This is a genomic window from Brucella sp. RRSP16, from assembly GCF_052246815.1.
GTDB classification, from domain to species: domain Bacteria; phylum Pseudomonadota; class Alphaproteobacteria; order Rhizobiales; family Rhizobiaceae; genus Brucella; species Brucella intermedia.
In genome coordinates this window covers 1-57,671 of sequence record NZ_JBQQAM010000003.1, presented here as the reverse complement: position 1 = coordinate 57,671, position 57,671 = coordinate 1, and the positions used below count along the sequence as shown (strand labels likewise).

The window sequence follows — 57,671 nt, the reverse complement described above, 5'->3', positions numbered from 1 at the left end:
CAATGCTGGGTCGAAGCGCTGTAGAGCCGCTACTACGGTAATCATCACGAATGGAACCGACAGGACTGTGTGACTGACCAGAAATCCCGAAAAGGTTCCGGTCAATTGATGCGGTGCAAAAACCAGATAGAGGGCGACACCCAGAACAATATGCGGAACAATCATCGGGCCGATCGTCAGTACCTGGAAAACCCCTTTGAAGGGTAGCTCGCCTCTAACAAAAGCGAGAGACGCCATGGTTCCCACAACGGTGGAAGTCAGGGCTGTCGCCAAGGCGATTTTCAGACTGAACCATGTTGAAGCCATCCAGTCAGGGTCGCCGAAATATGCAGCGTACCATCTTAACGACAGACCTTGCGGCGGGAATTGCAGGTAATCCGTCTGGCTGAACGACATTGGGACGATTATCAGTGTGGGTAGGATGAGAAACAACAAGATGATACTCACGAAGAAGGCCGCGAACAGTTTCCAGGCGAGATTACCCATGCGCCATCCTTTCAGTGACATTCTTGAAGTCCCGGTCTCCGGTCTCGAACCGATTGTAGGGAACTGATTAATGGACACTTCCGAACCCCTTATTGAGCGCTAGTACTCGTCGGAAGCACGCGACAAAGATAATTGTCATGCCAAGCAACACAGTTGAAAGAGCAGCAGCGAATGGCCAATCCAGAGTCACAGTAGTTTCCTGACCGATCAGCGTTGCCATCAACATGGAATCCGGCCCTCCAACCAGAGCGGGCGTTATGTAAAAGCCGAGCGCCAAAACAAAGCATAGGGTAGCTCCGGCAAAGATCCCGGGAAGACACAAAGGAAATGTGACGACGAAGAAAGCCTTCCAGGGATTTGCGCCTAGGTTCAGAGCAGCTCGATCAAGGTCCTTGGGTATAGCTTTGAGCGCAGCATAGATGGGCAGTACAACGAAAGGCATGAGAACATGTGCCATCGCCAATGTCACCGCTCCTTGCGTGTAAAGAAGCTTGAAGGGTTGTTCAGTTAAACCGACGGCGCTGAGAAACCCGTTCACGATCCCATTCCGCTGCAATAGGACAATCCAGGCATAGGAGCGAACAAGAACCGAAGTCCAGAGCGGAATGAAGACGCAAATCGCCGCTATAATCCCTGCAAGTTTTCCTGCTCTTGCCATGGTCAGAGCGACAGGAAAGCCCAGCACGCATCCAATGGCAGTCACAGCGACCGCAACGCCAACCGTGGAAGCCAGGACATCAAGATAAAGACTTCCCTCAGCGATGCGTCCATAGCTTATCGCATCGTCCGAAAAACTAAGAAAGATGAGTCGGCCGATCGGATACATAAAGCCGACGACCAGTAGAATTAATAATGGTAGTACCAGAAACCACGATATTACCGGCGGGTATTGGCGTGCGGATCTTCCTCTAAGGAATGTGTCGAAACCGGAAAACGACGAACTCATGCGGCCAACCTCGTTTCAAGGTCGAAAGTCAGGAGTGAGAGGGTGTCCAAGTTTACACCGACGCGGCTATTCTTTCGCATCACCGGTGACGATGTTGTTGCAGGCAATTGGACACGCAGGTCGATATCTGGAAAAGCGTCTAGCCTTACCAGGACAACTGTGCTCGAACCGATGAAGACGGAAGCCTCAACAGTTCCGGACAGTTGCCCTTTTTTCGGGTCGGAAAAGATGCCGACATGTTCCGGTCTCACGGCTAGCCTGATTTCGGAACCGATAGATTTGTGAGCCAGTTTGGGATGAAGCAGCGCATCAAGTTCCACAGCAACACGTTCGGAGATATCCAGAATGCACTTGCCGTTTTTGTTGCCGCGATAAGTCGCCGGAATAAAATTGATAGAGCCGATGAAGTCGGCAACGAAGGTTCTATTGGGTTCGTTATAGAGTTCGGAGGGAGTACCAACCTGCTGGACGCAGCCATCGTGCATTACCACAATGCGGTCGGACATGGTCAACGCCTCTTCCTGGTCGTGAGTGACGTAGATTACTGTTGCTCCGAGATTCTCCTGAATGCGTTTGATCTCAAACTGCATTGCCTCTCGCAATTTCTTGTCGAGGGCACCGAGCGGTTCGTCCATCAAGATGACGGGCGGAGAAAAAACCAGCGCGCGGGCGACGGCCACACGCTGCTGTTGTCCACCTGACAACTGGTTTGGATAGCGGTCTGCGAAGTCATTGAGTCTGATCAGCTCAAGCATCTCATCGACGCGAGACCGGATATCTTTCTTCGAACCCAGTCGTCGCATTTTCAACGGGAACGCAATATTCTGCCGAACCGTCAGATGGGGGAACAGCGCATATTTCTGGAACACCATGCCGACGTTACGCCGGTTGGGCGGCAGGGTAGTTATATCTACGTCTCCCACAATAATCCTTCCGTTCGTCGGTTGTTCGAAGCCGGCGACCATGGTGAGCAAAGTCGTTTTGCCTGATCCGGACGGTCCGATTATTGAAACGAATTCGCCTGCCCGGATGTCGAGCGTGGTTTCATGGACAGCCCAGGTTTCGCCAAATCTTTTCTGAACGCCAGCAAGCATTAATTTCTGACCGATCAATCTTTCCTCCTCCGGAAACCACTTTGGTATCTGTGCCTTTGCGTTCGGTCCTCGATGCGAAATGCATCATTGACGTTCCAGACGCATAGACGTGCTCATCCAGCTACCGCGTGACTCTATGAGTACGCGCTGCTAAAACCTAAAATGACGCGACAAAAACTTTGCAAAAACTTTATATGGTCATTTTGTTGCATCATAATTCTGATGTGTCAACAGGGATTGAGGCTTAGATGAGCGCGATAAAATTGTCGGACCAGGCCAATGAAGGGCAGGCACCGGGTCTTGGCGACGTCGCATACCGCGAAATGAAGGAGCGCCTGATACGAGGCGAATATAAGCCCGGCAAGAAACTTACGGTCCGAGCCGTAGCGGAAGATCTCGGATTTAGTTCCACCCCTGCGCGGGACGCTATCAACCGGCTCACCGGCGAAGGCGCACTGGTCTATTCGGGACCAAAAACTGTAATCGTACCGGTTTTAAATGAAGACAGTTTGCGCGAGATCACACTAATTCGGCTCGCCCTGGAGGGGCTGGCGGCACAGCTGGCAGTCAACTCGGTTACCAATGAAGATATTGAAAAACTTAAAGATATTCAAAATTATATAAACGATGCACTGGATCGTCGCGCTTACGAGACGGTTTTGCGGCATAACAAGGATTTCCATTTTCATGTGTATGGAATGGCCGGAATGCCTCGGCTTTTATCCATGATCGAAGGGGCTTGGCTTAGGGTTGGCCCATCACTTTACGATCTCTATCCAGAGTTTGCTGAAGAAAAATACGGCGTTCGAAACCACCAGCTAGCCATTGAATCGCTAGAGGACAAGGATGGCGCATCCCTGCGCGCCGCATTCGAGAACGACATTCGGGATGGCTATCGGCGCTTGCGCCAGGCGGCACGAGCGCGCTCCTCGGCGAGATAGTTTTTTGTTGTATGGGCTTGACCTTTCGCATTTTTGTTGCAACAAAATTGTGAAGCTAACGCAAAAGCATTAGCTGATGTGCGTTTTAAAGGCCCAATCAATGATACCTAGTCCGAGAATAAACCGTGGCGATCCGGTGGAGAGAACGGAATCGTCACGTCTTTACGCCCGCAGCCTGCAGGTTTTGCCGCAGGGTGTGTCACGCGTCACGATCGATATCGATCCAACACCGATTTACATTCAACGTGGTGAGGGCGCCTATCTAGTTGATGTGGACGATAACCGTCTTCTGGACCTCAACAACAACTTCACCACGCTTATACACGGGCACGGATTCGAACCGATTGCAGAAGTGGTTGCGAAGCTTTTGCGTAACGGGACCTGTTTTTCCAACCCGACGGAACACGAGGTCGCACTGGCTGAATTGCTGATCTCGCGGATCCCGGCAATGGAAAAGATTCGCTTTGTCAACAGCGGGACCAAAGCGGTCATGTTTGCAATCAAGGCAGCTCGAGCGTTCACAGGTCGCTCTGCGATCGTTCGCTTTGAGGGAGCTTATCACGGGGGGTACGATTGGGCTGAAACGGGGCAAACCGGCACCTATCCCACCAACGGGTCCGGTCGAAACGTTGCACGACCAGGATACCATGGTGCGCCGTCCAGCCTTGGCGACGATGTGATCGTGATCCAGTTCAATGACAAGGAGGAGATTGTTTCGAAACTCGAAGGCCACGCGCATCGGATAGCCGGTATTTTGATTGATCCGATGCCTAGCCGCGCCGGGCTATTTGCGCCAAGCCAGGGATTTATCGAGGCACTGACAACCTTCACGCAAGAGCATGGCATTCTACTGATCGCCGACGAGGTGTTGAATATCCGGCAAGGTTATAGGGGGGCTTCGGACCGTTACGGTCTTAATCCCGATCTGATAGCAACCGGCAAGATCATCGGTGGTGGCTTTCCAATTGGAGCCATCGGCGGGCGCGCAGAAGTCATGTCGGTCTTCGAAAAGCGGGACGGTAAGCTACCAGTTCCGCAAGGTGGGACATTCTCCGCTAACCCCGTCTCCATGGCTGCAGGTCTTGCTGCTATGAATGCATTGCCACCCGATGCCTTCGCGCGGCTTGAAGAACTAGGAGATGCCTTGCGTTCGCGTCTCTCGCAGATCGCTCAGTCGCGGCAGGCTCCCTATTCGATCACGGGTGCCGCTTCCCTCTTCCGCATTCATTCCAAACGTGAAGCGCCGACTGATTATCGCGCTTCAATCATGTCGTCTGATCAGAACTTGCGCATGCGAGAGCTCACACGGTATTTCGCCCGGAATGGTGTTCTGTTGCCCTTTGGAGCCGCGGCCAGCCTATCCACCCCGATGGGCGAAAAAGAAATCGACCTCATTGCCGCGCTTTTTGATGATTTCCTTGCACAAAACCCCGTACGGGAGGACCATCCATGAAACATGCCGCAATTACAGACAGCGTTGCCGATCGTATCGCACAAGCACTTGTCCGCCATGGTGTGGAGGTGATCTTCGCACAAAGTTTGCCCTCCGCTGTGATTCTTGCAGCCGAAGCCCACGGCATCCGCCAGATCGCCTATCGTCAGGAGAATATGGGCGGAGCGATGGCGGATGGATATGCCCGGGTTTCTGGCAAGGTGAGTGTAGTCGCGGCGCAGAACGGTCCCGCAGCGACGCTGCTTGTTCCGCCACTAGCCGAAGCTTTAAAGGCGAGTATTCCAGTGGTCGCGCTTGTACAGGATGTCGAGCGAAACCAAACGGACAAGAACGCCTTTCAGGATATTGACCAAATCACCCTCTTCCAATCCTGTACAAAATGGGTCCGTCGACTAAATGTAGCCGAGCGCGTCGATGACTACATTGATGCAGCTTTTACCGCCGCGGCAAGTGGGCGAGCGGGACCAGTTGCGCTTTTGTTGCCAGCGGATTTGCTGCGTTGCCCGGCTCCGAAGAGCGATAAGCCGAGAACTGCTTGTCTTGGCTACTGGCCGCTTGACCGGTTTCGTCCATCCGACGACCTCATTCAGACCGCAGCGGATACTATTGCTGAAGCCCGAACCCCGGTTGTGCTGGCTGGCGGCGGTATTCATGCCGGTGGTGCAGCGGCAGCGTTGGCTCGTCTTCAGGAAATAGCCTCCCTTCCTGTATTCACGACGAATATGGGCAAAGGGGTGGTTGACGAATTCCATCCTCTGTCTGCTGGCGTTCTAGGGTCTCTGACTGGCCCTCGTTCGCTAGGCTTCTACAGTCGTCACCTCATGAATGAAGCAGATCTGGTTATCCTTGCCGGAACACGCACCAATCAGAACGGAACTGACAATTGGCAGCAGATTCCTTCTTCGGCTAAAGTTATTCACATTGACATCGATGCCGGAGAGATCGGACGCAATTACGAGGCATTGCGTTTGCACGGCGATGCACGCGAAACGCTCGCGGCCTTGTGCGAAACATTGTCTAAACGAGACTTCCTTCGGCGCAGTATGCCTCGCCTCAATTACGAAGAAAGAATTGCCGGTTTCTGGGCGGAATATGATGAAGCTCGCCGACCAGTTCTTGATGACCGATCAGGCGCCATGCGGCCTGAGCGCGTTATGCAGGAATTGCAGCCCTGGCTCGACCACGACGTGACAGTCGTGGCGGATGCGAGCTATTCGTCCATGTGGGTTGTCGGTCAGTTGCGCTGTCGCAAGGTCGGCACGAGATTCATTACACCGCGCGGGCTCGCTGGCCTTGGATGGGGTCTACCACTAGCGATGGGGGCAAAGGCCGCTCATCCTGACAAGCCGGTGGTTGCCATTGTGGGAGACGGTGGATTTGCGCATAGCTGGGCGGAACTGGAAACGATGATGCGTATGCAGTTACCCGTAACTGTTGTCCTCTTGAATAATGGCGTGCTAGGCTTCCAGAAAGATGCGGAAACCGTAAAATTCGGCCGCTATACAACGGCGTGCCATTTTGCACCAGTCGATCACGCGGGGGTCGCTTCAGCGTGCGGATGTCGATCTGCCACCGTCGATAATGCTGCTGACTTATCGGAGCAGCTACGTCTGAGTATTGAAAGCGGTAACCCCTCGCTCATCGAAGTTATTACCGATCACGACGCTCATCCTCCGCTTTCTCTTTTTGCGGCAATGGATCAGGCAGCATGACGGCTGGAGCGCGGGAGCGTATAGCAGTCGTAACCGGGGGCAGCTCAGGCATTGGGCTGTCAACGGTTAGACGATTGGCTAGCGAAGGCTACAAAGTAGCGTTTTTCGGGCAGACACCTCAGCGAGTCTCTGCGGCTGGCGAAATGCTCATTTCGCAGTTCGGGGAAGATGCCATCTTTTATCGAAGTGTAGACATAAATGAGGCGACAGCAATTGTCGGCTTTTTCGATGAGGTGCGAAGCTATTGGGGTCCGCCAGATACGCTGATCTGTAATGCGGGCGTATCGCCCAAAGCCAAGGACGGCAAAGCTGCAGCGTTTGTCGAAACGTCGATCGAGGAATGGAACGCAGTCCTTTCAACCAATTTGATCGGAGCTGTCCTTTGTTGCCAACGCGTTTTACCGGATTTGATCAAACGGCGTTTCGGGAGAATTGTTTTAGTTGGCTCTATTGCTGGCAGGACGTTACCCAGGCTCGCTGGCAGCGCTTATACCGCATCAAAAACTGCGCTATCGGGTTGTCTTCGTTCTCTCGTGTCTACGCTTGGCGGGACCGGAATTACAGCCAATATTGTTGCGCCGGGACATATCGTGACCGAAATGACTGGCCCGATTGATTCCGATTCAAATCGTGATGCCCTTTCGCGTATTCCGGTCGGTCGGTTGGGAAACCCTGACGACGTAGCAACAGTGATCGCATTCCTGGCGTCGGAAAACGCCGGCTTCATCAATGGCGCAACGATCGATGTAAACGGGGGAGAATACGTTTCACCCTAATAGCACTTCAGCAGGACGATGAATGTTATGTCGAAGGTTCTTATAAAGACATCTGACGCGCAATTGTTTTTGATGCTTCGTCATCTGCTCTCAGTTGAAGGGTTTGATGCTGATCTCTTATCAGAGCTAAAAGCATTGACGACTTCCGAGATAGGTGCCGAACAGAGCCCAAGCGCGTTGATATTGGATAGTGGCGATGCTGGCCTTTGCGAGTTCGCTCACCTCAGGAGGAAGCTTCCAGGTCTCGCGTTGGTTCTGCTGGCAAAGGATGATATCGATACTGGACTACAGATCAATGAACAATTGGATCTGGTCATGAAACCTCCGTTCGATCCACTTGTTTTGCTGGGATTTCTCCAAAGGTACCGAGGCAATTTCGCTACTACGGATGCCACGAAGGTTGTTTTGACCTATAGCGATCTATTGCTGAACCCTATGCAGTTCAGGGTGTTTCGCAGCGGCCTTCGCGTCGATCTCACACCGTTGCAGTTCCGTTTACTTGAAGCACTCATGCAAAAGCCTGAAATTGTATGGAGCAGGCAAGAGCTTATCGACGCTGTATGGGGTCAAGGAGCTATCGTCGAGCCCCGTACGGTCGACATTCATATCGGACATATCCGCCGCGCATTGGCGCGGTATGGTCCAAACCTGGTCAGAACTGTGCAGGGTCGGGGCTACGCCCTCGATCGGTCGGCAGACCCGTTACAGTGAGTTTCAATTCATGAGGCGCTGAAAAATCCGCGTCCAGAACTGAAAATTACGCTGATCGTCTTCGAACCAGGCGTCGAGCGCAAAAAGCGCGGCAGCTGTGGGGGCCGTGTCTGCATAGATTCGCCTCGTGGCATCCACAATCAGACTGTCTTCCGCGCCATAACGGATAGCATCCTGCTGCAAAAGTTCCCGGGCGGCTCTCACATTCGAAATTTGCAACACAAGCATTCCTCCTGCGCCCGGCGGAGGGTTCAATGAATAGAGCCGGACGTTGTGGAGACCGCATGACGGCTTTTTTTTGACAGCAATCGCTGTATCGTCGTCCCTAGCATGTGTTGCATTGAGAATGCACCCTTTTGTAACAGAATCAAATAGTTGTGGCAACAGTCGGATATAAGGTTTAGATAGAATTCTAGATATTTCGAGGAGTGCATCAACAAAGGAAAATAAGCGCTGTAGGATCGATGGAGAGACCTCCTATCTCGTCGGCAGAACCGCATAGGAATAAAATCTCGCAAACTTTGCAAAGGCTTTCTTGATCGACGTCGTTGAATTTTGCAAATTAAGCCAACACTCGAAATAGTTCGCCCTTACTTTTGACCGACAGGTGCGCCCGTGCTGATGAAAGACCGTATTGATCACTTGCCTCACGTAAAGCAGCGTGAGTTGCAGCGCGTGCTGGAAGTTATCTTCGAGGAATTCGAGGATGCGCTCAAGGAAGGCTCGGCTGAGTTCAAGAAGCGCGGTCGTATCGTCAAGGCCATTTTGTTCGGATCGTATGCGCGCGGCACACAGGTGGATGAACCGCATACCGGCAAAGGCTATCGTTCTGATTTTGACCTGCTGATTATCGTCAACAATCGTAAGCTGGCGGACTTTGAGTTCTGGCGAAAAACCGAAGACCGGCTTATACGCCTGCGTGATGTGCAGACTCCGGTAAACTTCATTGTCCATTCTTTGCGTGAGGTGAACACGCGGATCAAGGAAGGGCGATATTTCTTCACTGACATCCGCAAAGAAGGTATTGTACTTTACGAACTTGATCCTGAGCCGCTCGCCCAACCCGGCATTCTCAATCCGGAAGACGCCTATCGTATCGCGAAAGAATATTTCGACGACCGATTACCGCATGCACGCAATTTTGTACTGACTGCCAATTTTTGCATTGAGACGGGAATTTTCAAAGAAGCGGCCTTCCTGCTCCACCAAGCGATCGAACAAGCTTATTCTACCTTCCTGTTGGTAACAACAAACTACTCCCCGTCTTCGCACAACCTGAAATTCTTGCGTCGACTCTCGGAAGGGCAGCGCAATGAATTGGCCAAGGCATGGCCGCAAGATCAACAGCGCTACAAGGCCTGGTTTAATATCGTCAATGAAGCTTACGTGAAGGCACGCTATTCTCCGCATTTTGATATCACCGAGGAAGCTTTACGCTGGCTTTTGAGACAGACGAACGCGCTCATCGACGAAATCGAGAAGATATGTGCCGTTCAATTGAAGAAAATGAGCGAAGCCCGATAAAAGCACATCCTGATCGCCTCAAAGGGAAATGAGCCGCCAACCTGCTCCTCTCCATCGCCGAATCGGGGCAAGAAGCAGACGATCTGCTTCAGCCAACGAACGTTGACAAGCGGCCATCATTATCTGCCAGCACAACCGCCTGATTGCCAGTCAAGTGATCGAATTCTAACGACTGGAAGGGGGCCGTTAGCGGAATGACCGGTCTTTCCGAATGGAACTGAAAACCAGACATACACGTCCGCCGATGTGTTTGAGTGAGTGTGAAGAACGTGCGCCTTTGCCAATAAACTGCAGTTCCCCACCGCATTGAAACTACCTTGTCCGGGGCTCTCAATTTCCACGCAAAGCGCTGGGTCAGCCGATATAAACGGATTGTTTTTGGCTCAGTGTAACTCGCCGAATAACTACTTTTTTGTTGATATTGCCGTCAAAAGCATCTTCGCAACGGCCAGGATCGGTGCCGCAAAAACGAAAAGAAGCGCAACTGTGAGAAAGGCCGTATCGAAAGCGATTACCGTAGACTGGCCAGCAACAACCCTGTCTAATAAAATTATCGACGCTTGATCGGCAGCCACGGCAGTCATCCCACGGGCTTCGAGAACTGCCGCACTTGTCCCTAATCGTTCGCCTACAGCAGAATATCCAGCCGTGATATGGCTGCTGAGCACAGACACATTGCCTGCGATACTCCGCGTTATTAGAGATTGAAGACAAGCTACTCCTAGGAGACCGCCCAACTGGCGGCCAGTATTGAAAATACCAATCGCGCCAGGGAGACTATGTGATCCCAACCTACTGAATGCGATTAAGGTAATTGACAGAAATAGAAAGCCGAGGCTCATGCCCCGCAGGAGAACGGCGTTCATCATGTCGTCCATCCCGCTGTCGCCCGCTGCCCCTGACAGGAACCACATAGCAATCATGATCAGGACGATTCCGAAGGGTACGGTGGCAATTGGAGAGACGTGCAGGCACTGGATTATGAAGGCAGACAAGAAAAGCGAAAACACAAAAAAATGCTACTGGCGAGCAAAAGAACACCGGTATCCGTTGGCGTGAAAGCCAGGACTGAGATTGCGAAACTCGGAATCAAATAAGTGCTTCCAAACAATGCCGCACCAGCTACAAAACTTACTATGAATGCGAACGTAAAATCGACGGACCTTAAAACACTCAGTTCGAGCAGTCCCTCATCCTCAGGGCGGCTCGCTTGTTGACCGACAAACAGGCAAAACGTCACTACACCTATTCCGGTTAGCCACTGGACGCGACGTTCATCGAACCAGTTCCAACGGTCGCCCTGGCTGAGCACATAGACGAGACAGAAAAGCGTGATCGATGCCAGCAGAAGGCCACTCCAGTCAAAGCGCCTACAGGGAATATGGGTGTCGATGGTTTCTTCTGATAGGAGAACAAGCCCCGCTGCCAGCAATCCGATAGGAACTACTGAAAGAAAAATCCACGTCCAGGAATAGCTGTCCAATAGCCATCCTTGCAGTGCTGGTACGAGGGTAGCCGGTGCAACCACTGCCCCTGTCGCAAACAAGGCTTGTAGAACAGGTTGGCGAGAAGGCGAAAAGTCTCGAAAGATAACAGTTTGTCCGATTACCAGTAGGAGACCTCCCGAAAACCCCTGAAATGCGCGCAGACCAATCAGCAAATCCAGTCGGGTCGTCAACGCAGTGGCCGCACTTACCAATGTTATCATCACAGTTGCCGCAACAACGATAATCCGCAAATTAACGGTCGTCGCAATCCAGGATGCCAGAAGGAACGCGATCATCTTCAGTGTCGTATATCCGATGTCGAGCCAGGCGAATTCATCGGGAGTAGCGTATACGTCACCAATTATATCTCCTTTGCCAAGCGTCAAAGCTGTACCCGCAATCGCCTCAGTCAAAGTGGCAATCACAATGCCCGCGAGGAGAAGGCATCCTGTATTCTGCCTGGTCTGGCTCGAGACATTTGGGGGAGAAATCATCAGCTCTCGCTCCCCAGAATGATCTGAACCCGGGCAGAAAGTCCCGGAACCAGGCGGCCGGGAATTGGGTTCTGAACAAGTTTGATCTTGACTGGAACACGTTGCACGACACGGACGAAATTGCCAGTAGCATTATCAGCAGGCAGGAGACTGAAGGCCGATCCGCTACCCGGTGCAAAACTGTCAACTTTTCCCTCGATAATTATGCCGGGATAGGCGTCGACCGTTACCTGGGCTGACTGCCCGGGTTGAATATTCTCGATCTGTGTCTCCTTGAAATTTGCGACAATCCACACGTCCTTGATTGGCACCAGATCGATCAAGGAAGCTCCCGGAGATACGAGGCGTCCGACGCGAACCTGACGGTTACCAATAACACCGTCAAAGGGAGCACGGACGACTGTATTGTCGAGATCAATTCGGGCCAGGTCACGCGCAGCCCTGGCTTGAAGCACAGCAGCCAGGGCTGCTTCCTTTTGTGTGGTGAGAACCTTGATACGTGTTTCTTGTGCCTCCAGCGCGGCTTCTGCGCCTAATAAGCCAGCCTCCGCTTTTGACCTCGCAGCGTCACTTTCATCGACCTGAGCTCTGCTGACCGAATTTGTGCGAACAAGTTCACGCTGTCGCTGAGACGCTTTGACCGCGAGAGCAAGATCTGCCTCTGCTGCCCGTTTCTGCGCCGTCGCCTGCTTGACCAGAATATGCTGCAGCTGTATCTCCGCCTCCACATTGTCGATATGTGCCTGTGCCGCCTCCACATTTGCTTCAGCCTGCGCCAGACGTGCGCGGAAATCCCTGTCATCAATTCTGAACAGAACATCATTCGCCCGTACATACTTGTTGTCGGATACGTCAACCACGGTGACATATCCGGTTACCTTCGATGCGATTGCTGTCGTGTTACCGCGAACATAGGCATTGTCCGTCGCCGTCCGCTCGGTCGAACGCGCCCACATCCAACCTCCTACAGCGGTTGCAATCGCGCTGAGACAAAACACCAGCCCAACGATTTGCTTTTTCGTCCAAGACATCATCTTCGGCATCGCTATTATGTAAATTTATGCTATGTCCTAATCCGCAATGAGCGTTTCTCAATGCTACGCCCGCCTCCAAAACTGAAGCGGGCCATAGCAATGCGCCGGATGTGAAGGACTATATGCGGAGTCAACGCTGCGATAGTTCTAGAAATCAACGGTCCGCGCTGTCTGAACATTTTCATATGCCGCGGTCCGTTCAGGTGCCGGCGGATAAATCCAGACGGTGTTTATCTCCTGTTTCACCTTTTTTGCCTCCGCGCCCGTAAGTTCGACCTTACCATCCCAACCACGAGTAAAGATCGCCGCATCAGGGCCCAAATCGAGGCAGACGACATAGGCTGGCTGATCATATTTAAGGGTGGCTTCGCCCAATAGTTCGGCGGCTGCGTTATGTCCTGCAAACGCACCAAGACGACGAGCATGCTGACATGACATCAGCGAGAAATTGCCCCTATCGTCGGTGGCTGCCTTTGCCGTATCGCCGGTTGCAAAAATATAAGAATAGCCAGGCACACGTAAATCGGGATCGACAATGATGCGACCCAAGGAGTCCTTGTCCGCATCAAGCTGAGATGTAAGTGAAGAAGCGCGCATTCCGCCAGACCAAATGACGGTTGAGGTCTCTATCCGCTCGCCGCTATCGAGCGTCACGGAAGAACTGTCGAGTTGCGCGATACCCGTGTTGAGCCTCGTTTCGATACCAAGCCCCTCAAGACGGCTTTCAATATAGGGCCTTGGATGTTCTCCCATCGCAGGTGCGACGTGAGGGTTCCTGTCAACGATAATGATGCGAGGTTGAGCAGTCGGCCCCAAAATGCTCTGAATACGTGCCTTAAGCTCGGTCGCAACTTCCAAACCTGTGAAACCGGCGCCCCCAACCACCAGGGTATCTCGCGCCGGACTTGCTGGCTGCGCAGCGAGACTGTGCAAATGTTGATCCAGTATTATCGCTTCCTCGAGATGGTTGGACGCAAAGCCATATTCGGAGAGACCAGGAATTGGTGGTTGAAAGCCGCGACTACCGGAAGCAAGGACGAGCCTGTCATAGGGTAGTGAGGAACTTTGACCGCGATCGTCAAGGACCGTCACACGGTTGTTGGCCGCATCAATTCTTTCTACCGTAGCTGGAACAAATTCTATCTCGGTGGCTTCGAATAATTCGCCGAGGGGAGCGGTCATTTTCTCCGGGTGAGGTTCATAAAGTCGAGGACGGATGACGAGTTCCGGGTCCGGCGACACGACCGAAATTTTCAAGCTCTCCGCTGACACACCCTTTTCGTGCCTCAGTCGAGACGCGGCCAAAGCCGCCATAACGCCAGCAAAACCAGCGCCTACGATGAGGATATGCTTGGTCATTAGTTTATCTCCTGCTTAAGAAGTAAGAATTATTCATCCAGATCGCTAACTGGAACCCGACCGGCGTTTTCAGGAAAAATTGCTCACATCTCACGCTTGCGAATTCATCATTTTGCGATCGGCGAGGCACTGGAACCGAGATTTCAGCGCTGACGCGAATTACCAGCCACACGTCAACGGTAACCCGGGGCGTAAAACACGGTCTATCGGCGGATGGGGTGAAGCGTCCTATGCTTGATACTTGCCCAATTAGGCCCAAAGTATAGGTGGAGCCGCGACTTACTCAAAGATTGCAGACTTGCATCAATGTGCTCGACAGCTATCTTTCGCTGTCGAGCCAACCTCCAGCAGGCGAGTGCTTTTTTAGATCAACCCCATTCCACCATCGACATGAAGATCGATGCCGTTGATGAAAGCGCTTGCATCTGAAGCGAGGAAGAGAGCGGCTTCCGCCAATTCCTCGCTGGTTCCCATTCTCCCTGCTGGGATCGTTTCAGCCATCTTACTGAGAAATGGCCCACGCTCAGCATCCGGTATGCCCAGCTTCCCAAGGATTTCAGTATCCGTTGGCCCAGGACTAATGACGTTCGCCCGTATTCTCCGGTTTTTGAGCTCCAGTGTCCAGTTCTTCACGAAAGCGACCACGGCAGCCTTCGAGCCCGCATAGACCGTGTGATCGGGAAGCACTTTAGTCGCAGCCAGAGAACTGGTGACGATGATTGTCCCACCGTCGCGCATAAGTGGCAAAAGGGTTTGAACGCCGAAGAATACGCCTTTGGTATTGACGTCAAAATGCCGATCATAGCTCGCTTCCGATATTGCTTCTGACGGCTTCAAATCGATGACGCCTGCATTGGCAAAGTAGATGTCGAACCCACCAAAACGGCGAGAGACCTCCTCCGCAACCCGTTTATGATGGGCCAAATCGGATACATCGCCACAAATGCCAACGACATCTCCCCCTATTTCGCTCACCGCATTATCCAGAACGTCTTGGCGTCGCGCTGTTATTACGACCCGTGCCCCGTTCTCGACAAAAAGTTTAGCCGCCGCTTTGCCAATTCCGCTGTTACCACCCGTGATGATAGCAACCTTGTTGTTGAGAATACCCATATACTTTCTCCATATTGATCTGAGGATAAAATATGGATTGAATTCCGTTTCATTAGTCAGTGATTGGGTACTTCACTTTTGCTCCCGGAGCTTGAATGGCAAACCTGTTGAATGAGACGGCCGGTCTTCTCGCATTTGTCCGCACCGTGGAAGCGGGCACCTTCAGCTCAGCCGCCCGGCTGCTCAAAACGTCACCGTCAGCAGTCTCCAGAAGCGTGGCAAGGCTTGAAACGCTGATACAAACCCGCCTCTTCCTTCGATCCACCCGCACACTTGTGCTGACCGCGGATGGACATTCACTTTTTGAGCGATTGTCCCCGTTACTTCGTGAGCTCAATATGGCCGGGGACGACATAAACGCTTCAAAGGAGATATCCGGTCGTGTCCGCTTTAGTATGCCCAGCGAACTTGCACCGCTGTTCCTTGAAACGATATTGTCTGACTTCGCAGTTCGATATCCAGCAATTCAACTTGAAATCGGCCTCACGGACCAACATGTCGATATTATCCGCGACGATTACGATGTTGCATTTCGGGTTGGAACTGTTGCTAGCAGCGACCTTATGATCAGGCGGCTCGTTGATTTCAAAATGATTATGGTCAGCTCGCCCCCATTCGCGAAAAAACACGGCTCGCCAAGCACTGCAGAGGAAGCATCCCGCGTGCCTTTTGCACGATATGAATTAAACGGCATTTCGAGAAAGATAAGACTATCAGATGGAAGTGAGGTCACTCCGACAGGCCCCATCGCCTGTGATACGGGGCAGGCACTGAAAGCGGCTGCGAGACATGGTATCGGCGCGGCCGTTGTTATGCGCTGCATCGTCAAAGACGAACTTGAAGAGGGAAAACTGGTTGAATTTGGACGGCAATTGAAAATTCAACCAATGCCTTTCAATGTCGTCCACGCATTCAAACACCAGGTCCCCCTGCGTGTACGTCTTCTCTGTGACCTAGTGGAGCGGCGCGCGAAGGAACTCGCTGCGTTTTGAGTTCGAGCTATCTTTCGCACGGAGATTGTCTGGCTGGCGCTCGCGTTCAGGACCTTTGGATTGGCAATGGCAGGGTTTCCCAGATCCTGATCAGTTCACCGATGGAAGATGCCTCCATCTTCCGCATCACGTTTCCACGATGAAGTTTCACTGTCACTTCGCTGATACCAAGATCGAAAGCGATCTGCTTGTTGAGGCGGCCTCTTGCGACTTCCCGCAAAACTTCGCGTTCACGCGGCGTCAATGTCATATGACGTTCGATATTCCGTTTGACAATGACGGATCGCGCTCGCCGTCGCGCATCCATATCAATTGCCGAAGCGACTGCATCGAGCAGTGTCTGATCGCGGACCGGTTTCGTGAGAAAATCCACAGCGCCAGCTTTCATCGCTTCCACAGTCATAGGGATATCGCCATGGCCTGTCAGGAAGATAATCGGTTTGGGATTGCCGTTCTGTGCCAGTTGACGTTGTAAATCCAATCCGCTTGTCCCCGGCATGCGCACATCGAGGATCAAGCAACCGGGTGCTTCCAATAGTTCCGTTCCCACGAGCTCACGCGTGGACCCAAAGGCAACGGGCCGAAACCCTGCGGACAAGATGAGATCAGAAAGAGCCTCTCTTACGGCTTCATCATCATCGACTATGATGACCAACGGCTGCTCTGTCTCCTTAGCAGGTTGCAAAGGCAGTGCTGGTTTGTGGTTCCGCGCGTACTGTTCGGTTCTCATATCAACCCTCCGTTCGGCGTACATTGAGTGCGTCGCTGATAGCGGTTAGCAAAGTTTGCCCATCAAACGGCTTACGGAAAAACCCCGTAACACCCTGAGCACGTTCCTGATCGGCAATTTCATGACGGCCTGTGATCAGAAAAACTGGTAAATCGGGATGAATTTCCTGCACGATTTCTCTGAGCTCGAACCCATCGATATCTGGCATACCAACGTCGGTAATAATCAGATCCACACCAGCAAGCCCCCGCGTCAACAAAGAGGCAGCTGACGAGTAACACCGGGCCGTATAGCCAGTCGCTTCCAGCAGATCCTCCATGGATTCCAGCAAGCGGGAATCGTCATCGACAACTGCGATCACGAGTCTGTCGTTGATCATCATTCGTCTCCTTTCGATCGCCGAGCATGGGTAATCGGGATCCTCAATTTGTCCGCAATGCGTACAAGATCAGCAAGCGAAGCGGCTGCCATTTTTTGCATGACATTTCTTCTGTGCAACTGCAGTGTGACTTCTCTTATGCCAAGTTCGGCTGCTGCCTGCTTATTGAGGAGCCCACTGACAACGAGCGGCAGCACTTCACGCTCGCGGGCGGTGAGCTCGCGATAACGTTGTCTCAACTCACTAATTTCCGATCGATTGGCACGTGTTTCACAATCCTGCGCTATCGCAGCACGGATCGCCGCCATGAGTTTCACGTCGCTGAAAGGCTTGGTCAGAAAATCGACTGCACCACCTTTCATGGCGCGAACGGAACTGGGAATGTCACCATGTCCCGTAATGAATACGATGGGAGGATGGTCTCCTGTCGAAATTTGCTTTTGGAGTTCCAAGCCGTTGATGTCGGGCAATTTCACGTCCAGTATGAGGCACGAGGAAACATCGGGCTTAGGCGCATTGACATAATCTGCCGCCGACCCAAATGCCATGGTGTGCATGCCGTAGGACTCCAGCAACTCCTCCAGGGCCTCCCGAATGCGCTCGTCATCGTCTACGATGAATACCAGTTGACCTTCGCTCATACGGCTACAGCTTTCATGACGACTGGAAGGGTAAAAACCAACGATGTCCCTTGTGGTTCATTTTTCTCTGCCCATAACCGACCGCCATGTGCCTCCACAATAGACCGGGAAATTGCCAGTCCCATGCCCATTCCCTGTTCTTTCGTTGTAATAAATGGTTCGAACATTCTTTCCGTGGGCGATATTCCCACACCCCTATCGCTGATTTTTGTCCGGACTACATCTTCGTCCCTAACCACTTCGATAGTCAAAAGACGATCCGAAACGGTCTCCATCGCTTCGACTGCATTCCGAATAAGATTAAGTATTACCTGCTGTATTTGAACTTTATCAGCCATCACAAACGGCAAGCCATCAGCCGCATCCACGACTGTGCGAATGCGCCATCGCGTCAATTCTTCCGCCATCAGATCGCGAACTTCGCTTATAATATCGCTCAGCATGATCTTCTTTTTCGCGACGAAAGATTGCTTGAACAATGCGCGGATGCGCCCCACGATTTCGGCAGCGGACGTCGCATCTCTCGTAATACGCTCCACTGTCTTGAGCGCCCTTTCGGTATTCGGCGGCTCAGCCATGAGCCAACGCTGGCAAGCGTGCGAATTGGCAACGATTGCGGCCAGAGGCTGATTCACTTCATGCGCAATCGAGGCCGAGAGCTCCGCAAGACTGGACGCCTGGCTCGCCCGAGCGAGTTTCTCAAGGGTCAGGCGCAATTCCTCCTGAGCTCGCACTTCGCGATCGATATCCAGACAGATAACGTTCCATTGAACGATATTACCGCTTCCGTCGCGCATCGCCTCCGCCCGTGTCTCGACCCATCGATACTGCCCATCGAAACGACGCAGCCGGTGCCGGCGGGCGTAGGGCTCACCTGTCGCCAGACAATGGGCATATTGCTCCAGAACACCCTGCAGATCATCAGGATGCACGCCAGCATCGAGCGTTGTCCTGAGTTTTCTATTTTCCTCAAGCTGATCGAGACCGAAGCCGAGAAATTCGCACAAACGATCACTTCGATAGATCGGTTCACCGTTGGCGTCCGCGCAGTCGATCATCACGGGTAAGGCCTCGACAAGCCGCCAAAGGGAGCGCTCCCGCTCTTGCAATGCTTCCTCAGCCTTTTTCCGCTGAGTTATGTCGATAAATCCAACAAGGCTTTTATCAGCCACCGCGTCTGGTCGTGCGGTTGTGAAAAGGACATCGATTACGCTGCCGTCCAGGCGCATAACCTTTGTTTCTTCCTGAAAAACCTCTTCCCCACGGTAACGCGCTTCGATCGAACGACGGATCGTGTCCAATCCTGGCTGCCAATAACGTCCGGCGGAACCGTACATTTCGTTTGGGCTGGTTGCGCCGAACATACCAAGAATATGGTCGTTGACCTCCTCGACTTCCAAAGCCTCGACAGCGCGCATAAGAAAATCCGGGTGCTCGTCTATATAGTCCCGCAGTTCCTCAACACCTTGGGAACGCAACTCCTTGAAAAGGACAGCAAGTTTCTGCGCATCGATTTGAGTGAGCGCTATCGGCATGTATTGAAACAAATCTCGGTAACGACGCTCGCTTTGCTTCAGTGCATCTTCCGCATTGACCTGATCATCAATGTCGCTCGACAAGCCATACCATTGCACAATTCGTCCGTCGTTATCCCGCAATGGATCAGCCTGGCCGTAAACCCAACGATAGACGCCATCAGCCCGGCGAATGCGATATCTCATTGAGAAGCGCTCGCCTGTACTGATACTGAGGGTCAGAGCTTGCGAAACGCCTTCAAGGTCATCAGGGTGGATGATCTTCTCGATGACGGCGGCCCGCCGCTTCGTCTGCGCCCCGCCCAGATCATCAATCCTTACGCCACAAAAATCAATCAAACGCTTGTTAAAGTAGTCGGGTTCGCCTTCTGCGTTGAGCCGCCAGATAAAGCTTGGCACCATATCGACCAGCATAGAAAGCTCGCGTTCCCGCTCGGACAGCGATTTCTGAGCAGCCACCAAATCATCAACATCAACGCAGACACCGTACCACTGGACGACCGTGCCCGTCTCGTCGCGCAAAGGCTCGGCCCGGGTTTCAGTCCACCGATAGCTGCCATCTGCTCGTATCTGCCGGTATCTCTGGAGATATGGCTCATTCGTCGCCAACGAATAGTCCATGGCGTCACGCGCCTTCTGAACGTCGTCGGGGTGAATCACACTGAAATTCAGGAATTTGTCGGGCGCTGTGATATCTTGCAGCGTCGCCCCTGTTACCTCGATGAAGCGCTTGTTTACATAAGTTGGCGTGCCTGTAGACGATGTACTCCAGACCAGTGCGGGCACCGTGTCGATCAATTGCTGAAGGCTTTTCTCGCGTTCCCGTAGCGCAGTGACCGTCTTTTTATAAACATCATTGTCCAACGCAATTCCGTACCAACCAGCGATGCGACCACTATGATCGCGCACCGCCCGGGCGGCAGTACGCGCCCAGACATATACGTCACTTGCCCGTCGAAACCGGAACTCGACGTTAAAGTCTTCTCCGGTTGCAAGACAATGAAGCCAACGCTTCGCAACGTCATGGTAATCATCCGGGTGCAACAGACGTTTCCAGGCTGTGTGCCCCTCGTCTACAGCTTCGTTGAGATAATCCAAACTCACGCCAAGCGAACTTTGCGCAAATGGATGGAGGAATATCCACCTTCCCGTTGCATCGAATGCCCAGCCGTTTCCAAAAATACTCTCGACCACCATGGCAGACCGCATCGGCTCTGCCTCATCATTGCCGGATGGGCCGGCGACGGACCGGGGAATAGAATCTCTCTCCGTGACGAGATCACTAATTTCGACACTAACGCTATAGCCAGGTTCGGACCGGGTTTCGATCCAACGATAACTACCATCCGGTTGGCGACGCCGGTGCCTGGTAATTTGCGGTACTCCTGTCCAGAATGCCCGTGCAGCCGCATGCGAGATCGAAAGCTGGTCATCGGGATGGGTGAGATCGAGCCGCTGAGCAGTATCGGATTGCGTGCCCCCCTCTAAACTAGCGTTCGTCGCATGGGTGAAACGTTCACCTGTGATCGACGGAACATAGGCCTCTATGACAGTTCCATACCAGCCGACAATTCGAGACTCCTTATCGCGCACCGGCTCGCCCGCGCTGCGGCACCACCGATAAGCGCCGCTGGAACTCAAGACACGATGCTCGATGGCATAGCGTTCGCCTGTCTCCAGGCTGCGAAGCCGAGTGGCGGCAAAATAAGCATAATCATCTGGATGAATGAGTTTTGACCAGCCACGCGTGCCAGTGCCAGCCGGTTCGTTGAACTGTTCCAGTGAAAATCCGACCAATGAAAGCATTGATTCAGTCATGTAGATTATTCTGCCGGCGCTGTCGGTTGCCCAAGCATTTCCGACCACGCGCTCCACAGTCCGTGCAGCTTCGATTGCCTGATTATGACCTGGTACATTCAATGTTGAAGCGAGCGTCATTTGCTGCAGCCTTCTCAGCTTTCATCCCGGTGGAGTCTAATCCCAACGCCGCCAGATGGCATGCTATGGAAACATATATATCTTCATTACTGCACCGCTTATTCTGTATGCAGCGTAAAAACCTTGTCATTTGGCAGCTCACAGGCTGATCTGAGAGTAACCATTACCCCACGGACAAAAGGGGCCACGACGCCCCTGCCCTTACTCCTGTACTGATTACTGGGTACCGAGTCCTGCTCCCTAGCGCCGTTTACTCGCGGATATTCCCATTTTCGTCGCAGAACCAGTGCAAGAAGGTGCTCTTTCCTGAGCTCAATACTGTCCTCCGCTAGCCATCCCGATAGGGATATCCGTCCAACGGTATGATCGTCCGAGGAAGAGGGGACCTTTACCTTTCATATTGCGCCATGTCGCGTAAGTCTGACACTGGAGAACAACTATGAAAGCGACTATCCAAATTGCTGCTGCACTTCTTCTGGTAGGAGGTAGTGCCCAAGCCCAGAGTGACCATATCGGGTCGGACTGGCAATATCCATCAACAAAAACCGAAATCCGGGGTAAAAACCCCTCCAAGCCAGCGAATACAGGCCAGATAATACTACTTCGGAAGAAATCACCTGTAACACCACGGCCTATTAAGGAAGGGGGACGAACACTCTGGGGGAAATAGAAATAGTAAAAACTGCTTCCCCGACTGGAGGATCGGCTGTGCCGATCCTCCATTTCAACGACTTACTCGTATAAGTGATTATTATTATTTGAAACTATTTAGCTCCCGGCAGCCTCAGTAAAACTGTGGTTCCGGTCCCTGCCTCACTGAAAAGCTTCACGCTGCCACCTACGTCTTCAGCAAAGCGTTTAACAAGTGCAAGTCCAACGCCACCCAATCCCGACACTTTGGTCGTAAAAAATGGATCAAATGCGCGCCTGATTGTGTCGGGTGACATTCCGATGCCACTGTCCGAGACCCGCACCTCCACGATCTGCTGCATATTGCGTTGTAGCACTGCATTCGCTTCAATTATGATTTCGCCGCCTTCAGGCATGGAATCCCGAGCATTCAGCGCAAGATTCAGGATGGCACTTTGAAGTTCCAGGCATAAGCATCTGACTGCTGGCAAACGCTCACTGCACCGAATATCAACCCTGTGTCCCGGTGCCCAGTTATCCCGAATGAGGTCTCCAATTTCGACGAGTGAGCGTTTAACGTCTATTGGTTCAACTGTGGTTTCGATACGGCCCGCCTGACGAATTGCGTTTCTCACGAGCACGCCCGCGCGATCCAGCGATACTCTGGCGCCATCTATCGCGGCGCCGTGCACAGGGTGCCCATCCGCCTCGGCTTTTCGGACGATTATGTTAAGCGCCGAAGCGGCAATTTGAATGAGGTTACCCAACTCGTGCGCAACGCCTGCTCTTTCAATGAGATCAGGTGATACGATTACATTTGAATTAGGGCCTCGAGATTTATATACACTTCGATCGGGTTTTAGCTGCACCATAGTAATCTCCCTGCTCGTTAGGCCCGGCTGACCTGCCGATGCCTGGGCGATGCTAGGAGCAAGGGTTGGCAAGATCGATTGGATGCAAGACGTAGCAGGCCCATACTCGTGTACAGGCTTAGCTCTCTTCGCACCGTTTGGCTTCCCGATCCCGCAGAAGGGACAGTCATCGATTTCTTTCCAACCATTACTGGCTCGAAGTTCTTGTATGCATGACCTGGGATAGAAGGGTTGCCGGGAAGACAATGCCACCGCCCCACCCTTGGGATAGGGTTTCCTGAACAATGATCTAAACGTTTCACTTCGCCAAAACGGTAGAAACATGGCCTGCTGAGCACTCATAATTCCATCCATCAACCTGACGGGAGGTTAAGTTATGGGATCCTTGGTACCATCGGTGCGGATCAATCCGCCCAGCCAGAATGAAACGATTGCCTGCAACGCGAAACCGGATGAACATGAAGAAAAGAAGCTTTGTCCTCAAGCCTGCTCATCTTGCACAAGTCTGCATGAACATGCCGCCTGTGCAGCAAGTTTGAAAGTCCAGTTCTGATGGGAATGTTCTCATCAGCCAAAATTTATAAGTGAAACCGGCGCTTTTCTTCGCGTTGAAACAACAGCGGCCATCAAAACCGGGGCGACGATCTGGCAGTATCTGTCGGAAAAACGCAACCCCTCCCTGCGTTGTCGCTCTCACAGCAGATCGCTGCGTAGTTTCTGCGCAGCGATCTGCTCGGCCCCCAGTGCGAATTATCTGGTGCAGAACAGTTTCCGGTATTTATCCCGCTACATCGCTGAAAACAATAATAACTCTTTCAGATATTACGTCCATGAGCAGTCTGTATTTGTTCAGTTGGAGCGTTTCTCGAAAGACATCTTTCGTCCGATCGCGTTCTCTGGTACTGAACACCGGACACACCAACAGGAGCGTGTCCGGCATTTACCCTGTTAGTAGTCCCAGAATACCGGAACCCAGCGATAGGCGTTACCTTCAAGCGCCACCCGACCAACGGATGGAAAGGGAAGATGGGTAGCCACGAGCTGCTCGCCAGTTTCCGCCAATTCCTTCAAGAGCCGTGCACGAACACGGGCGGCCTCTTCCGGATCATGTTCGAAACCATTGTACCAATCGGGATGATCAAATCCCACTGCGAAAATCGCATCACCGGCGAATGTCAGCCGATCTTCGCCTGATGCCAGCCGAACGACACTATGCCCCGGCGTATGTCCGCCGGTGCGATAGGCGACGACACCCGGGGCTACCTCGAACTGCTCGTCAAACGTTTGTAGATTATTGCAATATACTTCAGCAAAACGTTTGCCGTTGCTCTAAGGGCTTCTGGAAAGCCATCAGGCATATGTACGTGGGTAAAGTCGGGCGACTGCCAGAATTCCACCTCAGCAGCCGCCACGTGTATGCGAAGATCGGGGCGTAGCTTCTCTTTCACACCATCGACAAGAAGGCCGCCGATATGATCCATATGCATATGGGTAATCACGACATCGGTTACGGAAGCCAGATCGATACCGGCTGCGGCCAACCGTTTCACCAGCTGCCCCGCCCGGGGCAAGTTAAGATCGGGGTCGAGCCCCAATCCCGCATCGACGAGAATAGTCTGGTTGCCGCTCCGCACCACCACTACATTCAAAGACCAGTCGAACGCATCCTTGGGCAGGAACATATCGTCCAACCATTCGGCCCGTGAAGCAGCGTCGGCATTATACCCCAACATTTCGGTAGGAAGCGGAAGAACACCATCGCTGACCACCAGTACATCGATATCGCCGATACGTACCGCATATCGCGATGGTACCAGTTCTTCGGGCCCAGATTTGCTTGTGCTTGTCTCGTGTTTCATAAGATGTCTCCGTTGCGCCCGTTTGACGAGCGTGCCTATCCTAGGTGCACTCCTAATCTTCCATCGTTGGTGAGGGCAGAAAAACGGTGCAGACGCTTTTCAGAGGCGCGCACCGTTAATTGATCGGGCAGAGAGCCATTCGACCATCGAACAATGACAATGCCGCGAGCTCCAACGAGGTTGATTGAATGCGGGGCGATCATGAACGGAAGAGGTTGCGGGAGACAATTATTCGGAGGTGTCCAATCGCGTATTGAAGGTTTAACCTTGACGATACTGAAGTATAGGTTGGTGGTACTGAGTTTTGAAATAAGGCGCAGGCTTTTCGCGCACTAAAAACGGGTCCCGAATGAAGGCACCTATAAATCTAGCGACTATTCACCTCTCGGTAATCTGACATCCCGCCATCCGAGAAAATTTTGCTGAAGCGCCTTTGCCCAAAAGAAATTTAAGTCAAATGGGCGAAAGCAAATATCAATCGAATTTTACGCGGCTGCTGGAACCGCCGCACCGGCGTCGCGTTCTTTTTTCACAGATCAATTGTGCTGCAGCATTTACAGAGATGCAGCTGCCAAGAACTACGTGTACTAAAGTAACTGTAAACTGCGTTTCGAAGGCGAGTGCATAAGGCGTGACCACTATCCAGCAGCCGAGAACAAAGTTGATCCACTCGGCAAAGGTTCGATAGTGGCATATCGCCACGACGGAGCAACATACCACCACCGTGCCCACGGCACCCGCGTTCCAGGCAATGAACGGTCGCTCAGTATATGCAAACACACAATAGGTGACCGCCAGTCCCAGCAATAGACTCGTCCATTCCAACCATTTTTTTGGTACCTGCTCATCCATAAACCAACCCTCCAGACGTCCGGCATTTCCTTAGTTTGCGGTAATTGGACAATCATGAGACGGGCCAGCTTTGCTTGCTATTTGTTCTTGGGTCTAAGGAAGCGATACAAGCGTCGATATTCTCCCAGCCTAAAACCAGGATTTTGGCTTGCGCGTTTCACCTGTTCCGATGCACTTTTGAGCGATCATTACCTTGGCAGCCATCCAACGATACTGGGTGCATGCTGCTTCCAAGGGAGAGGCGCAGCTGATCATGAGGATAGGTCCTCTCTCCAACTAACTCTGTTAGCGTTTTGAAGTGAGCTATCAGTTCATGAAATCAAACGTCGCTTCAATTTACCTTTAGGAGTGTGAGATGACACAGCTATCAATGACGGCCACCCGTCGTTCAATCATGTCCGGCACCATCGCCCTTGCTGCGGCCGGCACCACACTGGGTTCGACGCCCGCCCAATCGGCCAGCAAATCCCTGAAAACTCGTTCCGGCGATAATCATGTCGTTACAAAGGACGGCGTGGCTATCTTCTACAAGGATTGGGGTCCCAAGGATGCGCAACCCATCGTGTTTCACCATGGCTGGCCGTTGAGCGGAGATGACTGGGACAACCAGATGCTCTTCTTTCTGGGCAAAGGCTTCCGCGTGATAGCGCACGACCGCAGAGGTCACGGACGTTCTGCCCAAGTCAGCGATGGACACGACATGAATCATTACGCCGCTGACGTGTTTGCAGTCATCGAACATCTGGGAATTCATAATGCCATCCATATCGGCCACTCGACTGGCGGCGGAGAAGCGACCCGTTATACGGCGAAGTATGGAAAAGGCCGCGTTTCGAAGCTTGTACTGATCGGGGCCGTTCCGCCGATCATGGTGAAAACGCCGTCCAATCCTGGTGGTCTGCCAATCGAAGTATTCGATGGCTTTAGAAGTGCTTTGGCTGCAAATCGCTCGGAGTTCTACAGAGATCTGGCAAGCGGTCCATTCTATGGCTTCAATCGACCAGGAGCCAAGATTTCGGAACCGCTCATTCAGAATTGGTGGCGTCAGGGCATGGCAGGTGCCGCAAATGCTCATTATCTTGGTATCAAAGCGTTCTCCGAAACGGATTTTACGGAAGACTTGAAGTCGATTTCCGTTCCGACGTTGGTTATGCATGGCGACGACGACCAGGTGGTCCCGATCGCCGACTCCGCTCCTCTCTCGGCCAAATTGCTGCAAAAAGCGGAACTCAAAATCTACAAAGGATTTCCGCACGGCATGGCGACCGTTCAAGCGGACGTTATCAATGCAGACCTATTGGAATTCATCAACAAATAGAGTTCTGAACTGGCCTTGGTAGCCTTCGTCCAGAGGAGAAACGACTGGTTCACCGCGAATATTGATTTACGGCGGTGAGCCAGTACCTATTCCAGCGCCACCACGACCATCCAAAATCATCGGCTCGGGATTAATGATGCGATCGAATTCCTGCTGCTAAGCGTCATTGTTCACCATCGGCAGCGTAAAGATGAATGTGGCTCCATGGGGTTCGTTTTTTTCCACCCATAGATCACCACCGTGCGACGCTATGATTGATCTGCAGATTGCCAGCCCCATACCCATACCTTGGGCCTTCGTGGTGAAGAATGGCTCAAATATCTGCAGCGGCGATTCCACACCGCAACCCGTGTCACTGATCGCAGTCTCGACGACGTCGTCTTTTCGCGTCACGCTAATGCGAAGCAATCGATGTTGAGAGGTGGAACTGATCGCATCAATCCCGTTGCGCATGAAGTTGATAAGAGCCTGTTGAACCTGAATGCGATCCAGCATCAGCAAAGGAAGATTCTTTTCGGCTTCGAATTCAAACTTCACCCGGTTTTTCGATAATTCTTCCGCCAAAAGATCACGAGCGTCGTTGATCAACCGTGGCAAATCTGTCATTTGCCTGTTGTCGTTAGATTGGGCGAAAAGCGCGCGGATGCGGCTGATGATTTCGCGCGCAGAATTTCCGCTGCGAATAATGCGCTCCAAGGATTGTTGGGCCCGGGCGACATTCGGTGGCTCCAATGAAAGCCATCTCTGGCACGCTTCAGAACTGGATAACAAAGCTGTCAGGGGCTGCGATACCTCATGTGCGATCGAAGCCGATAATTCAGCAAGATTTGCCGTTTGGCTGGCATGAGCAAGCTCTTCATGGGCAAGCCTTAGTTCATCTTGTGCCAGCACCTGATCGTGAACGTCGAGCGAAACGGCATACCATTCGACGATGATTCCGCTCTTGTCGCGTATGGCTTCAGCCCGCGTATCCATCCAGCGATATGCCCCATCATAACGCCGCAAGCGGTATCTCAGTGCAACATTGTCGGCGGTTAGAAGTGCATGGCGCAGCGCTGTCTGGACCCTCTCTTTGTCGTCGGAATGAATGGATGCGGACATCGTCGTCAAAACGCTCTCCGAATGGTCCATATATTCATCACCAAGGTCGAAGTAGTCCAGTGTTGCTTTGCTAAAAAAGATCGGTCGACCGTTGCCGGAAAACCGCATAATGTGGATCGGAAGCATATTGACGAGCTGCGTCAATTCCTGCTCTCTGATGCGAAGGGCTGCCTCAGTTTCTTTGTAAACTGTAATATCGATAGACATCCCGTACCAGCCCGTGACGCGTCCATCGCTCCCGCGCGTTGGCCTCATGGCAACTCGATGCCAGCCATACTCGCCAGTCGAAAATCGTCTCAAACGATATTCATTGTTCCAATGTTCCCCTGTTTTGAGGCTGTGACGGAGCGACGTTGCGACACGCTCATACTCGTCAGGATGGAATATTCTTTTCCACCCGAGATCGCCTCCATCGAGAAATTCCTGCTCCGTCAACTGTTCATTCATTTGCTCGAGGGTCTGCCCAATAGTGGTCTGAGCATTGGGCGTTGCATAGGTAAATCGTCCGGTCGTATCCATCGCCCAACCGGTCCCGAAAATTGTCTCGAACACGAGCGCAATTCGTGCTGCTTCGCCAGTTTCGCCAATCGACCCGGCTGCTGACCATGGCAAGTGCTGAGCCGAAACCTTCGCGGGTGTGTCGCCCGCAATAGTGTAACCCGGTTCCGCTCTGAATTCGGTCCATTGATAGCTACCGTCCGGTTGTAAACTGCGATACCTGATGATCTGCGGAAAGCCGCTCCAAAACGCTCTGGAGGTAGCCTGATGCGCAATGTCAAGGTCTTCCGGGTGAACCAGACCAAGATTCTTTTCTCTTGAAACTACGGAAATCTGCTCCTCAACAGCCTCTGAACTACCTTCCCAGGCAATAGCGAGCGCTACGCCGAGACCTGTAATAAGCAGAGCTGCCCATTGTGCAGCCGGATTCAGCGGATTGGTCGAACCTGAAAATGCTAGTAAGCATGCGACGATAGCTGCAACAGCAAATATTCCGGAAACAAACCAGACCAGGCGATGATTGCTGTTTCGCATCAAGATAAAAATCGGGAGGATAAACCCAGCAGGAACAGAAGTAACCCAATACAAAGCGCCGGCTGCAGCGCACGCTCCCAATGCACAGGCCAGATGGAAGGGGGAGAGATTGCGCTTCATTTCTTATTATCAGTCAACTTTTGCGATCTGGGATCTATCTGATCATAATACTGGGGTTATCATTTATTCTTCCCGGATGAAATATCAACTGGAAGCATATCTCCGTTTTCATTCTCGGCGCTCGAGAAGAATGTAAGTGAAAAGACACCGATAATAAGCACTAGCGAACCGAAGATCGGAGCATCGGGGCTTTGCTGGTACAGCATCGTGCCAAGGACCGGGCCGATCGCTGAACCGAGACCACGGGCAGCCATGTTCAAGCCGCCTATCTTGCCCTGGTCCCCATCGCCACTGATGAGGCTTATCGCGCCCAGTATAGCGGGCGCCAGAAAGCCCACTGCGAAGCCTATCAGGCCCATTGCCAGGCACATCCCAACTAGGCTCTCAGCCTGCAGAAGAAACAAAAGACCGACAAAGATTCCCACGCTTCCCCAACGCAGCATCGCGGCGGGGCTCCACTTAGGCTTGATAGCAATAAACACCTGCGACAAGCAAACGGCGAAGACACCGATAGTCAGCACAAGCCCCGTCTGTGTTACCGCCATGGCGGCATCCATACCGTGCCGGTCCATTAATCGTACGGCAAAGATCGGCGGGACGGTCGTGTAGCAAGTAAAGCCGATCAGCGTCATGGCAAAATAACGCCACAGTTTCCGATATGGCGGGGTAAATGCGCGGCTGCTTGGCTCGTGGTGAAAGACCTCTTTTGAGGTGAACGCCGCAATAGCGGCGCAAGCCATTACTCCCAGCAGCGCAATTATTGCAAACCCTGATGCGACGCTGAATTGCCCGGTCAGCCACAGCAACAGGGAACCAAGCAACGTGCCGGAACTGATGGCTGCGCTCAGGATGCCCATCCCGCTAACCCGTCGGGACGAATGGGTGAGCTTGGCCATATATGCCTGTCCCGCCGGTATTAGTGCTGCGCCGAACACGGCTTGGGTTAAACGCGCTGCCGCCAAGGCGCCTCCGGCCACAAGTGGAAGAAGTGAAACCAGTTTTCCGGTGATGACCGCCATTGCCGCGGGCCCGACGGTGACCATCGATACGGCCAACAGCAGCAACCTGCGCCTGTTCCACACATCGGTGACAAAACCCCACACCGGTGCAGCGATAACGCCTATCAAAGCGCCGCTGCCAAGTATAAGTCCGACCTGAACCTCTCCCAAGCCCAGTTGGCGCCCAGCGACACTGAGACCGCCAGTCATGAAACCATTGGCGGACGTGTAAACAATCACGCCAGCCAACACTGCGCACAATTCGAGCAAGGAGCGCGATCGCTGGCCTTGTCCTACATCCACTTGGTTGAGCATCGCGTCCTCTGAACGTTGGATGAAGAATTAGCGAATATATGGCGGCTGCACAGAGATCCACTGGTTTCTCGGTTTTCGCTTTATCTCAGCCACTATATCTGGAAGTTCCCGACAGGCACACTGTCCCTGGGAATAGGTTACAGAACACGTATTCAATGGGTGAAGATCGTGCGAATTGCCTTCAATACTGAGTGTGGATTATCATCGTTATTTTTCTCCGCCAAGGAGGATTGCCTGTTTGAACTTGTCTGCCGCGATAGTTTAGACGCGATCTCCCGCGCGACAGAAGGTTTTGATGCGAATATCCTTTCGATATGAGCCCGATCGACCTCGAAAACCGTTACAGACGTCAGAGCGCGTATAGTGAAATCGATCCGATCATTTTCTTGCAATTCTATTCTTCCAAAGAAATCGCCCGGCGATAATCTCCACAGGTCTTCATCGTTTCGCAGTACCCCAACGACACCCGCGCAAATTATTATGACAGATGAAAGTTCTTCCCCCTGCATGACGATCTTATCGCCCGCACGATAATGTTTGATTGCCCCGGCCTTAACCAATCTTTCCTTATCTTCTTCTGGGAGTTCTGCGAGGATCGGACTCTGCTTAACCGTTATATGCAGTCGGGCATCGATCGATTCCTCGTTCTCGACACTCGATGAGGCTTCATTGGTTACGATCACCGATGACGCTGGCGCAAATACCAATCCAGCAGCTTTGCAATGACGCATGATTAGATCAATTACCTCGTTACGTGCCTTGATAATGTTCGAAGGATCTTTGACCCTGAAGAAGAGATCGACATCGACTGCTGTAGCATCAACTCCTCTAAGAGCAACAGCCGGCTGAGGATCTTTGATGATGAAATTGCATCCACAAAGCGCCGTGTTCAGTACATCCTCAATAGTAGAGGCAAGCCGTGTGGGCTTGATCCTTAAATTCAACTGAAGAAGATGTGCTTCACTGGGTCGACTGAGATTTGTTAGTCCCAGTTTTGCCAGAGCACTGTTTGGCAATACAACAACGTTATGGGCGACCGTAAGTATTTGTGTCGAGCGCCAGGTACTGGCAATAACGCGCCCCTCAACTCCATCGCTAAGACGTATCCAGTCACCGAGTGTAAATGCACGTCCCAGCGTCAGTGCGATACCTGAAAATACATCGCCAAGCGTGTTTTGCAGTGCAAGCCCGAATGCTATCGCTATCACACCAGACGTGGCGATCAAAGTTCCCACCGGAACTCCAAATACGAATGCAAGCGAAGACAGACTAGCAAATGTATAGACGGCTCCAACAACGATGTCCTGAAGGAGTCGAGCCTCACGTGGCCTCCCCTCAAGGACAAGAAAAATACGAACAAATCCGATCACAGCCCAAGATAGATGAAGCCACCAAAGAATTTGAGCGAATGCTATCAGTATTGTACTGGCACTATTAAAGCCCACATCTTCTGATCGGCTCAGCGGAACATCTCCAATTATGATGACAGACGTCATCGCAGCAAAGAACGCGATTTGCACAACCAAACGCAGATTTGAGCGCCTCGGTCCGATGAGTTTCCAGACAATCATTCCAACAATGCCGATAACTGCCAGCCATAACAGCGGAGCAGTTACGAATTCACCCCAACTTAGGCGCATCGACGTATTATCCTGTAAATTCGGCTTTGTTCGACAAGCGAACCACACCGGGGAAAAGCTCGAGCGTCACCTCAGTAGCCAATTCCGGCTATGTAGTCGGTAAGGATATGTTCCTGGATCCGCTCCTGCTCGAAGAGAACCTTGAGCGCGTCACGAATATCAAGAACCCCCAATGGTTTCGCCTCGGCCCCGATAACCGGCATGTTCTGCAGCCGGTTATTGACCATGACCTGCCAAGCGGCTTGCAAGTCATCAGCAGGATCGCACGCAATTATGTTGCGGCTCATCAATGTTCCGACGGTCGCGGGACGGTTGCGATCAGAGATATGCCGTATAAGGTCTGTTTTAGTTAAGACCCCTGTTGCAGTACCTGCTTTGTTGCTCACGATGAGCAATCCGATGCCGGGGTGAGACAACGCAATGGCCGCACTTTCCAACGTCGCGTCGATGTCAATCACACTGAGGCGCGCTAACGTAATGGGAGAAATTTGCTCAATTCGCACGACGTCCTCTTTCCATAATTACGATATTCTGGAGACAGGCCCCAAGGAACCGCACTCCCTGGAACTGTGCGATCCATTGATCGGCCTGACGTCCACAAGCAGGCGGCTACCCCGCCCGATTGACGCGTGATGCTGCTATAAGCGATCACTCCTCATAGGTAGTCAGCTCGGTCTCGTTTGTATCTACGACGAAGACTGCAAGGAGCCGGGCGGGCTCCGTCTTGCTTGCATTTTCGCTTACCGCGTGATGATCGCCCGGAAATTCTGAAAAATTATCTCCTGCATGGTACACCACTACAGGGCCGCCATTAACCTGGCTGGTGATCGCTCCCTCCAATACGGTCGCGTAAATAAACGCCGACTTTGCATGGGTATGAGCGGGCGAGCTACCCCCTGGCGCGTATTCCACGAGTATGCCTTTGATACTTTTACCCGGAACGTTTGGAAGAGGCTGGTCGTAGACGACTGTTACCTTATCATCCTTGCTATCATGTGCGAATACCGCGACCGCCGAAGCGAATAAGAACGCCGCCGCGTATGGAAAAATCTTGACCATAATCAATCTCCCGATCAGGTACTTGTCGTTCATAATATGCAGTGGAAATCCGGAACCTTTATTGCTTCCGGGGAGCATTTGTTTTGATCCACTCATCAAAACGGATGTTGCCCAAGCGGGCGCTGCCATCAGGCACCAGCGTATGATCATCGATTGCAACGTCGAAATAGCGGGCGTTTGGATCGGCATTAACCGTTCTTTTATCGCCTGTAGCGCTGAAATAGCGCTCTACGAATTTGTACATTGGTCCACGGTCAGGACCTGCGATTTGAACGACGCCATTCAACGGTGCCGAAAGGGCCGCATCGGCCATCACATTAGCTACATCGTCGGCCGCAATCGGTTGGAAAGCGCCGGTTGGCAGCTTGACCATGTTTCCTGTTGCCGCTGACTCTGCAATTGCATCGACAAATTCGAAGAATTGTGTAGCCCGCACGATCGTATAGGGGACGCCCGATGCGCGAATATGCTCTTCCTGTCGCAATTTGGCGCGGAAGTACCCCATCGTCTGCATGCGTTCAGTTCCCACTACCGACAATGCTACGTGATGACGGACGTTAAACCGTTTCTCAGCAGCGAATAGATTGCGACCAACTGCTTCGAAGAAATCCATAGCTGCTTTCTCTTCGAAGGACGGGGAATTCGTCAGATCAACGACCACCTCTGCACCCAGGAAGGCCGTGTCGAGCCCCTCTCCCGTGACTGCATTGACGCCGGAATTCGGTGATGCTGCAACTGCTTCATGGCCCTTTGCTTCGAGCCGTTCGACGGTTTTGGAACCAATCAAACCGGTGCCTCCAATGACGACGATCTTCATACATCTCTCCCGCGTCTAAATGTTAATGACTAAATCCACCGTTGATCGGTGTGAAAGATGGTATACTTCCGAAAGCAGAAAAATGGATGTAACGGCAGAGGCATAGTCTTGGCTTTAAAACGGATTTATAAGCCAATGTCCTCAAAAATTTCTATGATGGTTATCTGCACTTCTACACCGACATTCAATCTGGCTCAGAGGAAAGCCACATAATCTGCTGGCGATAACTATGAATTGCATCGAAGCGGCAGCCAATCAGACTTAGGATGCGGTGCATTAGTTCCAAGGTACAGGTGGGATGTGGGTCCGGATGGCCGCGTTATGTCCGTTCGGCGCTCAATACTTAAAGACGCGGCGCACGCATAGTTACGCCAATCAGCCCGGCCCGAAATATGCTTTCGTTTACTGAAAAGGCGAAGGTGGCAGCGCAATAAGAAGAGCCGCGATCATCGTCGATCCTATTCGTGTGGCTACATTCTTCATACCCCTGTGTAGCTGATTTTGATGTTCACGCTGAACTAGCTTCGTTCTTGCGGCTTAACAAAAGCCACTCAGCGCGGCGTGTCGAACCAGTCCTCCGCGACAAATCAAAGCAACGGAGACCGTTATGAATTTCACACTTCACAAAAAGGCTACCAGCGCACGCGATGAGCGGGTGCCTTCTCGCTATGCTATCGAAATTGGCGAAATTGACGTCATGATTATCAGTGATGGTGTAGTAACACCGCCTGCCGAGTCCATGGCCACAAACGCGGATCGACCAACGTTCAATGCCTGGCTGGATGAGCGTTTTCTGTCCCACGACGCATTCGACTGGGCACTGAACGCCGTAGTTGTGAAAAGCGGCAGCCAGACAATTTTGATCGACAGCGGGCTCGGTGAAGAATATCCGGATTTTTCACGGGGCGGTCGGTTTGTGTCGCGGCTGGAAGCCGCCGGCATTGATCTATCGTCTGTAACCGACGTTGTCCTCACCCACATGCATTTCGATCATGTAGGCGGCCTCTTGGTTCCCGGGGTAAAGGAAAGGCTGAATCCAAAAATGCGCGTTCACCTGTCAAAAGCAGAGGCGCTGTTCTGGCAGGATCCAGACTTCTCGCGGACAGCTATGCCACCAGCACTTGCAGATCTTGCCCGAAAAGCATCGAAAGATTTTTTGAAGGCCTATTCCGACCATCTGCAAACCTTTGAGCAGACTAGTCGTATAGCGCCGGGGGTCACAGCTGAGCGTACCGGCGGCCACACGCCTGGTCATAGCGTAGTTCGCGTATCGTCAGGTTCCGATCATCTAATGTTCGGTGGGGATGCGATATTTCCTGTCTCGTTCGATCACCCTGAATGGCACAATGGCTTTGAGCACGATCCCGAAGAGGCAACCCGCGTGCGTCTTAGACTTATGAAGGAATTGGCTGAAACGGGTTCCTGGCTGATTTCAACCCATATGCCGTTTCCATCGGTGGGTCGCGTAGCTGGTTCAGATGATCGTTATCGTTGGGTGCCAGCTCTCTGGGATTATTAATTTCGAAATCATTTCGCTCCTCAGATTTTATCTAGCGCAACTCAGTACCTCAACGCTCCTGACTCCGCTGTGAATTCAATGGAGAACTTCGATTGTTAACTTGAGGGCGGCGCGTTATGCGGCCCTCAAGGCACATTTCTAGTAGATATGATTTCTGGATAAACCCTGAGAGTTTCGCGACTGAAATGGGGCCGATTGCTGACCGGCAGCTTTGCAGCGAAACCGCTAGAAAGCGGCCATGCCTAGCTTCCCTCGCGAAAGCTGCGCTCGTGCTTACGTGCAATCATGGTGCCGAAGAATTGCCGAGCGGGCCCCATATTTGCCAACTTACGATGGAGCTTTCCCTCTGTGAAGAAACCGGCATCCGCGATCAAGAACTTGCCGTCACTGCGTCCCTTGAGCCAGCATTCGGGCGGCAATACTTTATCGTTAGGCCGCTCGTCGGTCTTAAGATTGACGACGAAACTTCCGACGGAAAAACGCACCGAATTGATGCCGCTGTGGCGTGCAGGGACTGGGGCACGGTAGAAATATACGTCGCCATCGAGTTCGACGAGGCGGATCAATGCGGTGTCGAGCGTCGAGGGGATCGGCCCATTGCCGAGCGCCACGTCCTGTAGCACCGAGGCATATGAGCCGATGTCGATTCGTCCGAACTGGGGTTGCGTCGCTGTATATTTCCAAGTGACGCCGGCGGCGAAGCGCAGCATCATATCGCCGTCGACCGCCCCATATCTACGATTGATCCCAGATCCGCCCTTATCGTACGCGAGCGCCGGAGGAGGCTGAAAGCATAACCCTCATAGCGGCCCAAAATTCCATCGCAGGGACCGCACAGCAGGTTAGAGTCATAAACGCCAGTATTGCTGACCTGCGGCTTCGCGTCCCCTCGTGGAGAATCAGATGCTACTCTCCTCGATCGGGTTTGATCTCCAACACGAAGGCTCCGGAATCAGATGCGCCTTGATGGTCTTGCTAAACCGCAATGCCGACATGTCATAGCTGATGCGTCCTTCAAAGGTAGGCACCTGGCTTCCTTGCGAAAAAGACTAGGTGTGAAATCTGTATGAGGGGTTAGGAGCCTGGTTATCCGATAGTTCGGTCATCAGCATTCCCACTTTCCGGGCGAACGAGATGGTGATGGGGTGCCGTCCGATGCCCTCACTCGAATTCCAGTTCATCTTGGTCAGGGCAAGGATTTCGCGGGCGCGTTGACGGATGTCAGTGGGTCCGCATGAGCCGATCTGAAGCGGCGCAGGGATATGCGGCCCAGGGTACTCGTCCCACCAGGGAACGTAGCCGCTCGTATAAAGGTAAGACTCATCGCCGACCGTACAAAGGGTGCCGCGCCAAGGCTCCTGCATGCCTTTGCGGATCAGCCGGAAGGCGGTCGGCCTGATCCAGACCAGATCACATACAGGGACGCGGGACTCCGCGGCTTTCCTGAACCCCGCTTCCTCCTCCGGTTCATACATGCTGGTCTTGTGAACGACGACGCGTGAAGGCAGAACACCTGCGATCGCCTCGTACTTATCTAGCACGTCCTTCATCATGTCGCTGGCCTGAGCGGTGCTTAGATAGGGCTGACGGTTGCGCCGCTGCTCATGGGGAACCGTAGCGCCCTTTAACACAAATGGTTCGATCTCGTTCGAGAACGCTTGGGCCACGCTGGCGTATACGACATCTCCCTCGCGCCGCTTGAGATGGTGAAAAGAAATGCCTATAAAGCACGTGTTTGCAGGTAGATCAGCTGGCCTCCAAGGCTCATGCCCTGCCTTGTACAATAGCGATGTTCCGAGATTCCAGGCGCGGGTCGCGAAACTCTGTCCCACATCATCCGGACGCATGTATGTGTCGCGGCGTAGGACCTGAATGGGAACCGGGTTCTGATGCGTCATGATCTTGGCCTTCAGGGCTCTGTAGAAAGTCCTGAACAGAAGGTCCTCGGCTTGGGTTCTGAGGTCCTCTGCCGCTTTGGCTTCTTCCGGCGTAGGCTGGAACAACTGCAGCTGATCTTGTTCCTCCTCCCGCTGCAAGCGCTCAAGAGCAGCGCGCTCTTGGATCGAAAGACGGGGATTATTTATGCGGAAGTCAGCGAGTTCTTCGCGTAGGCAAACGACGATGCAGTCCGGGCGCGCGTCGCCGAAAAAGGTTTGAATCTTGGAATCGAAAAGATCGAGCAACTCTTCAAACCGTTCGGTTGGTGAGGCACGACTCATCGCGTGGGAGAGCCGCTCGCCATCAAGCGGGCGAACGAAACGGTCCTCGATGACAAAATTGACACCAAGCGCCTTGGCTGCTCCCGGCCAGTCGCGGTACCGGCGTGCGTTGCGTTCGCGAGCAACCGACATGCTATTGAAGCGCAAAAGCCATTGGCGTGCGGCGGCCATTTCTTCAGGGGGACCAACAAGCGCGATGCGTATGTCCCGCATCGCCAAGGTGTCGACGGGGCCGGCAGCCGCCATCAGACGGCGTGGGTCCACTCCTTGCTTGTTGCCACCAAAAATTAGCTCCGGCTCACGCAGGCATTCGATCTTGATCTTTACCGTCATCCGACACTAGCCCGATCTCGGGCACCTCTACCGTCAGGAACGACGATTCCAGGATCAGATCGTCGACATGTCGGCTTCCAATGTTTATCGTTTCCCCACCTTTGCCCAGGAGCCGGCTCCAAAACAGAAGGTCAGCCTCTACATTCTTGTTGCGGTCAAATTTCATACGGCTCGTGGCCTTCGACGTGCGCGTGAAGGATGGCAACGGCGTTTTGCCGTTACGGCCAGTGAACATATAGAAGGGCTTGATCCGGACGCACCACTGTGCGTCCAGCTCTACGATCTCGAAGGAAAATCCCTCGTTCTCGAACCATGTCTTGGGGCCATCGCCGCGCTTTTTGGCAACGTCGCGTTTGATATTGCGGCGCTGCGGACTATTCCAGACAACGGTCCTGCTTTGACCGTCGCGCCCCTGAAAGTAGGCGCGGTTCTTTCGCTTGCCCTCTTCAAGCACCAGGCCTTGGTCAGAAAATCCACTGACGTACCGTTCCCAATGCTTTCGCAGAAGCCATGACAGCACACGGCGCTGATCGGGGTCAGCCTCAATCTCCGAACGGGCAATCCACGCACTCGATACTTCGTCGGCCATCGGTCCAAGAATCGTCAGAAGCAGCGGCAAGGGTACAAAACTCCAAAGCTCGGTACCGCGGTCGACAAAAGTTCCACACTCAGACAGATCGAAACCGGCCGGGCGTTCGCGCAATGGCTTTCGAAGCTGGACAATCGATACCCGTTCGGGCAGAACGCTGAACGGAAGGACGTTCAGGATATAGATGCCGGTCGGCACATCCGACCGCGCCACTGTGTTAGAACCCGCGGCGCTCGGCGCGCGCTCGACAATGGCTTCAAAGCGCCCGTGACGGTGAAAGAATGCCGTTCCACCGCCAGACGCACCCATGAGGTCCTTTACTTCAATAAGGCCGGTTCCTTCTCTCTCCATTGCACTCAGGCCGAAGAACACATCGCATAGTGAGGGATTTCGAGTATCGGTGATGGTTTCAGTCGGGTTGAACCGGCCATCGTTATCGAGAGTCAAGCGTCCCGCTAGCCTCTGTGTCAGGCCTCCGGGGTTGCTGAAGACGATCTCCGCGCCCGGCCGGATTTCGATGGTAGCGGGCTCGTGCATGGCATAGTCCCGATGCACCAGCATATTGACCAACAGCTCAACAAGCGCGCGTGGCGGATAGGCCGGCCGCTCGTCGTGGTGCCGCTGCTTCTTCACCTTGAGGACAGGATTGACGTCAACCGACTCGATCTTGGCAAGCAACTGCTTATGCTGACCAATCAGGTTGCCATCATAGACTTCGCGCTTCTTCCCTGCTTCAGTCACCGCCACGACAGCATGCGGAAAGAACTGCTGTGTATTCTTGCCAAACAGAAGCAACGCACCGGCGGTGATGCCGAGTCCACCATCACCCGAGATCACAAGGCCCTGTTCTTTCATCAAGGTCGTGAGTGACTCACTGGTAATGGGCGCGCGTTTCAGCTTCACGCAGTATTCGCGCAGGACCGACAGAGCAAGGTCGAGATCAAGATCGTCGATTGACGCCCCCGTGACGATTCGCTCGTCATATGCCGCCAGATGTTCTGCTGACGCTGCATCTTCCGGACGGGCGGAATACCGTTCCTGGCCAGCGACCTCCCTGTCCAGTTCCTCGAAAAGCTCGTCAAAACCATCGATGCGCAACAGCCGGAAATTCGGGCCTAGCCGGCGCGCGAGAGCTTCAACATTCGGATGCGGAGTTTCACCATGCCGAATGCACCAGTAAACGCCCCGCGGAAAATCCAGCCGCCCCTCTGTATTTTGTCCGAATACGCCTTCCATGATGGAAGGCTCGGAGCCACGGAACCCAACAACAACCAGCGGCGCCCCATGTGTAAGGGGGCGGATCAGGTCCGTAAGTTTGGGATCAAGGGAACCGATTTCATCGGTTGCGTTTTTGTCCGCATACTGTTCGGCGCGTCCGTGGAGCCAGATTACCTGGCACTTGTTGAAGACGTTGAACTGGGCAAAGTCTCCAGGCCCGCGATTAACTTCATGTATGTGCCGGATATGCGGCTGCCTCTCCTTCAATGCGTCCACCAGACACGTGTCGAAATTAGTGGTGAAGATCGTGTTGATAAGGCCGCGCATCATCAGTTCCGACACGACCTTGTAGCCCCGGCTGATTCCGTTCGCGGGCTTCAGAATGTCGAGAATAACGCGTTTGCGGAATTCGGCGGGTCGAAGCAGGTGCTCGACGACCAGCGGGAAGTTTTCTGCAAGGCGGTCGTTCCCCTGAATGAACCACGGAAATGACTGCAGCCAGACTTCCCACTTGGTCGGCCTCACGCGCTCGGGCGGCCGCGCTCCCTTTAAGACCTGCTCAGAGTAAACGCGGCGCGCAATCTGCTTGACGGATTCAGCAGCCATGGGGACGCCCGATCGAAAAGAGGCGCCGGCTCCCAGCAGCAGCAGCGGCGGCGGGTCATCCGACGGCCGCAATATTTGACCTAGTGCGCGTACAGCTTCGATGTTGCCACTCATCAGTATAGCTCCTGGCACCAGCGTACTTGATCTGTTCTCAGATTCCCATCTGCAGTAAATCTTTGTCCACAGTCCATATACGAGCCCTGTAGACCATCCCTCCATTTCGAAATGCGACCGACGATGATCTCGCGAACTTGCATTGGAGTGTGTTCTGCCAGGCTAGGCGCGGGAAATGTTCACGCGAGCCAAGGGGACCACCTCGCTCGTAGCTACTGACCGTGACACTTCTTGAACTTCCTCCCCGAACCGCAGGGACAAGGTTCGTTTCTGCCTACTTTCTGGGCGATCCTTTGGCGCGGAAGAATTGGCCTGACTGGACGGGGCGGGACCCACTGGCGAGGCGGCCCCTTGATCCGAAGCTGCGAAATCGCCCGGCTCTGGTTGAGCAGTTCTCCTCTGCCCTGTTCGCTGAGCCCATCAGCATAAGGGAGCAGCCGCGCCATTTCTGCTTCGGCGGCATTAAATTCGCCGCAGAAGGCCAGAACCACAGCGTACTGGCTTCGTACAGGGATGATCCGGTCGAGCATTTTCAGACGCAGCACAATCGGGAGCAGATTTATCTCGATGATCTGCCGGGCACCGATGAAATCGTTACGGCCCACGAAATCATCCACCAAATCCTGGCCGACCCGAATGAGTGAGTCGAACGCACGCGCCAAGTCGTAAAACTTCATGGCATGAATTCTGCCGAAGGGCGAAACTAGGCCCACCTGCTGACATGCCTGCGCGTTCAGGTCCAGGCAATCCGCCAGATGCTTCGCGTGATCTTGATAATCCTGCTTCTTCCTGATCAGAGGAAGGATTTCTGGAGCGTTGCGACCCATGACATCGGTCGGCTCGATGCCAAGGAGATCATAGTATTCCTGTATGAGTTCAAATGTTTCATTGATAGCCGCATCGTAGTTGCCTAACTTGAACATCGCGTGAGCTGCGTTGTAGCGGAAAATCCGCAAGTGCTGTGGCGTGTCTGGAAGAAACTCGATTACTTCGGAGATCGTCTCGATGACTCCGGCTCTGTCCCCTTGGGCGGACCGGATATGCAGACGTTTCATCCCGTGAGCGAGACGTTCGTCCGCTCCGAGCGGATGCTCTACCAGAAGCCTGGCCGTGGCTTCGTTGTAAGCGATTGCTTCGTCACCGTCACCTCGTTTCAGTGCGGAGAATACCAGCCCGTCCAAGGCCCAAAATCGGTCCTCGGGATCGGTTTCTTCAGAAGCTGCCGCCGTCTCCAGGAAGCGCAGTATCTCAGGCAATACGCCCAGCTCGTGGAACATCTCGTCCGTTGCGAACTGAACGAGAGTTTTCACGTCACCAATGGCTGCGAGCGTCCGCAGATAGAATTGGAGTTTGGTAAGGTCCCATTGCTGTCGCAGAGAAGTCGACAGGATGTCCTTAAGTGCCGTGTGCGCGCGCGACAAGACTCCGCCCTCGAGCGTATCGAGGTGGCGTCGGCCCAAAAGACGCAGTGCATCGTGTACCTTTACGCGATTGTCGCTGTAGCTTTCGACGAGTCCCGCCGAGCGAAGCTCCCGGAGTATGCCGGCGACGGCCTTCTCATTGAGTCCAAGAGTGGTGCCAAGGAGGGATTTCGCCTCATCGGCCTTAAGCGGAATATCGCAAAGACACAAAACACCAAGCCCATTGTGGCTTGCCGTCGAAAGTCCTTCGAGCGCCCGTACGAGGATCAGCTCGTGAGCTGTTTCGACCTCGTGGGTCAGACCTTCCAGATCGTCACAAAACTCCCGTACATTTCCATTGTACCGACCCTTCGCAACAGCCATGGCGTTCTGAATGTACAGGGGAAGACCGGCCGTTAGCTGGATCAGCCGCTGACATGTGGCAAGGTCCGCGCGGCAGCCGTGCGCGCTTGCCTCAAGGGCGATGGTGTCCGTCGACCAGCCCTGCAATCTCTCGCCCTTGATCTGCAGGAGTGCTTCAAGTTCAGTGATGTTCTTGCCCGGCTGACATAGTATAACAAACTTGAGATCGCGGCCCTGCTGGACCAGCGTCAACAGGTCCGGTGGAGCTACGCGGTGGGCGTTATCCAGGACAATTGTCACCTGGTCACCGCTCGCTGCGGCCCGCGTGCCAATGGCTCGCAGGATTTCCGGGCCCGTGGCGCCCGTCAGAAGAATTTCACCAAGGGCCCCGCCCGACCTGCCAAAAAGTCGGGCTGCCAGCTCGCGGGCGAGGGAGGATGCCAGCGCAGGCCCTGGTGTCTCGACGACGTCATAGTATGCGACGGTTCCGAGCGCATGCACTGCGGCTTGTGAAACCCACGCCGTCTTGCCCGCACCAGAATACCCTTTGATAATCCGCAACCGCTCATCGGCATGCAGGGCGGGCTCGTTTTCTTGCGCGCGATACACCGGCGGGGGCGCCGGGAAATCCTGAAGCTGGACAACCAGCTGTTCGAACAGATGAGGAAGCTCCTCGGCCGCAAATGAGTGATCCGTGCGCGGCGGATTTCCTGCCGCAGCCGCCATGACCATGCTTGCAAGCTTCCAGACAAGCGTCTCCGGCGACAGAAGCGCGAAAGGCAGGGCCTCGGCCAGTCGCGCGCACTGCGCAAGTCCACCATTGACATCAGGCTGCGGCTCGGGAAGCGCTAATTCAATCGACGCGTCGCATCCCGGCCAAAGGAGGGCCACATCGGCGGGCCAGTCCCCCGTCCTTGTCGCCGCAAGCAGGACCGGCCCCGGCGCGGCGTTGGCCGCAATGACGAAACTGGCCGCGCCGGTGCGCCGGCCTTGTGAATGCTCGGTTCTCAAAACGTCAAAGCGTTCCAGCGCGCCCTTGATATCAGAGTGCTTGAGAACACCGTTCCTTGTCTTGATCTGCACGTAGATGCGCCTGTCGGTGAGGACAATCTCCAGGTCTTCATCGTGTTCAACGACAATCGCCGAGGCACCGGCTCGTTGAGCCATCAACAGGCAAGCGACCGCGTAGAGGTGCTGATACAGAAAACCCCGGTGAACGCTTTCAATGCGCCCGAGCTGCGCAGCGTCGATGACCGCCGGCGGTCGGAACTCCGCTTCACGGTTGTCTTGTTTACCCACAGGCACTTTCCCCCTGAATACTTGAATCGTCTGTAGCGACGATGTGGAATTTGTGCATGCGTATGTCACACGTGGCAACTGCATTGCACGTTAGGACCTTTCAGTTCTAAGCATTTGCTGCCTGCTTCGTCTGGAGCCGTCCGTTGCCTCATAGGAGGCGGGCGACGGCCCGACAGCGAACAGGCAGGCCTGCTTGGTGGTGCGCTCCCGAGCCTTCTTGCGCGAAAGATCGGCACCCGCATGGACGAGTAGTCCATGCGGCTCGGGATCGCGCTGAAGCCAAAGGTGAAAGCGGAGCCTAGAGCCTGACCCGCCAAAGCCCTGAGCGTAGGCGGGACGCGCCGTCAAGTTTCCTGCTGATACAAAGCTAATTTGCGGCTACACTTACGGTGGCCATATGAGGTGGATGGGATGTCAGAAAAGAAAAAGGCGCCGAGGATCGCAATTCTGGGATGGGGTTCGCTCATCTGGGACGAGCGACCCGAGTTCGACGAACAGCATGAAGAGTGGCAAGCCGACGGCCCCGTCCTCAAACTGGAATTCTCCCGCATATCCGAAAGCCGCAAGGGCGCGCTCACATTGGTGATAGACAATGCGAACGGTTCCGAGTGTAGAACCTCTTATGCGATCAGCACCCGAAGGAATCCCGATGACGCGATCGAGGACCTGCGGTGCCGGGAAGGCACGATCATGAGGCGCATGGGGTTCTATTTCCGGGACGGCAGCCGGAAATGCGAACCTGAAGTGCCTGCTACGATCGCCCCCTGGGCCGCCGAAAAAGGATTCGATGTGGTGGTCTGGACGGGACTGCCCGGTAATTTCAAGCAGGAATCTGGCAAGGATTTTTCGATCCCGAATGCGATCAGCCACCTTCAGACATTGACGCCGGAGGGCAAGACGATGGCGGCAGCCTATATCTGGCGAGCGCCTGATTTCATTCAAACCGCTTTGCGGAAAGCACTCCAAATCGAGCCATGGTTTGCCACTCCCCAAACAGCCGAGGACGCGGCGGAGGCGAGGAATGACGATGGCGGCAGGTCCTTGGATGTCGATACGGAGCCGGCTTGAGCCCTATATCTCCCTATCGAAATCATCATCCCTTCCGCGTCTACGCCGTTCACTCCTCTGCTCTGCCCGCGAGATGCGCGGCCGCGCCTCACCGATGTTCTTGGATCAACAAATGAACAGCACGATTTCGTATGTCGGTTCGGACGATGAGAACTGGGACCTGGCGTGCATGTGCGCCGATGTCTACATCCGCGCAGATGTAGCTCGGAGCTATGGCTTGAGAGTGTTGTTGGACACCTTGGTCGATGATCTCCGAAGCCGAATATCCGACCAACTCTTCGCCCAAGCGCTGGAGTTCAGGCGCCAAACCTTCGATGATGAGGAATTCCGTCAACACTGTCGTCAGGTCTTGTCGGAGCGCGAGCGGCAAGCTGCGCACCACGCTGCTCGGACGGCTCGCTTGTCTTCCAGCCACCCGCGCGCCTGGAAGCGAGAAGAAGCGAAGCATGTGCTGGGACATCATCGATATCAGCTCCCGGTCGGGCAGGGCGGCTTCAACGTCGGCACCCTCCAGGATCTTGGACGCAACGAGGCCATGTGGCGGGCGTCCCTAGCGTCCGATGCCATACCCTCGGCCGACTTCATGTATGTTTACGACTGCGGCTCGGATCCGATCGACGGTGTAATCCCGTCTGTGCGGTCAATCGTGGCTCGACGCCTATCGCGTCGGCTCGATATGCTTTTCGTGTCGCATTTCGACCGCGATCACATCTGTGGCATCCCTCATCTTCTTCACGAGAAGAGGGGGCTCCGAGTCGATACAATCGTAATGCCATATCTGGACGACATCGACCGGATAATCGCGTTCGGAAGAAGCTGTGCGACAATCGGCGAACGCAGTGCCGAACGCTTCCACCAAGATGCTGTCGTCGATCCCGTCGGCACCATGGCTCGGTTCGGGCCGCGGCAGATCGTCATGGTAATGCCGACAGACGAGGACGAAGGCGGTTCGGGCTTCTTCGAGCTACCGCCCGCGGAGCCTCCTCGTTCCGGCCCGGATAGTATGCCATGGAAGGGCACGGAGACGGGTTGGCACGGCGCCCCGCCTCTGGGGCGCCGGACGCCTGAGGGAGCAACTGTCGTGCAGCATATCGAATTCAATGTTGCCGCGGGAACCGAAGGTGGATGGCTCTTGAAGCCCCATGTGCGGCGAGCGTCACAGCAGGATCGGGAAGCTTTTTGCGCGGCAGTGGAGGTGCTCCTGAAATGGCCGAGAGATAGCTTCCGCGACAAGGTAAAGGTCGAGAAGGAACGGCGAGGTTTGGTGACGAAACACCGCACCGCCGTTTCTCGAGCATATGCCTGGGCGTTTGGCGATAAGAACGAAACCTCCCTGTCGTTATATTCCGGTCCGGCTGAGCCACAGACGGCCGGCGCCGTGTTGCGCAACTCGCGTACGTCCGCAAATGCGCGCGTGGGCTGGATGGGAACCGGCGATGCAGACTTCAAGGATCCGCTGGCAGTACAGAGGTTCCAACGTCACTATCGCGACGAGATGGATTGGGTGGCTACCTTTATGCTCCCCCATCACGGCTCGGCACACAATTTTGATCCATCGCTTTTCGTGGTCGATGCGGAGCTCTGGGTAGCAGCCGCCCAACCGATCCACTTGCATTGGAGGCATCCGGCACCGGAGATCGTCAAAGCGATCAAGGCAAGCGGCGCCAGATTCCGTAGGGTGGGCTCGTCGCCGAAATCACTTCTGGAGGAAAAGATGGTTGTTTTCTGGCCTGGCTGAAATGGCTTAGAGCGCCAAAATTCCAGCAGATCGGATATCTTCGAACATGCTGCCCTGAAACTATTTGCCGAGCGTCTACATGCTTCGGCGAACCCGAAAGATCACGCTTGGCCGAGGCGAAAGTTGGCAGCGACGTGCAGAAGGTGCGCTTACCGTTGGATGATTGGCAAAAGCGCCGATCAGCTTCCCGCCCCGATCCCGACCTTACCTACAGCGCGAACGGAATGGCAGCTTTTGGTAGGTGGTTGCGACGGCCTCAACGGCCGAAAGGCGGGCGCTTAACGGTCCAACAGCTTCCGACCCCCATTTCGGTCATCCCGTCGCCAATGGTCGATACCTCATACTTGCCGTTCGCGGTGTGGTCAGTTTGCACCGATTTTGGCAAGCCCGGTTTGAAGTTGGCAGATAATCTCACCGAGTTGACCTGAAGTTAGGAGACCCGGGCCGAGCGGGCCAGACTTGTTCTCGCCAACAGGCGGAAGCTGCAAAAGTGCAGCCTGCACTTCCGCCGTAACCTGTCCGAGTTGCCAAGCAATCTCTTTGTCGGCGGCTTCGGCCTGATCTGAGGCGGCTAGGCTGGCCGCTTTCACGGCGTATGCAGCGGCCCCCAAGGCGTATGCGCCCATGTGGCAGATTGCCGATGCTTGACCATCCAGAATGGCCCCCATCTGCGCGGCGGCTGCAGTCCGAGCATTTCAGCCTGAAACAGGGCAGAGCCGTGTGCGTCTTGCGTCGCCAGGATCGTGTGGTTGAATTCGATTCTCATCAATGCTCTCCCATCCCGAAGCTTACCCGCTGTGCCCCGACCCGCCTGAGCGTCGAGGCCACCACGAGCACGGCAATCACTGCCGTGCCCGCCACGATGTAGGCGGCTGAATCCCAGCCGAACCGATCCAGTGCGCCGCCGATGGCTGTCGGACCAAGAATCTGTCCGAGATTGCTGCCTTGAATGATCAGACCCAGAACGACCGGAACCAACCTTGCCGCTGGCGCCACGAGTGGCGCGGAGGACAGCAGGATCGCCGGGATCACACCGCCGACAGTCGAGAACAACAGGCACAGGCCGAAGGCCGCACCGTCCGGCAGAACAGGGAGAAAGATCCCGAAGCTGGCCAGTCCCATGACGAGGCATGCCGCGATCAGGAGCGCCGGGCGGCTAAAGCCCCTGGAGAGGAGCAGGCCCGCCGTCAGATTGCCGATGACGTTCACGGCCGAGGCCAGTGCACTGAGCAGTCCGGCCGTCTGGTGCGTCACCTGTAACCGCTCCATCAGCAGCACCGGCAGGAAGCTGAAGACCGCGAAGAACATCATGCTGTAGAGCGCAATGGTGATCGCCAGCCCCACAGCGCTACGGTCGCGTGCCACGGTCATGCTGTCGCGGCGCAAGCTGTTCCAGGACATGATCTGGCCTTGCCCGCCAGCGGAAATGACAAGTGGAACAGCGATGCAGATGGCCAGCGCCAGCGCCCCGCTTGCCCACCACATCCTCTGCCAGTCCTCGAAGAACGGCCCCACCAGCATCGCCACCGCCATGCCGACTGGCATGAAGCAGCTCCAGAGGGCGAAGGCCAGATCACTATCAGCTGGTCGCGTAACCTCCTGGAGCAATGAGGGCGCCGCGACCGTCACCAACAGGAAACCCGCCCCTTCGATAATGCGGCCACAAAACAGGCTGGGCAGTCCCGGTATCGCCGCGCCAAGCGCCGCGCCGACTGTCGTGACCAGGAGCCCGATGATGAGGATGCGTCTCGCACCGAAACGCGCAACAAACGCCCCGGTCGGAATGCCGCCGACAAGGCCAATGAGCGCAAATATTCCAGTCAGCCAGCCGATCGCCGTCAGCCCGATTCCGAAATTATTCTGCAACAGGGGCGCTGCAATCGCCGCCTTGCCAACCTGCAAGGCGGCTGCAATTCCGCTGCCAACGATGACGAACACGGCGGTCCAGTGCGTGGACACTGCTTTCGTTGTTGATGGCGTGTCCATCACGAGCCCCTTGCCGCGTGCCCGGCCACGAGGGTGGCCGCGATCCCGGCGACATGCCGTCCCTGGAAGCGCGCGCCCTCCAGCTCGTTTTCACTGACCTCGCGATGCCCTCCCAATCCATCATCGGCCAGCGTCGATGCACCATAGGGCGAGCAGCCGGTGATTTCGTCCATCCGCATCTGGCCCTTGAAGCTGTAAGGCAGGCCGACAATGATCATGCCGAGGTGGAACAGAACGGTCTGGGTGGACAAGATCGTTGTTTCCTGCCCGCCATGCTGGCTGCCGGTTGAGGTGAAGACGCTGCCGACTTTTCCGACCAGCTTGTCCTCGAACCAGAGGCCACCGGTCTGGTCGAGAAAGTTCTTCATCTGCGATGCCATATTGCCGAAACGGGTCGGCGTTCCGATGATGATGGCATCGTAATCCGCAAGCTCGGCCACCGTTGCGACGGGCGCGGACTGGTCGACCTTGTATCCGGACTTCGCAGCAACCGCTTCGGGAACAAGCTCAGGCACCCGCCTGATCGCCACCGTCACACCCGCCTCACGCGCGCCATCAGCCACGGCCGAAGCCATCGTCTCGACGTGACCATAAGAGGAATAGTAAAGCACCAGCACCTTCGTCATCTCGTCGACCTCGCGCGTTGATTTCATTGAGCGGAAGGTTGCATCAAATGGATGAGCGAAATAAGTGATATAAAAATGATATAGTTGATCATGAGGAAAGATCATGCTGGATGCCCTTACGCTTGATCAGATCCGGACTTTCGTAACCATTGCCGACAGCGGCAGCTTCCGCGCTGCAGCCCAGAAGCTTTCGCGCGTCCAGTCGGGCGTCAGCGCCACCATCGCCAACCTTGAGGCCGCGCTTGGCGTGGAACTGTTCGACCGTTCCGGCTACAAGCCGGCCTTGACACCGCAGGGGCAGGTATTGCTCGGCAACGCACGCGACATCATTCTGCGCGTGGACGTATTGCGCGCCCAGGCGCGCGGTTTTGCGCATGGCGTCGAGACGGAACTCGCGATTTCTGTCGATACGCTCTTTCCCATGCACGAGGTCGCACGCGCGATCTCACGAATGCGACACGATTACCCTGCCGTTGCCGTCCGTGTATGGTCGGAGGCTATGGGCGGTCCGCTCGATGCGCTCAGGAAGAGCCGTTGTGCGCTTGCGGTAATGGTGGGTGAAGATTTCCGCGACCCCCGTATCAAATTCGAGCCGCTGATATCCATCAGCCAGGTCGCGGTCGTCGCTTCAAGCCATCCGCTGGCCCACCGCCATGCGGGCCGACCACTGGAGCTGATGGATGTTGCCGATCATCTCCAGATCGTTCTGACCGACCCGTCCGACATATCAGCAGGCCGGGATTTCGGGGTGGTTTCGTCACAGACCTGCCGCGTCAACACGCAGGATACCAAACATCACCTCATCCTGGAGGGCGCGGGCTGGGGGCGGCTCCCCCATTGGCTCGTTGAGAGGGACCTGGAACAGGGAACGCTCGTGCGACTCAATGTCAACGCCATCGGTCGCAATGGCGAGATCACGTCTGGTGCCTATCTTGCCCACCGCCGGGACGAGGCATTGGGACCTGCAGCGCAGAAACTTGCCGATCTACTGATCAGCCATGAAACGGGTGTCGTCTTCTAGTCGAGCCAGGCGATCGCGACGTTACTTCCCCTTGAGTTATTACTGGTTCGCGGACGTTTACCGTCAGGCATCGCCCCGCCTCAAGGGCTGCCTGAGAGTTCCGAACGGTCAGCGAGTTCCAGTCCCAACCACTTTATTCCAGTTGAGCCGTTGGCCGAAGAACAGTGCGTCCAACAGAACAATCCAACGGCGGATACGTACCTCTGGATCACATAGCTGAACTCATCCGTCTGATGCGCTGCTTCGCTGATGCCGTGACTCAGGAAAACCGAGCCGTATCAGCCCTTCAAAGTGTCCATTTCATGCAACTGGCCGTGCCGCACGTTTACATGTTCGAAGAACCTGAACCGTTCCTGAGGATCAGGACATCTCCGCCGAACCGATGATCCTCGTTCCTGTGCGATGACCAAGCGCGGCTTCGAGCAGAGCCTCCGCGATCCTTGTAGCGGGATTGATCTGCCAAGCCTTGGGGAGGACGGGGCCGAAAAGTTTTAGCAAGCGTAGCCACATGCTCGCCGGCACGCCGTTCGGCCCGGTCGCCGCCAATCAGCCCCGGTCGCACGAGGGTCAGTGACGGAAAGTCCAGCATAGCCAGATCCGCTTCCAGTTCGCCCTTCACCCGCGAATAGAAGAAGGGCGAATTGCGGTTGGCGCCCATGGCGGAGACGACAGCCAAGCGCGGCGTACCATGCGCCTGGCAAGCCGGGCGACGGCAAGGGGGTAGTCGCGATCGACTTCGCGAAACGCTTCACGTGAACCTGCCTTCGCGATCGTCGTCCCGAGTGTGTACACGGCCGCGTCGGCCTGCCACCAGTCGGCATCCTTTGGTAGGTCGTCGTCAGCAATTGGCGCGCTTCTATCGAAGCGGCAAATGGCGCTTAGCGAAAGTCATAAGCGGACCGACTGTTCACAGGCGTCCGCCAAACTTGTCCCAAAGGCCGGATTAAGACGCAAAACAGTCCGAGCGCTAGCAGTCCAATGTTGGTCACCAGAACCCGAAGAGGGCGACCGAAAACAGCCGTTTCAACCGTGAATGGTCTCTCCCCGTTCAAGCATACCAACGAAATCCCTGATCTTTCGAGCTCTGGTCTCAGCTTTCTTCACCGCGCCAATCCGATACAAGATCGCATATCGGTTAGCGCCAGTGAGCGTAGCGAAGAAAGCTGCGGCCTTCGGGTTCGCATCGAGCGCAGTCTGCAAGTCCGGTGGGACCTCAGCTTTGCTAGCTGGTGCATACGCCGCCTCCCATCTGCCATCTGCCTTCGCTTTATCAATTTCCAATTGCCCAGACAATTGCATTCGCCCCGCCGAGATCAGTTCCAGCGCGCGTTTTCGATTTTCATCCGACCACTTGCTACGCGATCGGCGCGGGGTAAAGCGGACTAACCAGCTGTCAGCGTCGTATTTGTCAAGTTGACCGTCGATCCAGCCATAGCAAAGGGCACTGTCGATCGCCTGAGCTTTGGTGACGCTTGCTATGCTCGAACCCTTCTTACGAAATCTAATCCATGCACCGTTGGAATCGCTCGGTTGCTTCACTAACCAGCTTTCCAGTGCAATTTGATCAGCAAATGAAACTATCGGAATGCCAGAACGCAATTCAGTCATCCTCCATCATTAGCGCGGTCCGAGGATTCGATAAAGATCCGCTTCCGTTAACCTGGGTCCGATCGCTGTCAATCTGCAAACCACCCGTTCGCAAGCGAAATTCAGGATAAGCGCAAGACCGCTGTGGAACCTGTGGGAATGCTACGCTAATGACTGAAATGAACTGCATAGCGATTCCCAAGGGTGGGCGACACCGCTCGATTTTGCACGAACGGCATCGCCCGGTACGGCACAGCGATTTTTTAGATCTCCGTATGCTCGGCGAGTTCCAGAGCATCCTCGATATCTACACCCAGATATCTCACTGCGTTCTCGATCTTGGTGTGACCGAGCAGGATCTGGATCGCACGGAGATTTCCGGTGGCTTTGTAAATCATCGCAGCTTTTGTGCGTCGAAGTGAGTGCGTGCCATAATCTTCACGTCGTAACCCGATTGCGGTGACCCACTCATCGACCAGCCTGGCATATTGGCGAGTGCTGAGATGATCGGCATGATCGACCCGGCTCGGAAATGCGAAATCATCTATGGTGCCGCCTCTTCGCTGAAGCCACGCGAGCAAGCTTGCTCTGACTTCCGCCGTAATCTCGAACTGTACAGGACGTCCGGTTTTCTGCTGGATGACCGTTGCTCGTGTTCGGATATCCTGGCCCGTAACGAGAGTTCCGATCTTGATCCTGACCAGATCGCAGCCTCGTAGCTTGCTGTCGACCGCCAAATCGAACAACGCTCGGTCTCGCATGCGCCCCTCTCTATCGAGGAAGAAACGAATTGCCCAGATTTGCCGCTGTTTGAGTGGCTTCTTCACGCCGACCTTTCGGCCTGCGTTCCAAGCTGGCCTACCCAGTGCAGCAGGATCATATTGTGCGATACCCATTTGAGTTCTCCTTTTACCAATATTGGCATTGGGAAAACGCATCAGCGTGAGGGGCCGTCTGCAGCGGTACGGAATTAGAAGGGGCCGCGCGAGACTGCCGCTCCGAAATCTAACGTGCCTGGCTACGAAGCGGCCTGATCCAGCTTTTCAGAATCGGGCATCGAACGGCCGAAATAACCTTCCGGCAAGCTATCGTAGGCCAAAAGCACGCGAGACCGCGTGTGCCTCATCGATCTCTTACCGACGACCTGCAAAGTTACTGTGGTAATGCAGTCCGGGAGGAATCCATGTTCCTCCCGGCGAACGGTTTACGGCTAACTTCTCAGGCATTACTGCAGATCAGGAAGACCGAATGAACCAGATTGGCACCCGCTTCAGACTTATTGATCGACACAGCCATCAGGCGCAGGTTTACCGGCGAAACGATCAGCAATCCAAGGCAGATACAGCGGTTCTGAAGCCGCAGGCGTGCTGAAATGGTCCTGCTCGCCCGGCAATTGTACACGCGCGATGTTACCGCCCATTTTGCACTTTTGTTCACGGTAGAGTTCACCCATAACCGGGGGAACAACGGTATCTTTGGTGCCCCAATAAATAATGACAGGGGCGACGGGCTTGGCATTGGGAACACTACCTGCCAGCATGGCATCTGCCCACGCCTTGGTGTTCGTCGGCGTTGCCTTCAGCATCGCGCTGAATTTATCGCCCACCGCATAGTTCAACGTATCCGAAGCCACATGGATGCATTTGTTCATCATAACTTCGTCAACCAGCTTGGCGCCATCTTCCGTGAAGATATCCGTCAGCTTCAGCTTTTCCGGAAAGGCTGACTGTGTTGCCCACATGTTCTGCGCAAAGTGGGTGAAATCGAACACGTTGCTGGAAAAGCTGCTCACCAGACCTCTCAGCATAGCTGCGCTTGTCGCTTCTGTTATCTCTCCCTTGGGAGCCGCAGCTGCGATATCCTGTGGCGCCATGGCCACAAATCCGACGAGTTCGATGCCATCGAAGGCCGTCCCAGTTTGATTGATGTAGTCGTCCGAACTGGCCGCAGCAATGGTCGTGCCGCCGCCTTGCGACCAACCATAAATAAGGGCGTTCTTTCCAGCGCCGACTTCCTTCAGGTCTCCTGCGGCGCGAATAGCGTTGATCGCATCCCGTCCATTTGTCGCCGCAACCGTATACTGGTGCTTGCCTCCACCGCCAAGGCCTTGATAGTCCGTTGCCACAACGACATAGCCGGCCTTTATGAATGTTTCGATAGCAGGGACGCCATAATCGGTGGATGCGTTGCCATTCGGAAGAAAATATAGATTCAACGGCGCTGCCGGGTTAACCACTTGCGAGGGGCCGCAATTCTGCGCAGTGCCCGTGGTGCCATGCGCCCAGGAAATTACCGGTCGCCCGTCCTTCGGAGCTTCTCCAACAGGCGCAATTAATAGGCCGGTGGAAATCGTTTTACGATCATTGAGATCCGAGGAAATATAGGCAATTCGCCAGGCCTCAGCGCCTTCGATCGGCGTAGATATTTTTTCCTTGCTTACGATCTGGCCAAGCTTACCCTCCGCCTTCATCTCCATCACCGCGGCATAGAACGGCGGCACGTCCACGTCGGCAAACGATGTTGTACTTGCCCCTATGACGGTTAAAGCAGTAACCGCAAATCCAAGGACCTTCTTTTTGAGGAAGGAATCCATTCATGTCTCCTTTAGATTGAGATTGAATCGCGCTTAGGTCAGGATACGCACTTTTCAGGACGGAGCGACAGAAGGGGCCTTCGGCGCTGCGTTCCATTTCAGTCGCCCGTACGTCTCATCGGTGGCGAGGGTTCTCAAAGATCTGAAGTCTTATCCCGATTTCAAAAACTAAATAAGATCTGGTTCCTGTTTCGAGTCGTTTTAGATATTAACGAGATATACAATATTTCTTAGTGTATTGTTCTGCTGTGGCGGGCGGAATACCGAATTCGCTACAGTTGATTAGCGCTCTCTGCCCTTGATTTCTTTCCGCTGAAGAAACAGAGAAAAGGTTGTTTTGTGAGATCATGGCCGCAGCATGGGGGAAGCAGGACAGTGCAATGATTTCTGGCGCAGGCCGTGAGGTCGGTTTTTCGACCCGGCGCTTTCCCGGCATCGAGATGCGGTCATTCACTGTCGTTTCGCCGAGGACACGTGCAGCTCACCGTTCAAAACGATCTACATACAGATCGCCCAGGTTTGTTATCAGCTACTGTAGCATTCAGTTTACTTTTAAGTAATCAGAACGGGCATGATGATTAACGACATTTTTATTTCAACGACCATGGTCGAAGCTGAGCATCGCAACGACTTCTGGCGAGCCGCGGCAGGGCCAATCTTTGAACCATCGCCCCTCCCCGATGAGCGCAAGACACCTCTGGAGGGCATCTTGCGGGCGCGACCCCTTGGTTCGATGGTAGTGGGGTCAACCACATTCAACGCCCAAAGGTTCAGCCGCGACAGAAGGAACATCGTGCAAAGCGGTCTCGATTACTATTTCGTTCAGATCGCGGTAGCGGGCGCGATGAAAGGCGAATTCAATGGGGTCAGCGTCAATGTCGAGGTGGGAGACATCCTTATTGCGGACCTTGCACAAACGCTCACGACTGAGACCAGAGCAGGCTGCCGGGCTTCCACCCTGCTTCCCCGGGAACACCTCGAAAAGGCGGTTGGATTTCGAAACCTTCACGGGATCGTCCTGAAGGCAGGATGTCCGATGACCAAGTTGATCGCGACCTATCTCGGCGGGCTTTTTGCCCTCAGTACATCGTTCTCTTGCACACAAGCTGAAGCGGTTGAGGAAGCTGTGGTTATTCTGCTCGCCGCCGCCTTGAAGGGCGAGACTCTGGAGAAGGCAGAGGAATTTTCACCATTAACTCTGGTGCTGCGACAGAGGGTTATGGCGTTCATTAAGCAGAATATCCACCTGCCTGAAATGTCGCAGGAACTCATTCAGCGTCGCTTCAACGTTTCGCGCACCCACCTTTACCGCGCTTTTGCGGCGGACGGCGGCGTAACAAAGGTATTACGAGACATGCGGCTCGACGCTGCTTTTGTCGAACTCACCCGGCGAAATCGCCCGTCCCGCTCCATCACACAGATCGCAGCTAGCCTGGGTTTTTCCAACGGCAATCAGTTCCTGCGAGGTTTTCGCGCACGTTTCGGCGTGACACCGAGTGAAGCGCGAGCAGAATTGTTCATCGCTCAGCCGCCCGCGCGGCCAAACTCTGATCTATTTACCTATTTCTCGGATGTCCGCAACCAAGCTACCAAGATATAGTGATTGGTGTCTAACAATACACTGCAGTGATTGTACTAATGCGATCGCGAGCCCCACCAGTCCATTAACTCCCGGCGTTCAGAGTATTTCCGTGGAGAGCCTTGATCTCAGTATTCTTGAAGATTCCGGCCCGTTCAGCAATTTTCGAACTGAGAGAGGAAGATATCCATCTAGATCGTTGCCGCTGTTCGCTCAAGGCTCGGGCCTATCCAATTTCGCTTTATGAAAATAATCCGCTTCCAACTCAAGCCCACGATCAACATGCGCTGCGCGGATTGGCAGCTTTTGGGTTTCCTGGAGTAGGCGGCTGATGACCGAACTAAGGCGCAAAGCGAGCTGCAAACTGAGGCAGGAAAGTCCCTTTCAGCCGAGGCCGCGACGCTCTTCGATGACTGAAGGGAGGGCGCATAGCCGTCCCAGGGACGACACCACTCGATTATGCACGAACGGCATTGCCCGGTACGGCTCAGCGAATTTTTTGACTTCTGTGTAGTCGGCGAGTACCAGAGCATCAATATCTACACCCAGATACCTGACCATGTTCTCGATCTTGGCGGGACCGAGCAGAATCTGGATCGCAGGAAGCTTCCCGGTGGCCTTGTAGATCATCGCCGCCTTCCAGCGTCGAAGAGAGTGCGTGCCGTTATCTTCAACACGCAACCCAATCGCGGTGACCCACTCATGACCATTGCTCGTGTTCGAATCTCTTCGCCGTGACCCGAGTTTCGATCTTAATCTTGACGAGATCACAGTCACTTAGCTTGCTGTCGATCGGGCGATCAAACAACGCTCGGTCTCGCATGCGCGCCTCTCTATCAAGGAAGAAGCGAACTGCCAAAGTTGCCGCTGTTTGAGCGGTTCTTTACGTCAACCTTCCTGCCAGCGTTCCATACGAAGCGCCCAGTGCAGCAGAAGCATATTGTGCGATGCCCATTTGAGTTCTCCCGGCCACCCTGGGCCACTGGAAGAACGAGTCAGTTCGAGATTCGTGGCCGGGGACCGTTGACGAAATGACCAGTTTTACCGAAAAGAATTGGAAAGCAGACATAATGTCCGTCGATCTGATTGAGTGCCAGTCCAAAAGCAGGGGCCTGATTGTAAATTACCAGAGCTTCTACTGCCGGTTAGTTTGCCGATTTGTCAGAACAATCTGCTAACTTCGAAGACCAATACGCCATTCGATCCTTTCTGCTTTCTCAACAGACTTCGAACTCTGGAGATCCGCCAAGACGACATCTCGCACGTCTATGGGCAGATCTGCTGCCCGTGGATGCTTCCCTTCTCGACTTACGTGCATCAAGAGTTGCTCGCAGAGTGCCAACATCTCCCTATCCGCATTGTACAATCTCATGAATAGATGCAAACGTTTGTGATCGGCATCGATCAAGGCCAGCTCTACCTGTAATATTTCGCCGGCATGACACTCTCTCAAATACGCGATACGACTATCGAGCGTGTAGAGAGTGGCATTGTTGGTCGCACGATAAACAGCGTCGATGCCAATTCGATCCATATAGGCGGTCGCCGCGTCGGAAAAGACGATTCCATAGGCATAGTCCCCCATATGGCCGTTGTAGTCTATCCAGTTTGGCGAAACGCTTGTGCTATAAATCGTTAATGCTTCGCTCATGCTCATTTCCTCCGCTCTAACCACCCGTAGAACTCGCCTATGATTCCCTTCCGGAAGAGGAGGACGCATGCCATGAAGATGACGCCGGTTACGATCGTGACGGGGAAGTCGGATGTTGCGAGATAGTTCTGGAGGGCGACGACGAAGGCGGCGCCGACGATGGGGCCGATAAGCGTGCCAATGCCGCCCAGAAGCGTCATCAGG

The 57,671-nt window shown here is 54.2% G+C and carries 45 protein-coding genes and 4 pseudogenes (1 of these 49 running past the window's edge); 13 read left to right on the top strand and 36 right to left on the bottom strand.

The features are described 5' to 3' along the window. The 3 genes from ACS5UA_RS05805 to ACS5UA_RS05795 form a co-directional block, all read right to left on the bottom strand. Positions 1 to 486 carry the 5' portion of an ABC transporter permease gene (locus ACS5UA_RS05805; RefSeq protein WP_006472027.1) on the bottom strand. 300 nt of this gene lie to the left of the window's left edge, so only the first 486 of its 786 coding nucleotides appear in the window; it begins with the start codon at positions 484 to 486; its stop codon lies off the left edge, out of view. Between the two features lie 67 nt (positions 487 to 553). After that, entirely contained in the window at positions 554 to 1,432 is an 879-nt protein-coding gene (locus ACS5UA_RS05800; protein ID WP_112700874.1) for an ABC transporter permease, read from the bottom strand. After that, the gene (locus ACS5UA_RS05795) at positions 1,429 to 2,544 is read right to left on the bottom strand and encodes an ABC transporter ATP-binding protein (RefSeq protein ID WP_006468237.1); all 1,116 of its coding nucleotides are present in this window, start codon (positions 2,542 to 2,544) and stop codon (positions 1,429 to 1,431) included. The genes ACS5UA_RS05800 and ACS5UA_RS05795 overlap by 4 nt, the downstream gene beginning before the upstream one ends. Before the next feature lie 230 nt (positions 2,545 to 2,774). Here ACS5UA_RS05795 and ACS5UA_RS05790 point away from each other — a divergent pair, with 230 nt between their 5' ends. The 5 genes from ACS5UA_RS05790 (at position 2,775) to ACS5UA_RS05770 (ending at position 8,119) form a co-directional block, all read left to right on the top strand. Then, positions 2,775 to 3,467: a GntR family transcriptional regulator gene (locus ACS5UA_RS05790; protein ID WP_006468236.1), complete on the top strand. Its 693-nt coding sequence runs from the start codon at positions 2,775 to 2,777 to the stop codon at positions 3,465 to 3,467. A 100-nt stretch (positions 3,468 to 3,567) separates the two neighbouring features. Further along, complete coding sequence (locus ACS5UA_RS05785) at positions 3,568 to 4,920, top strand: aspartate aminotransferase family protein (RefSeq protein ID WP_443101227.1); 1,353 nt, start codon at positions 3,568 to 3,570, stop codon at positions 4,918 to 4,920. After that, positions 4,917 to 6,632, top strand: coding sequence for an acetolactate synthase catalytic subunit (locus ACS5UA_RS05780; RefSeq protein WP_006468234.1), 1,716 nt, complete (start codon positions 4,917 to 4,919; stop codon positions 6,630 to 6,632). The genes ACS5UA_RS05785 and ACS5UA_RS05780 overlap by 4 nt, the downstream gene beginning before the upstream one ends. Further along, positions 6,629 to 7,408: a 3-oxoacyl-ACP reductase FabG gene (gene fabG, locus ACS5UA_RS05775; protein ID WP_112700876.1), complete on the top strand. Its 780-nt coding sequence runs from the start codon at positions 6,629 to 6,631 to the stop codon at positions 7,406 to 7,408. Before ACS5UA_RS05780 ends, fabG begins: the two co-directional genes overlap by 4 nt. A gap of 27 nt (positions 7,409 to 7,435) precedes the next feature. Continuing rightward, entirely contained in the window at positions 7,436 to 8,119 is a 684-nt protein-coding gene (locus ACS5UA_RS05770; RefSeq protein ID WP_235691669.1) for a winged helix-turn-helix transcriptional regulator, read from the top strand. A gap of 3 nt (positions 8,120 to 8,122) precedes the next feature. On the opposite strand, the gene ACS5UA_RS05765 is transcribed toward ACS5UA_RS05770, so the two are convergent. Beyond that, positions 8,123 to 8,347 (bottom strand): hypothetical protein, encoded by a 225-nt coding sequence (locus tag ACS5UA_RS05765; protein WP_006472023.1) that lies wholly within the window; start codon positions 8,345 to 8,347, stop codon positions 8,123 to 8,125. 393 nt (positions 8,348 to 8,740) lie between these two features. Between ACS5UA_RS05765 and ACS5UA_RS05760 the strand changes: the two genes are divergently transcribed. Continuing rightward, complete coding sequence (locus ACS5UA_RS05760; RefSeq protein WP_112700877.1) at positions 8,741 to 9,643, top strand: nucleotidyltransferase and HEPN domain-containing protein; 903 nt, start codon at positions 8,741 to 8,743, stop codon at positions 9,641 to 9,643. Between the two features lie 404 nt (positions 9,644 to 10,047). Here the strand turns inward: ACS5UA_RS05760 and ACS5UA_RS05755 are convergent. The 4 genes and pseudogenes from ACS5UA_RS05755 to ACS5UA_RS05740 form a co-directional block, all read right to left on the bottom strand. Next, positions 10,048 to 11,624: pseudogene (locus tag ACS5UA_RS05755) on the bottom strand (MFS transporter). After that, a complete protein-coding gene (locus ACS5UA_RS05750; RefSeq protein ID WP_273771185.1) occupies positions 11,624 to 12,658 on the bottom strand; it encodes an HlyD family secretion protein in 1,035 nt (344 codons plus the stop codon). Before ACS5UA_RS05750 ends, ACS5UA_RS05755 begins: the two are co-directional and overlap by 1 nt. Before the next feature lie 147 nt (positions 12,659 to 12,805). Further along, positions 12,806 to 14,017, bottom strand: coding sequence for an NAD(P)/FAD-dependent oxidoreductase (locus tag ACS5UA_RS05745; RefSeq protein WP_112700878.1), 1,212 nt, complete (start codon positions 14,015 to 14,017; stop codon positions 12,806 to 12,808). A 363-nt stretch (positions 14,018 to 14,380) separates the two neighbouring features. Continuing rightward, positions 14,381 to 15,130 (bottom strand): glucose 1-dehydrogenase, encoded by a 750-nt coding sequence (locus tag ACS5UA_RS05740; RefSeq protein WP_112700879.1) that lies wholly within the window; start codon positions 15,128 to 15,130, stop codon positions 14,381 to 14,383. Between the two features lie 95 nt (positions 15,131 to 15,225). Between ACS5UA_RS05740 and ACS5UA_RS05735 the strand changes: the two genes are divergently transcribed. Continuing rightward, positions 15,226 to 16,122, top strand: a complete 897-nt coding sequence (locus ACS5UA_RS05735) for a LysR family transcriptional regulator (protein ID WP_112700880.1) — start codon at positions 15,226 to 15,228, stop codon at positions 16,120 to 16,122. A gap of 46 nt (positions 16,123 to 16,168) precedes the next feature. Here ACS5UA_RS05735 and ACS5UA_RS05730 read toward each other — a convergent pair whose 3' ends face one another. The 7 genes and pseudogenes from ACS5UA_RS05730 to ACS5UA_RS05700 form a co-directional block, all read right to left on the bottom strand. Next, entirely contained in the window at positions 16,169 to 16,852 is a 684-nt protein-coding gene (locus ACS5UA_RS05730; RefSeq protein ID WP_112700881.1) for a response regulator transcription factor, read from the bottom strand. Between the two features lies 1 nt (position 16,853). Beyond that, positions 16,854 to 17,231, bottom strand: coding sequence for a response regulator (locus tag ACS5UA_RS05725; RefSeq protein WP_006471454.1), 378 nt, complete (start codon positions 17,229 to 17,231; stop codon positions 16,854 to 16,856). After that, entirely contained in the window at positions 17,231 to 17,872 is a 642-nt protein-coding gene (locus ACS5UA_RS05720; RefSeq protein ID WP_112700882.1) for a response regulator transcription factor, read from the bottom strand. Before ACS5UA_RS05720 ends, ACS5UA_RS05725 begins: the two co-directional genes overlap by 1 nt. Then, entirely contained in the window at positions 17,869 to 21,345 is a 3,477-nt protein-coding gene (locus ACS5UA_RS05715; protein WP_273771186.1) for a PAS domain-containing protein, read from the bottom strand. Before ACS5UA_RS05715 ends, ACS5UA_RS05720 begins: the two co-directional genes overlap by 4 nt. Positions 21,346 to 22,109: 764 nt before the next feature. Continuing rightward, positions 22,110 to 22,847, bottom strand: coding sequence for a sensor histidine kinase (locus ACS5UA_RS05710; RefSeq protein ID WP_273771187.1), 738 nt, complete (start codon positions 22,845 to 22,847; stop codon positions 22,110 to 22,112). Between the two features lie 948 nt (positions 22,848 to 23,795). Next, positions 23,796 to 24,706: pseudogene (locus ACS5UA_RS05705) on the bottom strand (MBL fold metallo-hydrolase). 474 nt (positions 24,707 to 25,180) lie between these two features. After that, positions 25,181 to 25,558, bottom strand: a complete 378-nt coding sequence (locus tag ACS5UA_RS05700) for an SPW repeat domain-containing protein (protein ID WP_100650916.1) — start codon at positions 25,556 to 25,558, stop codon at positions 25,181 to 25,183. Positions 25,559 to 25,913: 355 nt separating this feature from the next. On the opposite strand from ACS5UA_RS05700, the gene ACS5UA_RS05695 reads away from it, so the two are divergent. Beyond that, a complete protein-coding gene (locus ACS5UA_RS05695) occupies positions 25,914 to 26,876 on the top strand; it encodes an alpha/beta fold hydrolase (RefSeq protein WP_273771188.1) in 963 nt (320 codons plus the stop codon). A 156-nt stretch (positions 26,877 to 27,032) separates the two neighbouring features. On the opposite strand, the gene ACS5UA_RS05690 is transcribed toward ACS5UA_RS05695, so the two are convergent. The 6 genes from ACS5UA_RS05690 to ACS5UA_RS05665 all read right to left on the bottom strand — a co-directional run bounded on the left by ACS5UA_RS05690 (position 27,033) and on the right by ACS5UA_RS05665 (position 33,958). Beyond that, entirely contained in the window at positions 27,033 to 29,129 is a 2,097-nt protein-coding gene (locus ACS5UA_RS05690) for a PAS domain-containing sensor histidine kinase (protein ID WP_112700885.1), read from the bottom strand. 59 nt (positions 29,130 to 29,188) lie between these two features. Further along, positions 29,189 to 30,442: an MFS transporter gene (locus tag ACS5UA_RS05685; RefSeq protein WP_112700886.1), complete on the bottom strand. Its 1,254-nt coding sequence runs from the start codon at positions 30,440 to 30,442 to the stop codon at positions 29,189 to 29,191. Positions 30,443 to 30,594: 152 nt separating this feature from the next. Further along, positions 30,595 to 32,082 (bottom strand): mechanosensitive ion channel family protein, encoded by a 1,488-nt coding sequence (locus ACS5UA_RS05680; RefSeq protein ID WP_443101226.1) that lies wholly within the window; start codon positions 32,080 to 32,082, stop codon positions 30,595 to 30,597. Positions 32,083 to 32,153: 71 nt separating this feature from the next. Next, positions 32,154 to 32,585, bottom strand: a complete 432-nt coding sequence (locus tag ACS5UA_RS05675; protein WP_112700888.1) for a CBS domain-containing protein — start codon at positions 32,583 to 32,585, stop codon at positions 32,154 to 32,156. A gap of 145 nt (positions 32,586 to 32,730) precedes the next feature. Then, positions 32,731 to 33,141, bottom strand: a complete 411-nt coding sequence (locus ACS5UA_RS05670; protein WP_036564925.1) for a cupin domain-containing protein — start codon at positions 33,139 to 33,141, stop codon at positions 32,731 to 32,733. A gap of 58 nt (positions 33,142 to 33,199) precedes the next feature. Continuing rightward, on the bottom strand, positions 33,200 to 33,958 hold the full coding sequence (locus ACS5UA_RS05665; RefSeq protein WP_112700889.1) for an SDR family oxidoreductase: 759 nt from the start codon (positions 33,956 to 33,958) through the stop codon (positions 33,200 to 33,202). A 607-nt stretch (positions 33,959 to 34,565) separates the two neighbouring features. Between ACS5UA_RS05665 and ACS5UA_RS05660 the strand changes: the two genes are divergently transcribed. Then, entirely contained in the window at positions 34,566 to 35,477 is a 912-nt protein-coding gene (locus ACS5UA_RS05660) for an MBL fold metallo-hydrolase (RefSeq protein ID WP_112700890.1), read from the top strand. A 242-nt stretch (positions 35,478 to 35,719) separates the two neighbouring features. Here ACS5UA_RS05660 and ACS5UA_RS05655 read toward each other — a convergent pair whose 3' ends face one another. The 4 genes from ACS5UA_RS05655 to ACS5UA_RS05640 all read right to left on the bottom strand — a co-directional run bounded on the left by ACS5UA_RS05655 (position 35,720) and on the right by ACS5UA_RS05640 (position 43,618). After that, positions 35,720 to 36,187 (bottom strand): hypothetical protein, encoded by a 468-nt coding sequence (locus ACS5UA_RS05655; protein WP_112700891.1) that lies wholly within the window; start codon positions 36,185 to 36,187, stop codon positions 35,720 to 35,722. A gap of 339 nt (positions 36,188 to 36,526) precedes the next feature. Then, entirely contained in the window at positions 36,527 to 38,029 is a 1,503-nt protein-coding gene (locus tag ACS5UA_RS05650) for a hypothetical protein (protein WP_112700892.1), read from the bottom strand. Continuing rightward, positions 37,995 to 40,556, bottom strand: a complete 2,562-nt coding sequence (locus ACS5UA_RS05645; RefSeq protein ID WP_443101225.1) for an SIR2 family protein — start codon at positions 40,554 to 40,556, stop codon at positions 37,995 to 37,997. Before ACS5UA_RS05645 ends, ACS5UA_RS05650 begins: the two co-directional genes overlap by 35 nt. Before the next feature lie 212 nt (positions 40,557 to 40,768). Continuing rightward, positions 40,769 to 43,618 carry a YecA family protein gene (locus ACS5UA_RS05640; RefSeq protein WP_443101224.1) on the bottom strand — a complete coding sequence of 950 codons (2,850 nt, stop codon included), beginning with the start codon at positions 43,616 to 43,618 and terminating at the stop codon, positions 40,769 to 40,771. 411 nt (positions 43,619 to 44,029) lie between these two features. On the opposite strand from ACS5UA_RS05640, the gene ACS5UA_RS05635 reads away from it, so the two are divergent. Next, the gene (locus ACS5UA_RS05635) at positions 44,030 to 44,686 is read left to right on the top strand and encodes a hypothetical protein (protein ID WP_112700895.1); all 657 of its coding nucleotides are present in this window, start codon (positions 44,030 to 44,032) and stop codon (positions 44,684 to 44,686) included. Positions 44,687 to 44,798: 112 nt separating this feature from the next. After that, the gene (locus tag ACS5UA_RS05630; RefSeq protein ID WP_443101222.1) at positions 44,799 to 46,424 is read left to right on the top strand and encodes a hypothetical protein; all 1,626 of its coding nucleotides are present in this window, start codon (positions 44,799 to 44,801) and stop codon (positions 46,422 to 46,424) included. Between the two features lie 362 nt (positions 46,425 to 46,786). Here ACS5UA_RS05630 and ACS5UA_RS05625 read toward each other — a convergent pair whose 3' ends face one another. Genes ACS5UA_RS05625 through wrbA form a run of 4 tightly spaced genes read right to left on the bottom strand, consistent with a single transcriptional unit; the run spans position 46,787 to position 49,036 of the window. Further along, entirely contained in the window at positions 46,787 to 47,050 is a 264-nt protein-coding gene (locus ACS5UA_RS05625; protein WP_371835709.1) for a hypothetical protein, read from the bottom strand. Next, complete coding sequence (locus tag ACS5UA_RS05620; protein WP_100556840.1) at positions 47,011 to 47,190, bottom strand: hypothetical protein; 180 nt, start codon at positions 47,188 to 47,190, stop codon at positions 47,011 to 47,013. The genes ACS5UA_RS05625 and ACS5UA_RS05620 overlap by 40 nt, the downstream gene beginning before the upstream one ends. After that, positions 47,190 to 48,410, bottom strand: coding sequence for an MFS transporter (locus tag ACS5UA_RS05615; protein WP_112700897.1), 1,221 nt, complete (start codon positions 48,408 to 48,410; stop codon positions 47,190 to 47,192). The genes ACS5UA_RS05620 and ACS5UA_RS05615 overlap by 1 nt, the downstream gene beginning before the upstream one ends. After that, positions 48,410 to 49,036 carry an NAD(P)H:quinone oxidoreductase gene (gene wrbA / locus ACS5UA_RS05610; protein ID WP_063881646.1) on the bottom strand — a complete coding sequence of 209 codons (627 nt, stop codon included), beginning with the start codon at positions 49,034 to 49,036 and terminating at the stop codon, positions 48,410 to 48,412. Before wrbA ends, ACS5UA_RS05615 begins: the two co-directional genes overlap by 1 nt. A gap of 103 nt (positions 49,037 to 49,139) precedes the next feature. Between wrbA and ACS5UA_RS05605 the strand changes: the two genes are divergently transcribed. Continuing rightward, on the top strand, positions 49,140 to 50,057 hold the full coding sequence (locus ACS5UA_RS05605; RefSeq protein WP_063881613.1) for a LysR family transcriptional regulator: 918 nt from the start codon (positions 49,140 to 49,142) through the stop codon (positions 50,055 to 50,057). A 325-nt stretch (positions 50,058 to 50,382) separates the two neighbouring features. Here ACS5UA_RS05605 and ACS5UA_RS05600 read toward each other — a convergent pair whose 3' ends face one another. The 4 genes from ACS5UA_RS05600 to ACS5UA_RS05585 form a co-directional block, all read right to left on the bottom strand. Further along, positions 50,383 to 50,733, bottom strand: coding sequence for a hypothetical protein (locus ACS5UA_RS05600; RefSeq protein WP_124915751.1), 351 nt, complete (start codon positions 50,731 to 50,733; stop codon positions 50,383 to 50,385). A 347-nt stretch (positions 50,734 to 51,080) separates the two neighbouring features. Beyond that, positions 51,081 to 51,665 (bottom strand): YdeI/OmpD-associated family protein, encoded by a 585-nt coding sequence (locus ACS5UA_RS05595; protein ID WP_112700899.1) that lies wholly within the window; start codon positions 51,663 to 51,665, stop codon positions 51,081 to 51,083. 242 nt (positions 51,666 to 51,907) lie between these two features. Continuing rightward, positions 51,908 to 52,540, bottom strand: a complete 633-nt coding sequence (locus ACS5UA_RS05590) for a tyrosine-type recombinase/integrase (protein WP_112700900.1) — start codon at positions 52,538 to 52,540, stop codon at positions 51,908 to 51,910. Positions 52,541 to 52,920: 380 nt separating this feature from the next. Beyond that, positions 52,921 to 54,237 carry an alpha/beta fold hydrolase gene (locus ACS5UA_RS05585; protein ID WP_006468200.1) on the bottom strand — a complete coding sequence of 439 codons (1,317 nt, stop codon included), beginning with the start codon at positions 54,235 to 54,237 and terminating at the stop codon, positions 52,921 to 52,923. Positions 54,238 to 54,808: 571 nt separating this feature from the next. Between ACS5UA_RS05585 and ACS5UA_RS05580 the strand changes: the two genes are divergently transcribed. Then, positions 54,809 to 55,837, top strand: a complete 1,029-nt coding sequence (locus ACS5UA_RS05580) for a helix-turn-helix domain-containing protein (protein ID WP_273771191.1) — start codon at positions 54,809 to 54,811, stop codon at positions 55,835 to 55,837. A gap of 480 nt (positions 55,838 to 56,317) precedes the next feature. Here the strand turns inward: ACS5UA_RS05580 and ACS5UA_RS05575 are convergent. The 3 genes and pseudogenes from ACS5UA_RS05575 to ACS5UA_RS05565 all read right to left on the bottom strand — a co-directional run. Then, positions 56,318 to 56,771 (bottom strand): annotated as a pseudogene (locus ACS5UA_RS05575) (integrase); the annotation flags it as partial. A 219-nt stretch (positions 56,772 to 56,990) separates the two neighbouring features. Next, positions 56,991 to 57,467, bottom strand: a complete 477-nt coding sequence (locus ACS5UA_RS05570; RefSeq protein WP_025091628.1) for a thioesterase family protein — start codon at positions 57,465 to 57,467, stop codon at positions 56,991 to 56,993. A gap of 2 nt (positions 57,468 to 57,469) precedes the next feature. Further along, positions 57,470 to 57,671, bottom strand: a pseudogene (locus tag ACS5UA_RS05565) (branched-chain amino acid ABC transporter permease); the annotation flags it as partial.

Coding starts and splice junctions, on each gene's coding strand:
- ACS5UA_RS05760 (WP_112700877.1), top strand. CDS start 8,741: ATGAAAGACCGTATTGATCACTTGCCTCACGTAAAGCAGCGTGAGTTG.
- ACS5UA_RS05650 (WP_112700892.1), bottom strand. CDS start 38,029: ATGACGGTAAAGATCAAGATCGAATGCCTGCGTGAGCCGGAGCTAATT.
- ACS5UA_RS05670 (WP_036564925.1), bottom strand. CDS start 33,141: ATGGTCAAGATTTTTCCATACGCGGCGGCGTTCTTATTCGCTTCGGCG.
- ACS5UA_RS05780 (WP_006468234.1), top strand. CDS start 4,917: ATGAAACATGCCGCAATTACAGACAGCGTTGCCGATCGTATCGCACAA.
- ACS5UA_RS05790 (WP_006468236.1), top strand. CDS start 2,775: ATGAGCGCGATAAAATTGTCGGACCAGGCCAATGAAGGGCAGGCACCG.
- ACS5UA_RS05800 (WP_112700874.1), bottom strand. CDS start 1,432: ATGAGTTCGTCGTTTTCCGGTTTCGACACATTCCTTAGAGGAAGATCC.
- ACS5UA_RS05765 (WP_006472023.1), bottom strand. CDS start 8,347: ATGCTTGTGTTGCAAATTTCGAATGTGAGAGCCGCCCGGGAACTTTTG.
- ACS5UA_RS05615 (WP_112700897.1), bottom strand. CDS start 48,410: ATGGACACGCCATCAACAACGAAAGCAGTGTCCACGCACTGGACCGCC.
- ACS5UA_RS05645 (WP_443101225.1), bottom strand. CDS start 40,556: ATGAGTGGCAACATCGAAGCTGTACGCGCACTAGGTCAAATATTGCGG.
- ACS5UA_RS05740 (WP_112700879.1), bottom strand. CDS start 15,130: ATGGGTATTCTCAACAACAAGGTTGCTATCATCACGGGTGGTAACAGC.
- ACS5UA_RS05665 (WP_112700889.1), bottom strand. CDS start 33,958: ATGAAGATCGTCGTCATTGGAGGCACCGGTTTGATTGGTTCCAAAACC.
- ACS5UA_RS05585 (WP_006468200.1), bottom strand. CDS start 54,237: ATGGATTCCTTCCTCAAAAAGAAGGTCCTTGGATTTGCGGTTACTGCT.
- ACS5UA_RS05580 (WP_273771191.1), top strand. CDS start 54,809: ATGATGATTAACGACATTTTTATTTCAACGACCATGGTCGAAGCTGAG.
- ACS5UA_RS05570 (WP_025091628.1), bottom strand. CDS start 57,467: ATGAGCGAAGCATTAACGATTTATAGCACAAGCGTTTCGCCAAACTGG.
- ACS5UA_RS05680 (WP_443101226.1), bottom strand. CDS start 32,082: ATGCGCCTAAGTTGGGGTGAATTCGTAACTGCTCCGCTGTTATGGCTG.
- ACS5UA_RS05725 (WP_006471454.1), bottom strand. CDS start 17,231: ATGATCAACGACAGACTCGTGATCGCAGTTGTCGATGACGATTCCCGC.
- ACS5UA_RS05715 (WP_273771186.1), bottom strand. CDS start 21,345: ATGACGCTCGCTTCAACATTGAATGTACCAGGTCATAATCAGGCAATC.
- ACS5UA_RS05700 (WP_100650916.1), bottom strand. CDS start 25,558: ATGGATGAGCAGGTACCAAAAAAATGGTTGGAATGGACGAGTCTATTG.
- ACS5UA_RS05730 (WP_112700881.1), bottom strand. CDS start 16,852: ATGAGAACCGAACAGTACGCGCGGAACCACAAACCAGCACTGCCTTTG.
- ACS5UA_RS05630 (WP_443101222.1), top strand. CDS start 44,799: ATGAACAGCACGATTTCGTATGTCGGTTCGGACGATGAGAACTGGGAC.
- ACS5UA_RS05720 (WP_112700882.1), bottom strand. CDS start 17,872: ATGAGCGAAGGTCAACTGGTATTCATCGTAGACGATGACGAGCGCATT.
- ACS5UA_RS05625 (WP_371835709.1), bottom strand. CDS start 47,050: ATGGGCGCATACGCCTTGGGGGCCGCTGCATACGCCGTGAAAGCGGCC.
- ACS5UA_RS05655 (WP_112700891.1), bottom strand. CDS start 36,187: ATGCTGCGCTTCGCCGCCGGCGTCACTTGGAAATATACAGCGACGCAA.
- ACS5UA_RS05710 (WP_273771187.1), bottom strand. CDS start 22,847: ATGGTGCAGCTAAAACCCGATCGAAGTGTATATAAATCTCGAGGCCCT.
- ACS5UA_RS05590 (WP_112700900.1), bottom strand. CDS start 52,540: ATGGGTATCGCACAATATGATCCTGCTGCACTGGGTAGGCCAGCTTGG.
- ACS5UA_RS05605 (WP_063881613.1), top strand. CDS start 49,140: ATGCTGGATGCCCTTACGCTTGATCAGATCCGGACTTTCGTAACCATT.
- wrbA (WP_063881646.1), bottom strand. CDS start 49,036: ATGACGAAGGTGCTGGTGCTTTACTATTCCTCTTATGGTCACGTCGAG.
- ACS5UA_RS05685 (WP_112700886.1), bottom strand. CDS start 30,442: ATGCTCAACCAAGTGGATGTAGGACAAGGCCAGCGATCGCGCTCCTTG.
- ACS5UA_RS05660 (WP_112700890.1), top strand. CDS start 34,566: ATGAATTTCACACTTCACAAAAAGGCTACCAGCGCACGCGATGAGCGG.
- fabG (WP_112700876.1), top strand. CDS start 6,629: ATGACGGCTGGAGCGCGGGAGCGTATAGCAGTCGTAACCGGGGGCAGC.
- ACS5UA_RS05785 (WP_443101227.1), top strand. CDS start 3,568: ATGATACCTAGTCCGAGAATAAACCGTGGCGATCCGGTGGAGAGAACG.
- ACS5UA_RS05620 (WP_100556840.1), bottom strand. CDS start 47,190: ATGAGAATCGAATTCAACCACACGATCCTGGCGACGCAAGACGCACAC.
- ACS5UA_RS05635 (WP_112700895.1), top strand. CDS start 44,030: ATGTCAGAAAAGAAAAAGGCGCCGAGGATCGCAATTCTGGGATGGGGT.
- ACS5UA_RS05690 (WP_112700885.1), bottom strand. CDS start 29,129: ATGAAGCGCAATCTCTCCCCCTTCCATCTGGCCTGTGCATTGGGAGCG.
- ACS5UA_RS05695 (WP_273771188.1), top strand. CDS start 25,914: ATGACACAGCTATCAATGACGGCCACCCGTCGTTCAATCATGTCCGGC.
- ACS5UA_RS05745 (WP_112700878.1), bottom strand. CDS start 14,017: ATGACCAAGCATATCCTCATCGTAGGCGCTGGTTTTGCTGGCGTTATG.
- ACS5UA_RS05595 (WP_112700899.1), bottom strand. CDS start 51,665: ATGACTGAATTGCGTTCTGGCATTCCGATAGTTTCATTTGCTGATCAA.
- ACS5UA_RS05770 (WP_235691669.1), top strand. CDS start 7,436: ATGTCGAAGGTTCTTATAAAGACATCTGACGCGCAATTGTTTTTGATG.
- ACS5UA_RS05735 (WP_112700880.1), top strand. CDS start 15,226: ATGGCAAACCTGTTGAATGAGACGGCCGGTCTTCTCGCATTTGTCCGC.
- ACS5UA_RS05750 (WP_273771185.1), bottom strand. CDS start 12,658: ATGATGTCTTGGACGAAAAAGCAAATCGTTGGGCTGGTGTTTTGTCTC.